Here is a 57,671-nt window from a genome sequence, read left to right on the forward strand (position 1 = left end):
TAACTCGAATACTTTTTACTTCATTCAAATCTAAAACCGCATCAAGCTCAAGTATCCCATTTGAAACTTCAACCTGGTAGATTTTCATGTGTGGAACAGCTCTTTGTTTAAGGTATTCAATCTCACTATTACTGAGATCTTGGCCCATATTTAAGTTCATCCATTCTTGTTGGATGCTACCATATTTCTCATTTACAGAACGGACTTTAATTTTATACACACCATTATTTATATTCCTTATCCTAAATTGTAGTTTTAAAGAGGTTTCTTCTTCAAAAAAATCTGCATAAACCATTGGCTTATCAGATAACATTTGATCCATATAATACTTGTAATTCAATGAACCACAATTATGACAAATGATAAAATAATTATCCGTTCCATCTGTAGTCATCAGGCTATATTTATTCTTTCCTAGAAAATACTTCCCTTTTCCTATATTTAAGAAATAATATGCATAATACGATGGTTTTTTTAGCCCTTGACTACTTAAAAGACCTGAACCACCATAAAGCAAATTTGGCGTATCCGCCAGATCAGACAAGGCATCCAAAGCATACCAATACCCCATGGCTTGAAGATGACCATAACAGTCTATAATGTTATTAATAAGGTAAGCCGCTTTGTAACAACTATCATTTAACATATTTTGATTCGACATATTGAAATCCCAGTTAGAGATCTGAATATCGTTAATCTCATATCCACTATCACTGACAATCCTTTTAACCATCAAAACTTGATTTTGAATATACTGTGCATCCATTATTCTCCGTAGTTCTCTTTCTTCTTTAATCCCCAGTCCTGATTGGAAGTCAGAAACTAGTGTTAGAAAATCAGGTTGATGCGCTTGTAAAAACCATTCTGCCAAAAACGTTTTGAATCTGTCAGCACTTAGATGTATAGGAAGTCCTGGGCCACCAACCTTAAACTCAGGTGAGAAGGAGTAAAGCCCTTCTTTAATTAAACTAAAAGATCGAAAATATAATGTTTCATTAACAGTGTTGTCCTCAAAATTAAAAACCACTTCAAAATACCATTCCTGTACTTGCTTTATTCCGTATCGATTTATGACATGAGAAATAAAAGATTGTAGAATCCAAGTATATTTCTTTACGTTTTCTTCTTGAGTACTCTCTTTAATGTCCAAGTGTTGAATATCCTCTAAGGGGTTTAGCATAATGTATGGCTTTATTTGATGCTCCATTAGAAAGTCAAAGATACGTTCTAGGTTGAAAAAGTTAAATTTATCACTTTTAGAGCCGTCGAAAATTTTTAGTTCCTTAGAGAAAATATTCCATATCCGACCATACTCGAAGCCTAGTTGTTGTTTGATCAAAATAAATTGTTCTTTTGAAGAGAAATTCTTAAGCATGATTGTCTCATTTAGATTAATTACTTTAGTCCAGTATTTGTTAAAGGGAGTATGGTCCTTTCCAGAGACCTCCAAAAGAGATGCATTATCAAGCACGTTTCTAGTGTTCTCCTCTCTCTCTTTCGCTTCAAGTATCTCCCTCACATTTTCGCGCCAATTGGAGGGCAGTTCAGAGGGTTCATTATGAAGTTGTCGCATATGTTTTAAACGGTAATCATGAGGTGTGTTTTTGTATATTTCTTTAAATAATTTACTGAAAGAACTTACATTTGGGAATCCATTATTCATTGCAATTGAAGTGATGGAATGGTTCGTACTTAACAACTCATTAATCGCATGCGAAAATCGGACTTTATTCAAGTATTTATAAAAATTCATACCAAACTGTTCCTTAAAATACTTAGAAACATAAGGAGCTGAGAGATAAAGAAAATCAGCAATTTCTTTCAAGCCAATATTTTTAAAATAATTAGCTTCAATATAGTTTTCTATTTCACTTTTACGCCCTTCTTCTCTATGTTGTACAACGCCTGGCTCTGTAGTGTACGTTACTGAAAAGTGATGAATAAGGAGGTCAAGAAGTTGGTAATACAAACTGTTTAAGCTTATTCCGTTCGGAATCTGATTTTCATAATGGAATTTCAAGATGTTGGCTACATATTTACGGATTATTGCATATTGATCTTTTTCTTCAATTGATGAATTACATAAGAAAAACACTTTACTTGCATGTAACAATTCTAGAATCTTACGATAATTGAAATGGAAAACCACGTACATTACTTCTTGTTCTGATTTTATACCATGTTTAAATGAAGAATTAATAATAACGACATCTTGTTTTTTTAATAAAAAACATTCCTCCTCAATAGTCAGTTGAATAGTCCCTTTTAAGACATATAGCAACTCCACGTCATGATGCTGATGTACTTCAATATTTTTTTGTTCGTAGAACAAAAAATTAAACAATTGAGCGTTTTTTGAATTGTTATTATCCATAATCATTTCCTTATTAAATTTTGATTTTTAACACTCCATAAATTATTCACTATTGTGGTTTTGTTTAAAACCACAATAGTGAATAATAAAATTTACTGGATCTACTTTGGGCCTATCCCACTTTTAAGCAAACAACATTCCATTACACCTTCATAATTAATGAAGTTTTTTTCAACGATATACTTCATTATACAACCACAGCCTTTAATAAAACTAGAATGGAACATTTCCCTTGCTCTTAGATTAACGTTTCTTCTTCATGCAACAAACCTCCCTCTAGACCACTTTCGAGGGAGCTTAACTCTCTTTTAACCACAGTGGTAATAAAGGAGTAATGATGTAATGTGAGGACCCTACGGTAGAACTTAACTGAGGAACAAATAACGTACTTCAATTCAAAAAGCCCAACTTCTCAGCAAAACATAATAGAGAAAGTGAGCTTTTCAATTACATCATTATATTTATTCGGACCAATATGCTAAGTTGATTTTTCCCGCTCAACTATTTATTGAACTCATTAACTGGAAGAAGTATTCAGGTTTATGAGTCTTATTAAGGTTATACCAGGAATGCAATGTATCTGGTGTAACTACATCTAATGTTTTCAGTACTTCCATCGCAAATTCCAGAGGAGCTATTCCTGATGCAGTAACTACATTCGTATCCGATACCGCTGATTCCATCTCATAGAACTTTTCTCCTTTATAATTAGGACATACCATTTTAGTGTATTCCAAATTATTACTTGTATGCTTTCTGGTATCTAAGTATCCTCTATTCGCAAGGGCCTCCGTTGCACCACAAATTGCAGCAACAATAGCGCCGAGCTCTAAAGCTTGACCGACTCTTTCCAAGATCGGCTGATGAATTTCTTCATTCCAAGTAGTCCCTCCTGGCAAAATTAAAAGAGCTTCACTATCAAGCGTACATTCATTAAGGGAAATCTCTGGTTTTATACTCAATCCTCCCATCGTAGTAATCAGTTCTTTATTCGCTCCTACTGTAATTACTTTTAAAGGTGCTACATCTTTTTTGAAATACCTTCCCGAGTTTAGTTCAGCCACTAAATATCCATATTCCCAGTCCGACATCGTATTAAATACATATAGATAAACTTTTTTGGCTTGCATCCAATAACACTCCAATCCCAATTGATATAGCCAACTGTAACATGACTTCACTGACAACTAGCGTCAGGGAAGTCATCCATTTTGATGAAAATGTATTAATTCCGTCAAAACTTCAATCATTCTTTTCTTAAGGCTTATGGGCTCAACAATTCGAATAGATTTACCGTACGATAAAAGAAAATAAGGTACATATGTATCTATCATATCTCTCTCAAAATGAAATACGGCTTGATGAGAAGTCCGCTCTTGTAAATAATGTCCTAAAAACCAATGCTGGCAAATATCAGCTAATACACTTGTATCCCCTTGAATAACCAAAGAAATAATCTCTTCCTTATCTTCTATGGTTGGAAGAAAATTTTTCATAAAAAAGGCACGTGCTGAAAAATGTTCTGGCTGGTCAAACTTATTTTTGGTTAGCATTAGATCTTCAATTCGATCTACTCTAAAACTACGGATATCACTCCTAAGATGACAAAATCCAATTACATACCACTTATTATTCCAATAGATAAGTCTGTACGGATCAACCAATCTATCCTGTATTTGCTTTCCGCCACTTTTATGGTGGAGAATTTTCACTGAATATCCGTCAGCTACGGCCTGCTCCAACTCCTTCAAAAAAGGCTGCATAGAGGGTGAACTTAATCGACTTATGACTTCAAGACTAGTTAAATGTTGGTTTATCTTCGTTTCCTGCTCTTGATTGGAGTATTTACTTAGTTTTGAAATGGCCCTGTTTAATGCTTTACCTCCATAATATCCGGCTTCTTCTGCAAAAACTGCAGCATGAAATAGTGAAGTTTGTTCCTCAAAATCAAAAAAAAGAGGAGCCTCAATAAAATTGTTCATTAAAGTGTATCCACCGCTATGTCCTGGTTCTGAAATGATAGGTACACCACTTGTTGAAATGGTATCGATATAACGATACACAGTCCTTATATTCATCTCTAACTTTTCTGAAATTTGTTTTGCTGTAATCTTTTCACCTGATCGAAGCATCCATAGAATGGCTAGCATGTTGTCTATTTTAGGCATGTCATTCCACCCCCATATAAATTCTCTTGTTAGTTTAAACCATGTTCTCCAGAGAGCTGTTGAATAAGGTCAGAACCCCGCAATAGAAGCCACGAGTTCCAATTAATTTCGCATCGGTTTTGCTGAAAATCCCCCAGCGACAACCCGTATCCTCCAGATGAAATCTTATGATGTCTTCAGCTTCATCTAGGGTAAGAACAACCAGCTTCAACCGATCTGTAACGATGTCAGGAAATATTATGGACAATTCTGATGGCCTCCGTTAAATCAATTTTACCAATATTTAGACTAACACATCATGCAGTTATTCTGCTTAATAGCCTAAGGAAGATTAATAATGGTTGAACTGTCCCTGTGTTTCATCCACACCGCTTGTTTACTGTCTGAATATTACTGTATTTAGCTTAATGAGAACTACCGCTAGAGTATGAGGTCATAGAAGGTGGGATGGGAAAAATGGCTACTTTATCAACTGGGCCGATTGAAAACAATCCCGTTTCCGGGGTTAGACCGACACAACAGGTTACGATTAGATTGGTTAGTCGTGCTGCGGACTCTCTAACTGTATCTGTCCAGGGGTATGTGCTCAGCACAACAAGAACACTGTATGTGAGCGAAGTAATCAGTATCGCCCCTAACGAAGCATTGACCAGAAACTATTTTGCGGATTTAGATGCTTATGAGTTTGTTTTTGAAACAAGCACGGAAGGTGCAGAGCAAGTAGGGATTTCAGTGTGGGGCAAACAAGCCTCTGGACAATTAGTTGATGCCCATCGTGTAGTAGAACACGAAAAAAACAGTTAAGAACAGTCTGGCAGATAAATCTGCTCAAAAGAAGGAGATGTGGCGATGAGCTTTTTATCGACAGGGCCAATAGAAAATAACGCTGTGAACGGTGTAAGACCGACTCAGACAGTTACCATCAGAATCGATAACCGCAGCGATGTGACAGCATCATCCGTACAAATACAGGGATATTACATGAATGCTGGATTGAGAGTTCTGTATGTCAGTGAGTCTTTTGACATCGCACCCAATCAAGTCGTAACCAACAATTATTTTGCCAACTTTGATTCGTTCGAGTTTACCTTTACAACAACCACGACGGTTAATGATCCTATACAGGTATCCGTCTGGGGTAAGAGCAGCACAGGCTCTTTAGTAACAGCCCATCGCTTGGTCTCTTCCGAATTGCTGGGTGATATTCCAGGCCTCACCGGTGCCACAGGTGCAACAGGAGCTCCGGGGGCTACCGGAGTAACGGGTGCAACGGGGGCTCCTGGCTCTACTGGTGTCACAGGTGCAACGGGAACTCCGGGCTCTACCGGTGTCACTGGTGCAACGGGGGCTCCTGGCTCTACCGGTGTCACAGGTGCGACGGGGACTCCGGGCTCTACCGGTGTCACTGGTGCGACGGGGACTCCGGGCTCTACCGGTGTCACAGGTGCGACGGGGGCTCCGGGTTCCACGGGTGTCACTGGTGCGACGGGGGCTCCAGGTTCCACGGGTGTCACAGGTGCGACGGGGGCTCCAGGTTCCACGGGTGTCACAGGTGCAACAGGCTCTCCAGGGGCTACCGGTATCACAGGTGCAACGGGCTTTCCAGGGGCTACCGGTGTCACAGGCGCAACGGGGACTCCGGGGTCTACCGGGGTCACAGGTGCAACAGGCTCTCCAGGGGCTACCGGTGTCACTGGTGCGACGGGGACTCCGGGGTCTACTGGTGTCACAGGTGCGACGGGGGCTCCAGGCTCTACTGGTGTCACAGGTGCAACGGGGGCTCCGGGGGCTACTGGTGTCACAGGCGCAACAGGGGCTCCAGGTTCTACCGGGGCTACTGGTGCGGCAGGTGCTGGAGCTATCATTCCTTATGCGTCCGGACTTCCAGTTTCGCTGACTACTGTATTAGGGGGACTTTTGAATACCTCCAGTTTAGTTGGATTTGGCAACAGTGCTTCAGGTGTAAGTGTCAACGGAGGAATCATTGATCTCACAGGCGCTGCCGGCACCTTGCTAAACTTTGCTTTCTCCGCATCACGTGCAGGAACGATTACTTCACTGGCTGCTTATTTCAGTACGACAGCTGGACTAAGCTTGGTTGGATCTACCATAACCATAACTGCACAACTATTCAGATCTACTACACCAAATAACTCCTTTACAGCCGTACCGGGTGCTGTAGTAACCTTGACGCCTTCATTGACCGGTGTCTTGGCACTCGGAACAATATCCAGCGGATTGACAACAGGACTAAGCATTCCGGTAGCTGCCAGTGACCGTCTGCTTATGGTGTTCTCGGCATCGGTAACAGCGGGAATTGATGTGGCTACAACGTTGGCTGGATATGCAAGCGGCGGACTTAGCATCACTTAACCTAGAGTTCAGTTTCAAATTTAATCAAGATACAGAGACCCTTCGCAGTTCATGGCGGGGGTCTCTATCTATGTATGAGCACTCAAGTGGTCTATTTGGCCCGCTTGCTGAACAAAAAAGCAGCCGATCATATGGATCAGCTGCTTACTACATATTTATTCAGTTATCGTTTCGCGTTAATTGAACTTTTCGTTTTGATCGTTTGTTCATGAGCTTACCCGATTATACATGCTGAAGTACCAAGCGTACCCTCTACCTCGTTTCCTTCCTTACGCCAGTATTCCATGCCTCCAAGCATTTCTTTCACCTGAAAACCCAGACGGGATAAGCGGGCTGCTCCTTTGCTGGCGCCATTGCAAGCCGGTCCCCAGCAGTAGACGACGATGACCTTATCTCTGGGCAAAGACGCCGTTGTTGCTTCGCTGATCGTGTTGGAAGGAAGACTAAGAGCTCCCGGGATATGGCATTCTCCATAAGCAATAACGCTTCTGACGTCGATGAGTACAAAGTCATTGAGACCATGCGTCATATCGTGCTTTACATCTGAGACGTCCGTTTCTACGGCAAGCTTGTTCATGAAATGCCGATGAATGTTCTCAGGCGAAGGAGCAGGCGTCTCTAAGACGAGGGAATATCGGATTTGATTTGTCATTTGGGTTACCTCCAAGGGGGCTGATTTGATTTCTTGCAATCAATGTAACACAGCCTTTAACCATGGAGTTATCGATAGAAATCTATAAGATACTTCAATCATATTGATGATTGGTTCCACTGATCAAATCCACGAAACCTTGAAAAGCTTTAGATTTCCACTTCTTTTTAGAATAAATGAGTTGCGTATAAAAGTTACACTCCGGATGGACGAAAGGAATAGCGACAATTTGGCCCTTACGGATTTCCTCGGCAACCGCTATATGCGGCAGCAAGGCAATACCAAGATCGTAAATGACGCACTGCTTGATTGCTTCCAGATTGCCGAATTCGTAGGAAAGACTGTAATTCACTTGATTCCCTTTCAGAACATTGAGAAACATGGCCCGGTAAGTGCAGCCATCTTCTGTCATAATCAACGATTCACCCTCAAGATCTTCAATGTGGACTTCACTTCGACAAGCTAGTTTATGATCAGGATTCGTGATAAAAACTAACGGCTCTTCTCTCAAAATGCGGCAGTGAAGATCGGGGTCCTTAAATGGAGGATCCAAAATGATCCCTATGTCTAGTTCGCCACTTTTAACTGACTCAATAATATAAGGTTCGTTACCAGGCTGAATAATCACATTGATACCAGGATATTCTCCACGATACTTTTGAAGATATGGCGGAAGGCAGAAGGCAGCCAATGTCTCGATAGTTCCTATGGACAGTTTTCCCTTGGATTGTTTGGATACGACTTCTTTGGACTCTTCATGCAGTCTGTGTATATCGTTGGCGTATTGCAACAGCGTTTCGCCAGCCAACGTTAGTTTCATTCCTCTGCCAAAACGTTCTAAGAGAACGACCCCGTAAGCTTCCTCCAGCTTCTGAATCTGAGTCGTGATGCTGGACTGTGCATATCCAAGTGTTTCCGCGGCTCGCGTATAGCTTCCCCACTTCGCCACTTCCCGAAAGGTTTTCAAATAAGTTAGTTCCACTAGTATCCCCCACCTTTGCAAGTTCCCGATACTTTATCATGAACTCTCGGTTATGACAATTGAAACATCAAAATTAATGATCTTACCTATTCATAACTATCGATAACTTTGAGGAGAATCAGATGTAAAGCGAACCGCGGATAGGGAGCTTGAAGTGCTGACAACTTTGCGGAAATTAGTCGATTAGTAGAACAACATTCTAAGTAACCCACAAGCTTTAAAAACCATTAATTTTTATTAACTAACCTGTGACCTGGATCATTCTGATTCTCTTTTTGTATCGGCAACCTGTATCACAGGATATGTTTTAACCGATTGGTCTAAAGTCTGCTTCTCCATTAGCTTCCCATCTAAGACAACCGCTGATATGCTTGTCGTGTTTCGAATGTCCTCCAGCGGGTTCTTGTCTAGCAGTACGAGATCAGCTAGCTTTCCTTCCTCTACAGTTCCTAGCTCCTGCTCTCTCTCCAAATATCGGGAGGGGTTCAGCGTTGCCGTCTGCAATGCCTGCAACGGGGTAAGTCCGCTTTTCACTAACATTTCGAGTTCATCGTGCAAGGAAACGCCGTATATAAAGTTAGTCATCTCGTAGCTGGAATCGGTACCTGCAAGCATCGGTACTCCGGCATCGTTTAACTTTTTGACCATGCCTGGCGTTGTGGAATTTATAGCCGTCATTAATTCCGTTTGTTCAGGAGGAGTGGCGCGAATCACTTCAGTCCAGTACTCCTGTACAGCAGTCGGTACGTATTTGGATCGCTTGTCAATTTCAGTTTTCGCCATATTATAATAGGTAACCATCGTCGGGACAGGCCATACTTCCTTTTCTTTGAAAGTACGGAACAGCTTGTCTGCCTTTTCAGAATCATAATGTTGAGATGCCTCTATCTCCGCAAACGAATAACCAAGCAAATCGCTCATATCGGCATTTTCGAAAAGTTCGTCCTCGATGCTCGAAGTTCCGATAAACAAACCATGCAAGTGTTCGATGCTCTTGAATCCCAGTTGAACAGCTTCACTGGCGCGCACCTCCACTGGTAAATGACCGACTACTGGTAAACCAAACTTTTTGGATTCATCCATGACTGCCAAAAACAAAGAACGTGGCAACCAGGAGTATACCTTGATATGACCTGCGCCTATCTCCGCATTGTGACGTACGGCTTCGCGCGCTTCTTCCTCTGTTTTTAAGTAAAGCATGTGAGGGGCTTCATCAGCCGGCCCTCCATTTAAGGTCAAACCTGCATAGACAAGACGTGGAGCTGTCATACCAGCCTGAATACTCTTGTTCCACTGATCGACGTTTGTGAGCGCTGCCCCCATCTCCCTTACTCCAGTCACTCCGTTAGCCAAAAAGAGTGGGAAAGCATTTTTATAATTTTCTTCCAGATGCACGTGCATGTCCCACAATCCAGGAATGACATATTGTCCTTTAGCATTCCTGACCTGTGCCAAATCGGGAATGTCCACGTCCTCACTGTTTCCAATGTGAGTGATCTTATTTTTCGTAATGGTAATCGTCTGATTATTGACTAACTTGCCGGACCTTACGTCCACTATCGTCGCATGCTGAATCACCAGCGTCTGACTAGGATCAGTCTCCTTGTTTGTATCATTGGGATCTGTACATCCTGTTAATAGAATTAATAATGCCATAAATCCTAATAGCGGCTTCCCTAAATAACGATTTTTGTTCAACAAACTCATCTTTATCCTCCTCGTAGTTATGAATCTTATTGGGTATAATTTGATAGTAAAGTACAGATCCTGCTTTTTTATTAATGAATCCTTACAAAAAACTTACATTAGAATGGGTGCAAGAAATTTATATTCAACTGTAGACGCTTTAAATGATGCATTAGAATTTGGGTTTTGAGTTTTGGAAAATGTTAAGTCCGATGGTATACAACGTTTCTCTCAACCTTGCATCTTTCATCTGAAAGAACATCAATAGAAAAAACAACCTCCCGACCATAATCAATTACTATTAGCCGTTCATCATTAAACTAATCTGCCCGTTAGTTGAATAAAAGCAGCGGATCATATTGATCAGCTGCTTTCTTAGTTTTAACGCTATCGTTTCCCGTTAATGTAATGACGGTCTAATTCTACTCTTGTTTTGAAGCATGGTCATTGCGTCCTTATCTTCAAATATTATTTTGTAATTTCATTATGCTGATTAATTTTTGAAAATCACGACCATGTGCTTGCTTCCCATATATTCAACGGAAGTATTTAACTGCTCCGCCACAAAACGAACAGGAACGAACGCACTGCCGTTCTTCAGAAGTAAAGGAGCATCTTGCATTACCGTTTGCTGGTTTACTTTTACCTGCCTGTTCCCTACAACCCAGCGAATCGTTTTACCATCCTTCTTAATCGTTACCTCTTTGGTACTCTGGTTCCAATTCACGGCTGCCCCAAGCTTCTCGGAGATGAAACGGATCGGCACATAGGTACGTCCGGTCTGAATAAATGGCGCTGCGGTAATACGATAAGCACTGTCTCCCACATAAGCTGTTGTGCTGCCAATCACCAAGCGCTGTGTCTTACGCTGACCGCCAGGCAACTCATTTCCCGCCATTTTCACAAATAATTTATATGTTTTCGATCCCTTGGTTACATCTAAATAGTTATTTTGCAGTGCAAGTGGTTCAATGAATGCACCCGTATCATAATACGGTAAAAAACCACGTTGTTGGAGCGGCTCTAAATCCCAGATTCGATTGTTTTTCAAATAGAGGTAAGACAATCTTTGAAGATTTCTCAACGGCTCCAAATCATAGATCTCGTTAGATGATACATCCAGAGAAAGTAAGTTAGTTAATTTAGATAACGGAGCAAGATCTTTGATGTTATTATTCGCAGCATCGAGTCTCCAAAGATTAACCAATCCTGCTAGCGGCTTTAGATCTGTGATCTGGTTAGAACTTATGGACAACGTATTCAGATTCACTAGTCCCGCTAGCGCTGAAAGATCATTTAATTGGTTCCTTGATAACGATAAATCTGTCAACTTCGTTAACTTCCCAAGGGGCTTAATATCCTCAATTTGATTGTCACTCAAATCCAAAGTCGTCACATTGGCCGCATACTCCAACCCCTGCAAACTCTTAATTCCTTTACCTGCTAAAGGAACGTCGGTCAGTGACTCTAGATCCTCTTTGGTTAGGGATTCATCGTCGTTTTTATTCAATAATGACTTAAGCGCTTGTTCTAGATTGAGATCCTCAAAAGCCAAAGGCTGTTGGTTAGACGCCTCCATGTAAGCCTGTCCTGGTAAGCCCAAACATAGGACAAAAATAATTAATAATCCAGCAAGATATTTCTTCATTCTGACCCTTCCTCTCCAATCCCTGTATAAACTAGCCATTAGTTGCTTGAATTAAGACGCAGTTTCCAAAGAAAAGTTGTATTGAAGAGTCATGTAAATAGTTGAATAATAGCAGCCAATCACAATGATCAGCTGCTTTCTTGTTGTTATGGGCTAACGTTTCCCGTTAGTTTAATGAACCTCTATTAAGCATTTAGTCGAGACCACGCCTGGTTAACTACGGAACAAAGGAGCACACCAAGTACCCGTAGAAGAACTTCGGCTCGTGCTCCTAGTTTGTATCCTCCCATAGTTGAACGGAAAAGAAGTATCTCTATATACTAAAAGGGAGTAATCTTCATCTTCTTTAACAAAAAGTTCATAACGTCTCTTTAACCATTTAAGTGACCTACTCATGAAGTTTGTAATTACATATGTATAAGTGATTCAGTAGGACGTCCAATTTTATAAAAAAAATAATCCCAACCTTTATTTCGCCTGGCACACTATATAATTGTCAGGAATTACAGATGCAAATATGGAGGAAAAAATGGATTCAATTCGTAATAACGGAAAAGAAGCCGCTGAAGCGATTCGGAGCTATGTCAAACCGATTTTCGGTTTTGCGTTAAACCGGGTCAAGCACCGGGCCGAGGCAGAGGATCTGGCTCAGGAGATTATGCTGCAGTTGTTGAAATCCTTCTCTGGGATTCGGGACATTAGAAGCCTTGACGCTTACGTCTGGACGGTTGCTCGATACACTTGGGTGAATTGGTTGAAAAAACGTGCGCATGCTCCCCAAGCGATCGAAATCAACGGCATGTCTGAACTGTCTGCCGCCCCTTCCCGGGAACCGCTTGAACGTCTGCTGGCAACCGAAGCTTCACGCGAGCTGCGCCGAGAAGTGGCGTTTCTGTCCGACATCCATCGCCGGATCGTGGTCATGCATTACTACGATGAGCTTAAAATTGGCGATATCGCGATTGCTCTGAACATTCCTGTCGGCACGGTGAAGTGGCATTTGAGCGAGGCTAAAAAGAAGTTACGGAAAGGGATGAAACGTATGCGTACAACAGGAACTTTAAGTGTCAATCCGGTCAGCATGGGGGAAATGGGCCATTCCGGTTCGGCCGGCAGTTTGGGCGAAACCAACGATTTTCTTGGACGCGCCTTGGCGCAAAATATCGTTTACGCGGCTTATCACAAGGCGCGGACCGTACATCAAATCGCGGAGGAACTGGGTATGCCGCCGTCTTTGTTGGAAGACGAAGTCCGGCACCTGGCCGATTACAATTTTCTCATCCAAACCTCTCCCGGCAAATATCAAAGCAACACCATCATCTGGGACCTCTTCGAATTGGCCGTAGCCGGTCATCAATTCTGGCAAGATTGCGCTGCCGAAGTGGCCGATGTTCATTTTGACGCGTTAATGGAAGTTCGCCGGCAAGTTGAGGATAGCGGAGTGTACGTTCCGGACGGCGACTATAACTTCCTGCTCTGGACCTTGCTGCCCAAGAACGTCGAGGAGCAATCTTGGCGGAGCATGCCTGCGGGCGAAAACTTCGACGCGGTCGCACCAATACGAAAGGACGGAGGTCAGTATATTGCCTATGCAGCGTTGAATCGGAGCCACTATACCGATCCGGGTTTTGATATGAGTAGTTACGTCACCTTCGGTCCGTCGCTCCGCTACGTCGAAGACACTCCCCTATACTTGTGGCAATTCAATACGCACTGGAGCGACCGCGAGATGGATTGGCGTTTCCTGGAATACCGGAATGTCGAGATTTGTCATGCGTTCCAACAAGGGGAACTGCCCGACAACGAAGAGAACGCCGAGCAATATTCGTTTCTGCTGGAGAAGGGGTACATCCGCAAGACCGAAGAGGGGTACAAGTTCAATGCGGTTTGGATCGACTCTCCGCAAACGTTGGATCGGTTGAACAAGGCAATGCCGGATTTGTCCGCTCTGTATGCGCCTGCTGTCGGCAAGCTCTACGACAAAATGCTCAACCTGTTCCTGCAAAATCAGCCGAAGCATTTGGAGCCGCAGCTTGCTTACATGGTGAGAGGCAACACCGGCGGAGGCCGGCTGGTCGCCTATATTTTGAAGCATTTGATCGATAACGGGAAGTTGAAACCGCCGTTGCCGCACCAGCAGAAGACGATTTCAACCTGGATGGGACCGGTCAAGTAAGTTGGTTCAGAAATACGAAGAATGGCCGTTCCCGGGTGGTGGTCATTTTTACACAAAACTTCCAACGAAGTGATTAGGACATCGCTATTTCACCACGCCCCCATCCTGAACGTATGAAAATGATTAAAAAACTACCTATGACGCATGTGCGTCATGGGTAGTTTTTTAATCGCAATCGTATCTGCCGGATTTCTCCTTTACTTTATGATTTTTAATCTTTCTTGTCCGCAACCAACCTTGAGAGGCTACATGCTCCACTACTAAGCAGATCTATTCAGCAAAACTGCCCGTTAGTTGAACAAAAGCAGCCGATCAGATTGATCAGCTGCTTTCTTTATATTGTTACATTAACGTATCCCGTTAGGTCAATAAGATAGATGAGCAAATTCCGGTTCTGAACCAGCTGATCCCCATACTTCTCCATCAACACTATAACCACCACCACTCCATTGGAGTACATAACCTCCATTAAGCATGCCTTGTTCGAAACCTTCATTAAAATTAATCCAATCAAGGGATTCCCCGACAGCAATTTTTCTAGCGAAATACAGATTACTGGTATCTAAGTGCGTTAAACTAACATTGACTTCATGGCTACTATTGTTCTTCATTCGAAGTCTTATACGTACAAATCCCGGATCTACTGAAAAAGGTTGTTGTACAGTTGCTCCTCCAGAAGCAATGTAGTGGGAGGGTTTATTCTCTTCTTCGCTTAAAGAATTAGTAAGGTTTGTACTTGCCGACTTGCTTGATAGTTCACCAGACTTTGGATTAGACGTATTCTCTTGAGCTGGACTTGATGAATCACAGGCAGTTACAGTCGCTATTATTAAAGTTAAAGATAAAACAGTAAAAATAAGAACCTTTTTATTCACAGTTTAAACCCTCTCGTATCCCTTAATTAGTTATTGTAAAACCTATAAAATGTTTCTCGTTATTAACAACGCCTCACAGTCAACAAAAGTTACATCTGTATTTACAATATGGCATTGAGCTAACCTGCTCGTTAGTTGAACAAAAGCAGCTGATCACTTTGACCAGCTGCTTTCTTGGTTTTCTTAGCTCTCGTTTTTACGTTAGTTGAATGCTAGATTAAGACGGGTCCCTGCTTTCATTATTACGGCTTGACCGTTTCGTTAATCTTCTCGAAATACGGGGACAGCTTGGAGGCTAGTTGTTCAAATTGCTGCTGCTCTTTTAGGGTCAATTTTTCCTCATGACTGACCCCATTTTCATCAGTGATCTTCAACTTCAATACCATCAACTGCTTGGTCAGTTCCATATATTCTTTAAACTCATCTTCCGTGAGCTTGCCTTTTGCTGCCTGAAGCATTCCTTCAATCTCTTGATAGTCTTCTTGTGTCCCCCCTTTCTGTTCAATGGTCGAAGAAGAACCAAAAATATCATCGGCCAAATAGGAAGCTGCAAATGCAGCTGACGGAATGAGGATTGCTACTGCAGCAATACCTGTGAGTATACGTTTTTTCATTGGAGATCTACCCTTCTTCTCATTTACATAGTTTTGATAGGACTGTCGTACACGTCCATACAACTCGGGTGGGCAGTGCATCGAATCCGCCACCTGGCGAAGTTCATCACTCAACTCTTTGTCAATGGACATACACGTCTCCTCCTGTCATTTCATATCGTTTCCGAAGTTCTTTCCGTGCTAGATGATGCCTGGATTTAACTGTGCCAACGGGGATCTGCAACATGTCCGCAATTTCTTCCAAGGTATAATCGTGAAAATAGCGCAGGATGACGACCACACGTAGTTTGTACGATAACTGGCGGACAAGGCTAAAGAGCTCATGCTGCGTTTCGGACTGCAAGACGACTTTGTCCGTCCAATCGAACTGTTGTTCACAAGTCATCTGGCGATTTCGTTCAAAAAGGCTAATTCGTCTCCAGGTCTTTCTTTTCCAATCCTGTACAAGATGGACAGTGATCCCGTGCAACCAAAACCGGAATGGTCGGTTAGGGTCTTATTTCTGATATGACCGCCACATGTGCATATAAACTTCATTCACAATTTCCTCAATGTCCTGTTTGTTGTAGACGAGAAAAGCAACGGTCCGATAGACATCTTGGTGAGTAGCCTGATAGACCAGCTGGAAAGCTGACTCATCACCAAGTATTGCTTTTTCAAGCCATTGAATTAACTCTTTATCATTCATGGGGGCCCCTCCTGAACGTGATACAAATCTTATTTCGCTCCCGTGCGGGAAAAGGTTCAGTAGAAGAAAAAACTTTTTCAATAGCCTTAACATTAGCTTTTCTTTGTCAAAGCTGTTCCTCTGCGGAAACAAGGTGTATATGGAAGAAACATAGCTAGGCTGTGTAAACTGTCCTTCAACAAAAAAACAGTTGATCGTTATTGACCAACTGCCTCGCTATCTTTATTGATCTAAAGTCTCCCGATAACTTAATGTGTAGCTTCACTTTTTTAATTGAGTCATTTTTTTAAGGAGTACCGCGGTGCAGACCGATATAACACTGGCTAAGTATAAAAGTGCATATGCTATGGCAGCATAATATGTAAGTTCAGCTTCAAGATCGGAGTCTGTAAGAAAAATAATAATGAAAAATCCAACAACAAAAACTACTAAACCTAATAGAACATTTTTAATTAATTCCATCACATACTCACCTCCCAGGGATTTTTGACAGTTCCCGCATACTACTTTAGCGTTTATAATTTTCCTCTCTTAACTTATTCTCGATCGTGATTTAGCCCTTTCCCAAAACAAGTCTTTTGAGGTAAATCCATATTGTTATATAATTCGAGTAATTCGGAACGAATATCCAATGTTTTAATAGTAAGTATATATCCATTTATCATGTTAGCAATCATTTCAATTTCAGTTAAATTGTATGAAGTGATATCCATTTTCGAAATGTTCACTTGTTTACCAAGCACTTTTGATAAAGAAGAGGTAATTTGTTTCTTTACATCGTCATTTAAACTTTCAAACTGGAGTACAAGATCTTCAAGGTCATCCTTGCTACCTTTCATCAAACTGTGGGATTGGATAGCACAATGCTTTGAAGATGAAGATTTGATAACATAAATCTCAATGATGTCATCCATTTTAAATTTAGTGTTTTTACCTTCTTCTGTTTCAACAAATAGATAGCCCTCATTTAATTCTTTAGAAACACCACGGAAAAATTCATTTTGATTATTAACTTTAAATATTACAGAATGCTGATCTTTAACTGTCATCTCAATAAATTGTCTTTTATTTATCATATTATGCAATGTGTTCCCCTCCGTTTTAGAACTAATTAGCCAGTTTGTTGAACAAAGGTAGCTAATCACGTTGATTTGCTACCTTCTTTTGTTAGTCGAATTGAAACAGGGCTTCTACCGTATCACTTGCGACCGGCAACTCGGCGCCCTTTTTCCAAATGAGGATAGGTTCCTTAGGCGACCCATAATATACGGCTCGAATTTCAACACCTTGATTGGCTCTTATTTGTTCAAGGTTAACAAAGTCATACTTATTGGCTAGTCCAATTTGATAATATTGTTTAGATCTAATAAGAGGACGAACGGGTACCATATATACATCCCCATCACTATTCACCTTATAATTAATTTGGTTTACATTGTACCCATCCGTCATTTTTACATGATATACAATTTTTCCGTCACTCAACTGGCTTATATCCGTTATTCGTATTACCTCGGTAGGTACAGTCACAATATTCCATTGGGTAAGGCCTATATACCCCAAGATTAGTAGAGAAAAAATAGAAATAGCAACTAATACTCCCTTAGCAAATGCCCTTGCCTTTGATCGGTCCCAAAACGCTGCAATACTTTTAAGTCCATTTCCCTCAATCATATTTCTCTCAATATTTTCAAGGGAAAGATACTCTTGCTCTTTCAATTTTTCCAGCGTCAGCTTGCAATCTGAACATGTATTAATATGTGCTTCAATATCTTCTTTTGTGGCTGTGCTGCATACATCATCATAATAAAGAGGCAATAAATCTCTTACAATATCACATGGTAGTTTACTCAATTCTTTTCCTCCTTCAGCAAATCTTGCAACTTGTTCCTCGCTCGGTGAAAAGTGACTCTAGCCCAGCTTTCCGTTTTACCAAAAACTTGGCTTATATGGTTGAAGGATAACTCTCCGAAGACTCTTAACATAAATACTTCCTTGTATGGATCATCCAAGTTATGCAACAATTTGTGGATGTGTAGGGATTCTGCTTTGTCAATTAGTTTATTTTCAATATCAAAATCATTAGTTATTGCTAGCGGTTCCTCTGTCTGCAACTTTTTTTGCTTTTGCAAATACGTAAAGTAGTTGTTTTTAGCAATTTGACACAACCAAACTTTAATGCTGCATTCGCCTCTAAATTGATTTATATTCTTCAACGCTTTAAAAAAAGTTTCTTGCGTAATTTCCTCCGCGATCAGCTTATTCCGGCTTAAGGATAAAGCAAAACAATACACTTCTTGAAAGTACTGATCATAAATTCTTCTCAAGTCCGCCAATTGTTCACCACCTTCAGTAATAAGACAGCAAAACAAACGATTTGTTACAATTTTATATATATATTTTTTCTGAGTTGTGACTGCCAATAGGTTGCAAAAAAGATACACTAAAAAAGGACCATAATCTGGCCCTTTTCACTTAATTTCTATTCATTGCGATTATATTCTTATTTAAATTTTTTTCAGAGTAAGTCACTCTTTTTTATCTAGTATTTGTTAGAGTTTGCTTCTTATGATCTCCTTACAAACAGATTTATTACACTGTTATTCTACCCCTTTTATTCAACTATCCTGCCTGTCAGCAGAATACTTAATTATTAATCCAATCATTGTAATGATCTGCTACAAATCGAATTTCGCTCTCATAGTGGGCCAAGTGTCCTTCATAACCTTCTATTCTGCTTATAAAGCTTCAATGAACCACCCTAATTGCTAGATGGCGTCTATCAATTGGGATACATTCCACTTTTAACGAGTAACTCAACTATTGGATATGTGCTTAAAGTACCCATGTCTGAACACAAAAATCTCAATCCCATTCCGACGCTAAAACCCCCATAATATATGTATTATGAAATTCCCCCTCAAAAAAAGCATGCTTCCTTAACTCCCCTTCCACAACAAATCCCAATTTCTTATACAAACGAATAGCTTGTTCATTAACTCCTCTAGTTGTTAAGTAGATTTTATTTAAACGTAGCTGCTTAAAGCCAATGTCAATCATTTGCTTCATAGCAGGTGCTCCATAACCTTGTCCACGTGCTTCTGGAGCTAACAAGATACCAATACTTGCTCTACCATGTTCAAGTTCTATATTTTGAAGAAAAACCCATCCAATGAGGCGCTTTTCTTCATTTTTTATCGCTAATAAAAGATCTCCGTCTTGACGTTTTTTCTCCACATGATTCACAGTTTGTTCATAGGTCAATGGGGTTCTTCCAACCATGGAAATAGAAACAGAGTCATTCAACCAGTGATGGAGTTCTTTAATGTAATCTGTTTCAAAAGCATGTAGAGTTACTTGTTTATCGCTCATTTTTTTTCCTCTTTTCATAAAATTATTTTTTTAGTAAATATAAATTGACTTAATCCAAGTTTTTATTTTTTTTCATTATATATCTCAAAGAAATGACTGAAAGGGTCATATTTGTTATCCATTTCCGACTTTTTTTCATGTAGTGATATAGCTAATGATGCTAAAATTAATATACAAGCACACATAGAGATTAAACTCAATAAGCCCAACATGATAACCATACAAGTACCTCCTAAACTTTTTATACATATTGATAAAAGTTTAGATTATGGAAAGCGTTTCAGAGCAAGCGCAAAAAATTTGAAAGGAGAACAAATGGCAAACATAAGAGATATCGCAAAAATGGCCGGCGTCTCAATTACAACCGTATCCCGTGTAATTAATAATCAGCCGTATGTAAGCTTAGAAAAAATAGAAGCGGTTAGACGAGCTATTGAGATAAGCAAATATGAAAAAAACATAAATGCCGTCCATTTAAGTAAAGGAAAAACCTTTCTTATCGGTGTTGCCATCCCATTTTTTAATCATCCATTTTTTGCTTTGATCGTCGAGGGTATCGCAAACGAGGCATTGAATTCTAACTATAAGATGGTTTTGTTCCAGACTAATTATGAAGAAAATAGGGAAATTGAAGCCTTAGATATGTTAAAACAAAAGCAAATCGACGCTTTGATCATATGTTCCAGAATTTGCAAATGGGATGTGATAGATACCTATTTAGATTATGGTCCAATCATCTTCTGTGAAAATACGGGAGACAGAAAAGTTTCTTCAGTATATATGGATCATTATAAAAGTTTCTCCAAGGGTTTAGAGTATTTGTATTCTAAAGGTCATAGAAAGATTGGCATTTGCGTGGGGAGAAAAGCGGGAACAAACGGTGTGCAAAGGATAACAGCCTATAGGGATTTTTTAAAAAAGCTCAACGAACCATTTGAATCTAAAACTATTTTCTCAGACAATTATGATTTCGAGGATGGGCAGGAGATTGTTGAAAAATTATTATATATGAATAATCCTCCCTCAGCTTTATTAGTTTCAAACGACCAAGTCGCTGCAGGAATAGTTACATGTAGTAAGGAAAAGGGAATTTTAATACCAGGTGACCTGGCAGTTATAGGGTTTGACAATCAACCAATAGCTAAAATTATGAATATTACTACAATTGAAATACCTCTAGTGGAAATGGGAAGAAAGTTATTACTTCGGGCAATTAGTAATGAAGTTCTTTCATGCGAAGAAATAGCAGTTAAATTAGTTGAACGACTCACCGTATAACAAAACTAACGTTTGTTAACGCAAAAAAATAAGCAGCCTGCTGATCCGCAGACTACTCATGGCTTTTCAACTAAAATTTCTCGTTGGCTTAATGATTAAAGGCCTTGTTTAAGTATATTTCTTATATTTCGGCTTGATCCATGTCACTTACCTTCTTTCAAGAACTGCTCGATTCGAGCTTTAATTGAATCGCGGACCTCAGCGAATGTAGCTGTGATTTCTTCCTCTGTACCTGTCGCCTTGGCTGGATCATCGAAGCCCCAGTGCCATCTTTCGGCTTTGTCATTACGTACAACTGGACAATTATCGTTGGCATGACCACAAAGCGTGATGATATAGTCTGCTTGTTTTAAAATCTCAGGATCAATCACATCGGATGTATGATTCGAAATATCGATTCCGGCTTCTTTCATCGTTTGAACAGCACGAGGATTTAAGCCATGCGCCTCTAATCCAGCACTTCTCACCTCATATTTGTCACTACCAAGTGCTTTTAAAAATCCATCAGCGATTTGGCTTCTGCAAGAATTTCCTGTACACAAAAAGTAAACAAGTGGTTTGTTGTTCATGATTATTGATCTCCTTTATCTTTGGTTTGACTTATTTGTATTTTCGCTTCGTCCATTTTCGAGTTAATTAACGTTTTTATGATCATAGAGATAACTACCAATGCTACGGTGATTACGGCAATCATCAACCATACGTTTATGTTAGTTGAATGAATCAAGTGCAGCCACAAATACAGTCCTGTTAACGTGATAATGAGCGTCGGAATGGTAAGCACAATCCCGATTTTGAAATAACTTCCCCACGTTATTTTTACATCCTTCCGGGACAGTACATGCAGCCACAAAAGTGTGGCGAGCGATCCGATCGGTGTGATTTTTGGACCCAAGTCACTGCCGATAATATTGGCATAAATCAGCGATTCCCGGATGACACCTTGCGTGCTGGTTCCATCAATAGCAAGTGCATCAATCATTACTGTCGGCATATTGTTCATTACCGAAGACAATATCGCAGCCAGGAAGCCCATACCAAGTGTGGAGAGGTATAGCCCCTTGTCGGCAATAACCTGGATGACCTTCCCAAGTTCATCCGTCAATCCCACATTTCGCAGTCCATAAACGACGACGTACATACCGATTGAAAAAATCACGACTGCCCATGGAGCCTCTTTGATGAGCTTCCAGGTTTGAATAGCGTGACTCCGCCTTGCAGCTAAAATAAACAAGATGGCAATCACTCCGGCGATAACAGACACCGGAACTTGAATGAACTCACTCATCAAGTACGCCACCAGGAGCACGGCCAAAATCACCCATGATATGTTGAACAGTTTCTTATCCTTGATCGCTTCTGCTGGCTTTTTGAGCTGACTGACTTCGTAGTTCTCTGGAATACTCTTTCTAAAGAACAAGAACAGGACCAGAAGACTTGCCAATATTGAAAAGAAATTCGGAACAATCATACGACTTGCGTACTCCACAAAGCCAATACCAAAGTAATCGGCAGAAACGATATTGACGAGATTGCTCACAACGAGCGGAAGTGAAGTTGTATCTGCAATAAAACCACTTGCGATGATAAAAGGTAAAATCATCTTTTGATCAAATTTGAGCGCTCGGACCATAGCAAGCACGATAGGCGTTAAGATTAGTGCGGCACCGTCATTCGCAAAGAACGCTGCCACCCCTGCCCCAAGCAGCACAACATAAACGAACATCAGCTTGCCATTACCTCTTGCGAGCCTTGCCATGTGTAGTGCAGCCCATTCAAAAAATCCAATTTCATCTAAAATCAGCGAAATTAAGATAATGGCTACGAATGCAAGTGTGGCGTTCCATACGATTCCTGTGACCGCACCTACATCGGATAGACTGACGACTCCAAAAAGAAGTGCAAGGATAGCTCCAGCAGACGCTGACCATCCAATATTAAGCCCCTTAGGTTGCCAAATCACAAACGTCAGTGTAAGCAAAAAGATTACTATCGCGATGATGGTCATGCTTCCTCCTGCGGACCGCAGCAGTTTTTCAATCCTGCTATTTTATCTTTCATCGATGGCAGATACGGATACACACACTGAACATAGGCTTCTGCATCTGGATGAAGAGAGTAGTACACCCACTGCCCTTTTTTCTTTTCATTAAGGAGACCGGCTGCCTTTAGTTTTCGAAGATGCTGACTGGCGTTTGGTTGTGACATGCCAATAATGTCTGTGATATCACATACACAAAGTTCCTGTTCCTGAAGTAGCGCAATGATGGTCAAACGTGTTTTATCAGCCAATAACTTATACGCCTCAGCCATCTCCTGAATTCTTTGTTCCATATGTACACCCCCTGTTATTCGTCTTGTCGGCTTCATTTAATAATATAAGCATATAATAAACCACTTATATAAGCAATGACGAATATAAGGTGTTTTGGTGCATCAAAAAGCTACTGCATCACGATTCGGATGCAGTAGCTCTAAATTCTTGATTATCCGCAGCAGGAATTTGATCCTGCTTTTTCCGTTTTCGAAGGTGAGCAGCAATCCGAAGATGCTCCCTTCACCTGAACCGGTTCACAGCAGCTGTCCGTGCTACTGGCACCTAGACTGCAAACTCCCGTCTCCGGCAGTTCCAGTTCTACTTTTTGTGCTGACTCCATATCTCCCACTAATGCAGCTACAATGGATCTGACTTGCTCATATCCCGTTGCCATTAAGAAAGTTGGCGCTCTTCCATAACTCTTGGCACCTACGATATAAAAGTCCTTTTCTGGTTGACGGAGTTCTTTTTCACCATGTGGTCGAACTGTACCGCAGCTGTGTACATTGGGGTCAATTAATGGCGCAAGTTCATAAACACATTCTAAGCTTGGGTCCGTTAATACCCGTACTTCTTGCACCATCGATAAGTCAGGACGAGAGCCTGTGTTACCTACAATTTCATCGATGTGATCAATAACCATTTGTTCATCTTTAATGGTTCCGGAAACCTGGATCTGTTCACCTTGTTTTTGAAGTTTTTCAATATGGAATGCCGTTAGGACCTTTACGGCACCGGATTCAACCACTTTTTGAATGCGAGTACCCAGTTCCCCCCTTGCCTGAAGCCCATCTAGTTCTCGTCCGCCATAAACATCCTCGATATTTGCTTTGCGAACAGCCCACACAATCTCAGTTCCTGATTCTTCTTTTTGAAGCTCTACAAGTTCAAGCAACGTGTTAATAGCAGAATGTCCGCTTCCTACAACAAGCACCTTCTTGCCGCTATATCGATTTCTCTCTTTTCCTAATACAGCAGGGATACCGTATGAAATGTTACTTTTAAGTGCTTTTTCCTCTTCTGAAAATATACCGTCTGAACGAAGAGGGTTGGGATTGGACCATGTACCCATGGCATCGATAACAGCCCGCGCTTCATAAATAAGTGAAGATCCGTTTTGTTCAACATGGATCACAAACGGCAGTTTCTCACGCCCATTTGTTTTCACTTTACTTAACCCTTTACGACTGATCGCAGTAACTTTCGTATTCAAATGCACATTTGGACTTAATTCAGGCAGCGCCGCCAAAGGTTTTAGATAATGCTCAACAATCTCCTTACCCGTTGGGATCTTTTCGTTTTGTGGAGCAACCCAATTCGTCTTTAGCAGCAACTCTTTAGCAGCTTTATCGATGTTATATTGCCATGGCGAGAACAGTCGTACATGTTCCCATTTTCGAATGTTTGCCCCCACTTCATCTCCAGCTTCAAACAACATAAACGACTCACCTTTTGAAATGAGTTGTGCGGCTGCAGCAAGACCAACCGGTCCAGCTCCAATGATCGCAACAGGTAATTTGCCCTTCTCTTGTACTGGTGCTTCGCAGCAGTTCACTTGGTTCACAGGAATATTTTTAATCATTTTAGTTTCCTCCTCATAATTGTTTGCATTTTGCAAGTATTTTATAAAATAAAGGGGATAAATATTATCCCAGTGGTGTACAGCATACGCTGGATTTCGCCATACTTTCGTTTAGCAGTTTGACGGCATTAATCACCATATCCCGTTCAAACTCAGACATATGTGAAAAGACTTCTTTTAAATAATCATTCATCTGTTCATCAATGACCGTAGCAACAAACTTCCCTTGTGCGGTTAAGGATAATATGTATATCCGTCGATCTTCAGGTAAGGGCGTTTTTTGAACCAAACCCAACTTTACGAGACTTTGAACCTGGCGGCTAAACGTCGTGATGTCAATGGAGAGTGCATCTGCCACCTGCTGAATGGATGGATTATGCTTACGATCAATTTCGTAAATAATATGACTTTGAACAAGTGAAATATCCAAGCCTCCTGCAGTGCAACAGTTTTTATCCAATAATCCAAAACGCCGTGTCATGATCTGAAACATCTCTCTTACGTTGTTTTCCAATGACCTCACCTCTTGTTATAGTTATACTCTTATTATTTGCAAAATGCAAATGTTTTTTTTATTTTCCTCTCCCCTTCCCATTTCAAATTACATTGTGATATATAAACATATACAAAAACAAAACACAGGAGTGATCAACATGGTGATTCTTCGGCAAGCTATTGAAAGCGATCTTAGAAGTATTCTAACTATCTATAACCAAGGTATTGAAGACCGAATTGCCACACTAGAAACCGAGTTAAAAGACGAATCATATATGTACGAATGGTTTAAAAAACACCAGGGACGCTACACCGTACTCGTCGCTGAAGCAAATAAAGTCGTTATTGGATGGGCGTCCATTAATGCATACAATCCCAGAAGTGCTTATGATGGGGTGGGTGACCTTTCAATCTATATTCATCGTGACCATCGCGGCAAGGGGATCGGCCAACAGTTGCTTCAGAAATTAGAGGACATCGGTAAGCAGAATAATTTTTATAAGTTTGTTCTTTTTACCTTCCCATTTAATACGCTAGGTCAGAGCTTATATCATAGAGCCGGATACCGAGAGGTAGGTGTATTCCAGAATCAAGGTTTATTAGAAGGGAATTTTGTAGATGTGATGGCAATGGAGAAATTATTATAAGCAATGGTCTGTATTATTGTTTAATGTTCAGTCGCAAATAGGACATTTTAATGGTGAAACTGTGGTGTTAGCAAAATTGTAAATTGGTTACGAATTACTCGGAAATTCAATTCATTCAACTAACTGCCCGTTAGTTGAACACAAAAGCAGCCAATGACTGATCAGCTGCTTAGTTGGTTTTATGAGCTATCGTGTGTTAGATTAACAGTCTAACCCAATTCGGTATATAATGTGCAAAGTATTGCCCCACCTTAGTTTGTTCTTTCATAACCAGAGTACTGACTTATCAGATTGATTTTAACGATACAGCTTATTCCACCCCTCATTATTTACTTTAGTTATATTACTATATATTGGAGCTGCAGTACGGCTCATATTCTAAAATACTAACTGTATGGGTTAAGAATCGCGAGTGTCTGATGATCTTCCCATTTCCCATTAATATGAACATTCTGTCGAGCAATGCCTTCTTTTTGAAAGCCAGCCTTCTCCAGCACTCGAATGGAAGCGATATTATGCGTCATTGCCCCTGCTTCTATTCGATGTAATTTCAATGTATTGAAGCCATAGTCAACGACTAACCGAACAGCCTCTGTTGTATAGCCTCTACCGTTACTTTTTTGATCTAAGTCGTATCCGATATATGCACTTTGAAGAGGGCCCCGCATCACGTGGAAAAGGCTTACTGTCCCCACTAACATATTATCGGTGTTTGTAAAGATTCCAAAATTATATGCTTGGTCATTTTTTCGATCTTCGGCCTGCTTTTCGATACGCTTGAGCTGTCCTTCCAGCGTATAAAAGTCGTCCGTGCGTGTCGGTGCGTAGCTTTCAAAAAAATCACGGTTTTCTATCTGTAACTGGAGCAGTCCAGCAGCATCATCGACGGAAATTTCCCTAATATGTATGTTGACGCTTCTCAAAGTAAGCCACTCCTCTTATATAAATTTATGTAAATGATCGAGCGTCGAGCTTCGCTGTTAATCTAGCAATAAAAGTAATGTAAATGATAGCATAGGTACTATTAAAACTCAAAAAAGTAACCTCGTCGAATCAAAAACGATCGTGCCCGTTAGTTGAACAAAAGCAGCCGATCACTTTGATCAGCTGCTTTCTTGTTTTATAGCGCTATCGTTTCCCGTTAGTTTAATGACCGTTTGCTGAACTTCTTTGGATAATACTAATCACAAAACAGCAAGACTCAATTTAATCAGAAAAGCGAAACCAGCATATTTATTTCATTATCGATCGATAAGATATTACCCCAGATCTTATCATTAAATACTCCATCTTCACTGATTAATTGGCTCTGCTGCAATGATAGATCTTTATATAGAGTAGATAGCTTTTTCAAAAGATCCATCTGCTCTGTTGAGAGTTTACTTTCTTTGAATGTTTCGTAAATATAGTCACTCGTATTCGGGCCGTTTAGCAGATGTTGATACTTGTTATCAAGCGCAACATATAAGGCATCGGATTCATAACCGTAAAGTGTAAGCAGGGAACGTATAAATTCGATATCAAGCTTATTATTTTCCACCGCGTAGGTCAACGTATCGCTTATTCGCAATTGAGTTTGCCATATTACTCCGTTCAATAAATATAAAGTTTGTGGATTATCGTTTTGTTTTTCCTTAATATTTTCTTGAACTACGTATACTACACCACAAATAATGATCAAAAGGCCTAGGATATATATGAGCTTTCTTTTCAAGTGAACACCCCGTTAAAATTTTGGTTAAATATAATGAAATTGCCTCCAATAACTGATAGTAACTAAAATTCATGACTATAATATGTCTCAATTTTTGGCGTTACAAAGAAGGCTAGTGATTTTCCAATATTACATAGGTATACTGCCTTAGCTTTAATAAACATTTTATTCGTACCATCTGTTTGCTCCTCAAAGAAGAAGTATGCCGCAGTACCTCCATCTAAGTCTGCGGAAGAGGTCACTCCTGCAGTTTTACTTGGAAGATCTGCTTTCTTGGCAATAGCACCGTTCCCTGTTGTACTCCTTATTTTGCGCTCAGCATACGCTTTCCAACTACTCAAGACATTCGAATCTATTGTCGTTGTAGTTACCCCTAATGTAGCGTTTTGATAAGCAGCCCAAGTGGTAGCCAGAAGGTTATAGGCTTTTTTCAAATAGCCTTTTAAAATTGGAATTTGTATAGCTTTAACTGGTGTGCTATCAAGGGGATAACTTAGATCTTTTCGATAATTGATTAGTAATGATGAGTTACCTGCACCGACAACGAACATGTCTAAGTAAGCCGTCATTACTTCTGTTCCATACATATTATCCTCTGTGGCTTTAAGATACTCTTCTACAGCAGGTGTGTTACTCCAAAGTCTTGTTTCGATCATGGAAGAACCATTTCCCGCTTGGGGTCTCTCTCTAGTGTATATATTGACGCCCAGAGTAGCATATTTTGCTGCCGGGAAACTACTTGGTGTGCCTGTAGCTGTTCCAGTTTTACCTATCGCCTGAGTCATAAATGATGTTTTATAGTTGAACGTACTCGCCGAGTCTATTTTAAGAGTTTCGGCGTGAGCCACTCCTGTCCAAAAATTGCTGTTGAATTTTGATGGTGTAGATGAAGCTACCTTTTGTTCATCAGAATTTTCCATATCCGAAATAATTTGATCTTTCAATTCCAAATAACTTGAGGGTACCTCTCCAAAAGCCAAGATGCCAACCCCATTGTCACTTTGTAATGTTCCATAGGTCTCTGTAACATAAACTTTCTCGGTCTGAGGATCAATGAACAGAGTAATCACCGTATCAATATCTATGTTTTTTTCATTTTTAGCCTCAGCAATAACAGGACCAAAATAGACAGTTTGATTATTTACGGTATATTTCGTTAGCTCTCCATCCATCAAAAACTTAAATTTTTCAATCGATTTAACTTTAAACTTACCTTCCCCAATAATATGTACTGAAGTTTCATCTATTTCATCAATAGAGAATTTTAACTTTGCAGATCCGTCTGTTTTATCGGAATTCTTGAAATCATCATTAAGATAATGTTCATTTCCTTCTTTTAGGGCATCACTCCATAAAAATGAGTCTGTTTCTTTTGGGTTTAATGCAAGCTCAATATTATACTTGTCATTCCCTTTTGCCATCGTGTAGAATGGTAGGCTCCCAAATATCATAGTAAAACAGCAAATCAAAATAAGTATTCTTTTAGGCATATCTTTTGCACTCTCCAATATGTAAATTTAGCCTATTAAACTTATCACATATAAGTATATGTTTTAATGTCCAATTAATGGTAAGACAATCAGGTGCCCCACTTGGAAATTAGGCTCCGGGTCATTAGACCTGAGTATTGGATAAAACAAAAAGATTCCTTTATTTAATGAGGGAAATCAAAGTTATACCCTTGAGCTTACAAAAGAAAATATCTCGCCCTACTTGTTAGACAGTTCACCCCATTGAACCTCATGATGCGCGATAAATCTGCTCCACCAGCACAAGTTGTATAAGCCTTTATAGGAGGTAAAATTGAAGAGACACTATATTCTAAATTCATCGTTTTTATTTGATGTTTATAAAAAATTGTGGCATTAAATATCTACAAATGCCAGGCAAACCTACCCGTTAGTTGAACAAAAGCAGCCGATCACTTTGACCGGCTGCTTTCTTTGTTTTATAACGCTATCGTTTCCCGTTAGTTTAATAAGATAGATGAACAAATTCCGGTTCTGAACCAGCTGATCCCCATACTTCTCCATCAACACTAAAACCACCACCACTCCATTGGAGTACATAACCTCCATTAAGCATGCCTTGTTCGAAACCTTCATAAAAATTGATCCAATCAAGGAATTCCCCGGCAGCAATTGTTCTAGCGAAATACAGATTACTGGTATCTAAGTGCGTTAAACTAACATTGACTTCATGGCTGCTATTGTTCTTCATTAGAAGTCTTATATGTACAAATTCCGGATCTACTGAAAAAGGTTGCTGTACAGTTGCTCCTCCAGAAGCAATGTAGTGGGAGGGTTTATTCTCTTCTTCGCTTAAAGAATTAGTAAGGGTTTTACTTGCCGACTTTCTTGATAGTTCACCAGACTTTGGATTAGATATATTCTCTTGAGCTGGACTTGATGAATCACAGGCAGTTACGGTCGCTATTACTAAAGTTAAAGATGAAACAGCAAAAATAAGACCCTTTTTATTCACAGTTTAATCCCTCGTATCCCTTAATTAGTTATTGTAAAACCTATAAAATAAATGTTTCTCGTTATTAACAACGCCTAACAATCAACAAAGTTACATCTGTATTTACAATATGACATTGAACCTGCCCGTTAGCTTAACGAAAAAAAGCCGACTAATTAGCCGGCTACATATTTGATAGAGTAGAAACGTTTGAACGAGAACTCACAGCAACTTGTATGCCTCTAATTTCGACTCGTGGCACACGGATGCTGTCAATTGCGTTCCAAAATAACAAATAACAACGGACATTAAGCTATTTCCGGGGACATACTGCTCGGAAAAGATTCATCATATAGATTCATCTCATTCATGATGGTGTTCGCCGTGATGGTGATCATGGCTGTGGCGGCTTGCGAGTTCGTTCAGCTCATCCACATATGTAACAGAGAGCTCGGCATAGAGCACCCCTTTTTGCACCTGAATCTGTTGATGCAGATGGCGCAAGCGTCCGAGGTTCCCCCTTACGGCGATAACCTCCAGGCATTGGTCATGGTTCAGATGTACGTGCATGTTGGAGATAATGTCATGATGTGCCTGATGCTGCAGTTCCATTAACCGGACCGGCAGATCACTGATATGGTGGTCATAGACCATGACAATCGTTCCTGCCACATCCTGCTCGGACCGCAGACGGGAAGGCTCCAGCAATGTTTTGCGAACCAGATCACGAAACGCCTCAGACCGACTCTTATACCCCCGCTCTTCGATATATTCATCAAACTGTTCAATCAGCGGAGTAGGGAATGCCACGCCGAATCGGGTCAAATCTTCTTTATCAGCCATTCATAGCCTCCTGCACATCGTTTACACCTGAGTGTACCATAGTCCGGCCGCTTCATCGACGATGCTTCTGCAAAAATCGGACAGCCTCCTCCAGCGCCCTTTTCCCGCCACCCGTTCGAAGTTGAAATTGATAGTCATGTCCCAGCTTTTCTGTAGAAGCGGTAAAAAACAGCGTTTCCGTTTCAACATCCAGTCGTTTCAGCGTCTGTGCCAGTTCAACTGATTGCCCGGTTAACGGGTCATGATTGCCTGAAGTAATAAATGAAGGCGGATAGTTCGGCGTAACCTGCAGCACGGTCGACATCTCATCCAGACGGGGAAATTCCTCAAAAGCCTTGACCCCCGTATAAGACCAGAGGAATGTCCGGATAAAAGGAAACCCGCTCTCACCAACGGTACTCATGTTATAAGGGCCACAGTATAGAAGGACACCTCGCAGCGCTTCCGGTTGAATCGAGGGTTGTATGTTCATTATCTGAGCAAGGGCCTGATTGGTTACCACTGCTGCGGTCTGACTGGCAATCTGAGCACCCGCGGAATTGCCTGCGAGAAAAATATTATGGGGATCTCCCTTAAATTCGGCGGCATGATTCTGGATATAAGTCAGAGCCTGATTGGTTTGGAACACAGGCGTCGGATATGTAGCATCTGGTGCAAGTGCATAGTTCATACTGACGACCACGAACCCCCGCTCAGCCAACTGCATCGCATAGTCGGCTATGTCTTTTTTGTCACCCAGGACCCAACCGCCCCCATGCACCCACAAGACAACAGGCAGCAATTCAGTTGCTGCTGACGGATAGTAGATATCCATCGTACTGTTGCTGCGTCCCCCTTCGATGTAGGCAACGTCCTTTAGATGACTTACTCCTTCAGCCATAACAACATCTGAATCAGATGGAGCAAGCTTGATTAGTGTTTTTAAAAAGAAAATAGGAATTTTGGGTGTAATCTGTGCGCCGATATAAAGAGTTAATATAGTTACCATTACGATCACGCCCGGAATCCAATACAACCTGCGTCTGTACCACGGCCTCGCCGTACCTTCGGTGTTTAACTTTAACTGCAACAGGGTCACCTCTGATCATTCGTCTGTCTGCATCTAAAGTGGTGTACGCCTGGGGTACTGGCAGGGTTTCCATTTATTATGACTTCTTGGCCAGTTCTTTTTTCACTTTCAGGTAGGTATCCGCAACTTTTTGCTCCAATGTGTAGATATTTTGTTTGGAGCCCGCCCACTTCTCCGCAGCAGAAGAGAGCTGATTCAATGAACTCATTACACGTGAAGGCTGGCCGTCTTTGATATTCTGTTTGAACAATTTCAATGCGTTCGTATATCGCTCTTTGGACAGGCTTGCCTGTTTTTTGGCGGTTTGGATCTGTTTCTTGAACGGGTCAGCAGCCGCAAGCATGGTACGCAGACGCTTATCCTCTGTACTTTTGCGTTTACGGGCATCGGCCAGCTGCTGTTTCTTGATGCGAATGTCTGCCTTCGCCAGCTGTACAGCCGGTTTCAGCGTGTCTGCCTGAGCACGGAGCGCGGCAGTCCAATCCTTGTTCTTGGCAGCTCTGGCTGCAGCAAGCTGCTTGTTGACCGCCGTATACAATGTAAACATCGGCTCATACCGGGTTTGGGTACGCTTCAGCGTATCAGCCAGTGCAGCCAGCTTCGCTTCATCGGTTTTTCGTATTTCCTGACGAAGCCTGGCTACCTCAGCTGTATTCGCTGCATGAAGGGTTTTGGTTTTCTGCTCCCAGCTCTGCTCCTGCGCTGTCCATGTGCCCACTTTTTGATACGTTTGCTGAAGAGAAGCTTTCGTTTGGGCGTCTGCCTTCTTAAGCAAGGCATCCCACGACTTCTGGGCGGTTACACCAAGATCCGGGCCAGCCGCCTCGGCAGCTGACGTAAAAAAATGCATGGAACCTAAGCTGGCTACCAGAAGCAGCGCGATGCATAATCGAGCGATTAAGCCTCTCCCCATTCTGCCACTTACGCTGCCGGAACTCGCAGCGCCATCCTTAGTGTGGTGATCTTCCACCATGTTCATTGAACCTTCCTCCTCGTTTACTCAAAATGTAGTGCAACCTTCCTCATTCTCAGTTGATCCAAGGTGAATCGGCCGAAAGAAAACACAAAAAAAGCACCCGCAAAATCAGACTATTGCCTGATTCTACGGGTGCTTCCCTTATTAACCGTTCCCTGTATGATTCGCGGTTATATCTTAATCTGGAGCGAATCTCAACCTTTTCAAATATATTCCAATACAATCGTTTCGTCAAGCAAGCCTCATGGGCTACATATTCGGCAGCGGGAGAACCCTTCCCGCTCACCATTCGATCTACTTTTCGGACAAAATGGCTTTCATCTCTTCGGTCAAATCTTCTTCCTTCAACATCATATAGATGTTTTCCCCACGTATGGCATTCAGCTTGATCTGATAAACGGTGGCTTTTTCCGTCCGCTCTCCTGATCGCTGACGTTCTAACAGGTCGCTAATCATTTTTTTGTTTTTAGTTGCGACCTGCTTGCTGCTGCCCAGACTTCCATCAATATATTCCGGCTGAGCAAATACCCACTGAGGATTACCCGGACTGTTGATCTCCTGCTTCACGAACTGCGCCGAAGCAATTTCGTCTGCCGTGACAAGCAGTTGATCATATAATTTGTTTTCTTTCAGCCACCCGATTACCCGGTCATAGCTCGGTTTAATTTCGTAGTTCCACATTTCCCTCGGTTGATATGGATCCTTGGAATCAGATTCCTGATTTAATTCCGCATATGCAAACGACTGCCATGGAGAACGTTGCTCCTCATAGGTTTGATCCAGAATATCCTGCTTCAACAGTTCCTTGAACTCCCGAACCTGATCAGGACTGCCAATATAAATTTTACGATACGAACTGATGGTGGAACGGATACCAATACTGAGGATATCCTCGTCCAGTTTGTACGTATCATAGGCTACCTTTTTATAATCCTCCAACTGTTTCAAGGCCATTAATTCCTGCCGGAATTCAGTTTCGGGAATTTGGTATTTCCGCTTCTTGACCTTGCCGTTATTAAGCTTATAGCTGATATACACGTACTCGTCATAATCCTCATTCGGATTTACCGGGTCTTGCAAAGGCAGATCGGAATTGATAATTTTCTGATGAAGGGCAAGTACTGCCTCCACAAATTCAGGATTATCCGAGTAAAATGGATGATCATCCATTTTCTGATTCACTCCGTTAACGTAAGTGTAACGATCTCCTCCAAGCTTAATGCTTTGGACATCATTCACTTCCGGCACTCTGCTAGCATAACCGTTCCATTCTGCGACAGGCACGTACAGAATTAACCCGGACAAAAGGCCATATAGGGCCAGCTTGGGCAGTAGTCTGACGTTCCAGATCAGCCACGTTTTGCGAATAATCATCTCGGCCACAATGTAACCGACAATGCCGCCTAGAACATATCCGAAGATGGTCCACCCGGTGGATCCTGGCGGTGCAATTATAGTGAAGTAGGCTCCACCAATTAAAACCAGCGTAAACATCAAACCAAAGCGAAATATTGGTTTTACAAGAGTAAACGTAATCGCCTGGGTAGCGGATTCCACTTTACGCTTAGCGTAAAGTACGTAAGACAGTGGGATGAACAGGATGGCCAAAGCTGCGTAGATAACGAGTTCCGTGCCGATCACCGGATAGTTCCTAATAGAAGCCATCCGAAGGACCAGAGATATTTTCTCTGCGTAGCTGTTCATGTCACCATATGGATATCCAAACAGATAATGCTGCAGGTGCAGTGTAAAGATAAACCAGAACACCACAGGCAATAACAGGATGGCATAAACCGTTAGTCCCTGCAGTACAGATTGGCCGATGCACATGCCCACAGCTACAGTCAGCATAAACATAAAGAGTGAATAAATGCTCATGCTGAGGCCCCACATCCAGATCTCACTGCCGTCAAAGATAAAGGCCATACGATCATGCACAGCCCACACCCAACCTGTAATCGCCGTGGTAAGCCAGATCGGGATCAGGATCATTCCGAAGCCGGAGAGCAGATTGACCGTTAACAGATGTTTGCGCTTCAGTGGCAAACCGTGGAACAAGTCCGACGGCGCCCCGGATTGCATATAACGGAATAAGAAAATGCCCATCGCCACCGGGAACGTGATCGCAAACAAAATATGGGTTTCCCCATTTGCCTGAAACAAGCTGGTAATTTGCTGCGTTACACCACCTCTATGCTCTGTTGCAATGTAGAGCGGAAGCGAAAATAGCAATGTGAGCAGAAATAGTATTCCGAGCCAACCGTGCTGCCTGAAATTTTGGAACAGGATGCCCCGGTTACAGAATAATCGGTTGAATATCATACCCTGCATCCTCCATTTCATAAATAAATATTTCTTCCAGCGTCAGCGGCAGCACGTCCAGGAGATAAGGATTCAAGGCCCGGAACCGTTCCGTCACTTCCTCGCGACTGCCTTTGACAATGTACAGCGAGACACTCCCCCGCATCTCTTCATGTAGAATATTCAGCTCATCCATCGCCTTGGCATCGTCAGGATGACGGAAAGCCACCTGAATCTTATGGGTATCAGCCTTCAGATCATCGAGATCCTTCTCTACAATAATGCGGCCCTTGTGCATAATGGCGACGTGGTCACACAGATCTTCGATTTCGCGCAAGTTATGGGACGAAATAATAATGGTCACCTGACGCTCAGCGGCTTCCTGGAACAGCAAATTTTTGATCTGCTGCCGCATCACCGGATCAAGGCCGTCAATCGGCTCATCCATGAGCAGCACTTCCGGCATGCAGCTCAGCCCAAGCCATACAGCTGCCTGCCTGCGCATGCCTTTGGACATGCGATGCAGCTTGCGTTTTACATCGAGCTTGAACACCGTGGCCAGTTGTGCGAATCGCTCCTCATTCCAGCGCGGATACACGGAGCGATAGAAGGCCGCCATCTGGGCAATGGAGGACTGCGGGAAAAAGTACGGCGCATCTGCCATGAAAATCGTGCGGCCTTTGAGATCCATATTTTCATAAATCTCGGCTCCATCAATGCGAACGGTCCCGCTGTCCTGACGATAAATGCCCGCCATGATTTTGAGCAGCGATGTCTTACCTGCCCCGTTGGAGCCAAGCAAACCGTAGATGGATCCTTTATGTATGTGCATCGTAACGCCATCCACCGCTTTTTCATGTTCAAACGCTTTAATCACCTGATTCAGCTCAATCATTCGGCTCCCCCTTTTCGATACGGGCCATCGCTTCCTGGAACAAAAGCGTCATATCCGACTTGGTTAAACCGGAGTACGTCGCTTCTGCAATCAGCTTCACCAGTGCCGCTCTAATCTCATCTCTCATGGCTGCATTCGGATGTTCCACAGACGATGATACGAAGCTCCCTTTTCCCTGCAAAGAGTAGATATACCCTTCGCGTTCAAGCTCCCGATATGCCTTCTGAATTGTATTCGGATTGACGGTCAGCTGCGCTGACAGTGTGCGAACCGAAGGAAGCTGCTCATCAGGTTGGAGAACACCGTATACGATCATTTCCTTGATCTTGTCCACTAGCTGTTCGTAGATCGCCTTACGGCTGCGTACATCTAATTCGAACATCCCGCACCTCCTCTCCCCAAAAATAATGTAATACCCCATAAGCGAATTGAATGACTGTATATGAAGTGTATGCTTTCTAACACCAGGTGTATTAACTGTACTATTATTATTAATACAGTTAAACTGGATTGTCAACGGTAACTTTGACTTCACTCTTAATACGCGATACCTTTATATATATGAAGTGACATATATAGCATCCAAGCCTGGTTAATGAGCCAGCACATGTAAGTGGATCATGTTCAGACAAATACATGGAAAGGTTGTTCCTCTCTTTCCCATTCCGTTATGATGGAGATGACCAAATATAGCGTTGAATCTAACACCTTATAAGGGAGAACTCCGATGAACAAGCAAAATCAGGCTTTACATCATACAGAGTCAGACGGCTCGGCACCGAACCATGCGGTTCCGCGCGTATTAATCGTTACCGCTGTGGATGCGGAAAAAGAGGCCGTACTTCGCGGTCTGGGTGACCAAGCCGCGGAAATGTTTGACGTGATCGCTGGCGGGGTAGGCCCAGCAGCAGTTGCAGCAAGTACGGCAGCCAAGCTGGCATTCGCCGCAGCGGCTGGCGGGAAGGCACTGGCGCAGGGCTCACCCGCGCCAGCCGGATCGGATGCGGCGCAGGCATCTGCCGCATCCGCGGGGCCCCTTGCCGGAGCAGGCCTGACCCCAGCGTACACGCTGGTGATCAGTGCCGGCATCGGCGGCGGGTTCCCCGGCCGGGCGGACGTCGGCTCACTCGTGGTGGCCGACGCCATGGTGGCAGCCGATCTGGGCTCGCAGACGCCAGACGGCTTCCTCTCTGTGGACGAGCTCGGATTCGGCTCGTCCCGGGTGGCGGCGGACGCAGAGCTTGCCGCTCGCCTGCGCCATGAGCTGCAGCGGGCCGGGCACGCTGTCAGCGGAGGCACAGCGGTCACCGTGTCCACAGCGACCGGAACGGCCGAGACGGCCGCGGAGCTGCTGCGCCGCGTGCCGGATGCCACCGCCGAAGGCATGGAAGGCTTCGGCGTGGCAACGGCGGCCAAGCAGTTCGGCGTACCTGCGCTCGAACTGCGGGCCATATCCAACGCGGTCGGTCCACGCGACCGCGATGCCTGGCGCATCAAGGATGCCCTGGATGCGCTCCAGGCAGCAAGTTCCATTTTACGGGAGGTACTTACATCATGAAAATTGCATTTTCCCCTTGTCCTAACGATACATTTATCTTTCACGCCTGGGTGCACGGACGGATTCCGGGTGCTCCGGAACTGGACGTCCGCTATGCGGATATTGATATTACGAATGGTCTGGCTGCTAACCCCGGCGGCCCGGATGTGTTGAAAATCTCCTATGCAGCCCTGCCATACGTGCTGAACGAGTATGCCCTGCTGCCTTCCGGAGGAGCGCTGGGAAGAGGATGCGGACCACTCGTTCTTACAGCTAACGGCACTACCGATCCGGCATATCTGTCCGGACGCCGGGTTGCCGTACCAAGTGAACGCTCAACCGCTTATCTGCTGTTCCGTCTGTGGGCAGCGCAGAATGTTCCAGGAGGTGTGGGAGAGATTGTTGTAATGCCGTTTGATCAGATCATGCCGGCGGTGCGGGATGGCAAAATCGATGCAGGTCTGGTCATCCATGAAGCACGTTTCACGTACCAAAACTACGATCTGGAGCTGATGACCGACCTCGGCAGCTGGTGGGAAAGCGATACCGGCCTGCCGATCCCGCTTGGAGCAATCATTGCACGCCGCAATCTGGACGCTCATGCACTCGCTGGATGGGCACGTGCATCCGTGGAATACGCTTGGGCACACCCGGATGAATCCAAAGAATACGTCATGGCGCATGCACAGGAAATGGACCCGGATGTTGCAGCACAGCATATTGATCTATACGTGAACGAGTTCAGCGCCCATCTGGGCGATGACGGCTATGGGGCAATCACAGCCCTGCTTGGACGAGCGATGAAAGAGGGCCTTGTTCCCGAATTCGACCTGAATCTGCTGCGAATCTGATCTGAGCCAGCAAACAGCAAGCTGTTCGTTAGGATGGCAACGGAGCCTGCTTACGTGGGGGGGGTTAGTTATTTAGTCGCTAACGAACCTGTCGCAATCTATTCGGAAAATTTATTCGGAATGGACAGGCTGATGAACATTAGACACGTTATTCGGACATTAACGTAGGACAGACCAAGTGAAACGATGAATTAAGCCATCTACGATGCGTTACAACCAAGCGTTCCTATGGTATCTCTTCCAATAAGAGATACTGAGTTCGTTAACTTTACTCATTGCTTCTACTCATCAGCTCTACTCAACTAAGCAGCGACACTGATTGCCTGTACGGCGCCACTAATTATGTATCAAAAAAGGGGCTGTCCCATAGTCATCAATATGACTTCATGGGACAGCCCCTTCTATCTAATTTTCGTTACTACCAATTGAACCCATCACATTACAAGTTAGAACAAGACAACTTCCGGAAAACGTTTTAGTTACTTTATTCTTACTCCATTCAATCCCTATTGCAACGAACGTTACACACTGGGTAAAGTCAAAGTCACCCTTAACTTAGCTACTTCCTTACATACAAGAAAACCATGATTTACGCTTCTGCCACCACGGTGCGGATCATGACCCGCAAGGCATCAAGCATTGCACTTATCGGCAGCGAAGGCACCGACGGCTGCAGCAATGACATCTCCGTTGAAGCCGGGAAATGGACAAACCCCGCCCGGATCGGCAGCTGCTGCAATCGAATGTAATCCAGCACACGATACATCGTATTGTTGCAAATATACGTTCCGGCGGTATTGGATACCGCTGCCGGAATGCCTGCCGCAGTCATATTATTCACCATCTCGCGGATGGGCAATGTCGAGAACAGGCCGTCCGGGCTGCCTTCGGTTATGGGCTCGTCCACAGGACGCTGTCCCTGGTTATCCGCATAGGAGCCAGGCGGAATGTCTTTTACATTCACGGCGATGCGCTCTGGCGTTACGGCTGTCCGGCCTTTGGCTAACCCGCAGGCAATCACGACATCCGGTCCGTATGCTTCCATCTCGGCAATCAGCAGATCCGCACATTCATCGAAATGTACCGGCAGCAGCACGGTTTTCAGTTCGGCGCCTTCCACCACTTCCTGTGCGAGAGCTTCCATCAGTTCTCCCGTGGGATTCACGGCATCCCCGCCAAAAGGCTCAAACCCTGAAATCAGAATTTTCATCCTAGTCCCACTCCCATCCATTCATTTCATATCCCGTACGATTTCTCTGCACACTTACCTACATAGAACCATCCGGTTATGATGGTTTACCATTACTCAAATTTATATCGCAAGCCCCACTGTCCACGAATGGTATCCATCAGTTTCATAATCTCAAGGGACTCGTCCAGCGGTATAATTGAACTTTCCGTTTTGCCTTCCAAGATGCAGCGTCCAGCCTCTTCTGCTTCAAATGCATAGCCGATGCTTGTCCGATCATCCGTAAACTTCTCGGGCTCGTCCTGACCATTCACATGCAGATATGCTTCTTTACCAGCGAGGAAAAGTGGCAAACGGATATACCCGTCCGTACCGTACACGACAGCTTCGTTGCTCAGGTTCAGACGAACTGCCCCGTTCAATGATGCCGAGCGTCCCTCCGAGTATGAGAGCAGTACGGAGAATTGTTCATCCACACCGGTCTCTCCGATGTTCGCTGTGCTCCAGACATGCTGCGGCTGCTCGCCAAAGATCATGGACGCGAATGAAACAGGATACACGCCAGCATCCAGCAGAGCTCCCCCGCCCAGATCCGGGTTCAGCAGCCTTCCTTCAGGCTCCCAGCCGATACGAAAACCAAAATCCGCTTTGACAAGCCGCACTTCACCGATTCGTCCTTCGGCAATCCACTTCCGCGCCTGAACAATCGGAGGCAAGAAACGCGTCCACATGCCTTCCATCAGGAAGAGTTTGCGGCTGCGAGCCGTCTCCACCAGCTGCTCCAGCTGACGTCCGTTCATCGTAAACGGCTTCTCACACAGCACTGCTTTTCCCGCTTCCAGACAAGCCATTACATTTTCTTTATGAAAAGGATGCGGCGTAGCAACGTAGATAATGTCCACCTCTGGATCCTGCAGCAGCTCTTCATACGATCCGTATCCGCTTGCAAAACCATATTCAGCTGCAAATTTCTCCGCACTTTCTCGAGTACGCGAACCAACCGCTGCCTTCACGGCATTGCCCGCATGCTCCAGATCTCTGGCAAACTGGGATGCGATCCATCCTGTGCCCATAATGCCCCACTTTACCTTGTCCTCTTGTCCCGTAACTCCTGTCATATGAAAGCCTCCCTTGTAACCCTAATGGTAGAACCAATTCTGACTCTCCTCTATATTACCAAAAAGAACCTCTGGCGTCAGACGTTGGTTTCACCTCCTGCCCCGCATGCTTGCACAGAGCTGCTTTCATTTCAATTCTCGAGCATTTTTGCTAAGATTATCAGCAGATCACGGATGAAAGGAAGATGCCGCTGTGTCTACTCTCGTAACCATTCAACAACTCACCAAACATATTGGAGCGACCGAGCAGCGTCTCTTGTTCGAGAAAGTGAATGCCTCTGTCGATGTAGGAGAGCGAATTGCCGTACTGGGTGCATCCGGCCAGGGCAAAAGCACGCTGCTCCGCATCCTGTCCTTATTGGATGTACCTGATGGCGGAGATATCCTCTGGCAGGGCACCTCTTACCTCAATTCCGATCCCAGGATCTGGCGCATGCGCATGTCCTATGTTGCACAACAGCCTATTATGCTCGCAGGCAGCGTTGAAGATAACTTGAAAACCGTTCACTACCTCCATCGGACACCCTATGATTCGAATCTGGCTGGCCGTCTGCTGGCCGGAATGGGGCTGGAAGAACTGGATATACATAAGCGGGCCAGTGATCTTTCTGGCGGAGAAAAACAGCGCATAGCACTGATCCGTTCCATCATGCTTCGTCCCAAAGTGCTGCTTCTGGATGAAGTTACCGCTTCTCTGGACCGGACCAATGCCAAGCTTGTCGAACAGCAATTGACCGAATGGAGCAAGCAAGAGGGCATTTCACTCGTATGGGTCACCCATGATCAGGAACAGGCACGCTCGTTCAGCACAACAACATGGTTCATGGGCGAACAGACCCTGCTGGAACGCCAGCCCACCTCCCTTTTCTTTGCCCATCCGCATTCGGAACTGGCCCGTCAATACATTCTGCGTCCTGCCCCTGAGGCAGATAAGGAGAACACATGTCCATCCTCGCACTGAGTTTCACCATCATATTTATTATGCTGACCATGCTTATTTCTGTTTGGCAGAAGCTTGGTCTGGAGAGAGATATTGCTGTAGGTACCGTTCGTTCGGCGGTTCAGCTGCTGCTGGTCGGATATGTACTTCAATTTATCTTCAACTCGGACCACCCTGCACTCATCATTGCGATTGTAGGTTTTATGATAACCGTGGCATCCTTCAACGCGGGCAAACGAGGCAAGGGACTACGCCGAATTACCCTATATATCGCAGCAGCCATTACGGTGACCGAATTATTGATGATGGGACTCCTGCTGGGTCTTCACATTGTCGAGCCGACCCCGCAATACATTATTCCACTCAGCGGAATGACGATTGGCAATGCGATGGTTGTCTCGGGGCTGTTCCTGAATCAGATGAAACGTGAGGTTGAGGCTTCCAAAGGGGAGATTGAGACACTGCTCTCTCTGGGTGCTTCGCCCAGACGTGCATTTCAGGATGTATTGAAACGCTCTGTCAAATCCAGCATGATTCCGACCATTGACGGCATGAAAACGGTAGGCCTCGTACAGCTTCCCGGCATGATGACCGGCATGATTATCGCGGGCGCCGACCCCGTCGAAGCTGTCCGTTACCAGATTCTGATTGTGTTTGCCTTCACCAGCTCAGCTGCCATCACCAGCATCATACTGAGTCTGCTGACGTACAGACAATGGTTTACCTCAGATATGCGTCTACGCTCGTTATAGAGAGAATCGATTCATTGAATCTATAGAACGAAGGGAGGTCCCTCCATGATAAGCAAATCAGATATAGTTCATCATCCAAACGCTCATCCCCCTGTGTCCAACAACATGAACCGCAGCATTAAGGCGACGGGCAAGGAAGCTGTATCACCGCGTGATCTGGGGCTTTTCCTGGAAGATACCCTGCTCGAACTTCACCAAACAGACCTGATCAGGTTCACGAGCAAGGAATGGACTTGGAGTAAACCCGATATTGACCACCATACCTTTATATACATGCATAAGTTTACGGGGAAACTGATCATGAATGGTACCGAGCACCTCGTTACCCGCAAATCAGCCTTCCTCTGCAATCCAGGCACTGCCCTGGAATTATTCAGTGACGCGGGGCATGAGACCGAGCTGTATATCATCAATTATGATCTGTTCCGGGCAGCGGAGAAAAGCGAAACACGAATTATTTATGAGCGTGAATTAAGCTTCCCGGTAGAGGGCTGGATTCAGGGCCCTTATTACGGCATACAGCGCATTGCAGCACAGTTGACTGGGGATGACGGACCAACCACTCATAAAAAGAAAATGCTCATGACCGAGCTGCTGCACATGCTCTGGCCTCAGGAAGAGCAGATAAATAATGATAGCGCAGAGGACGCCCCGGACCATTGGCTCCAGGTAACGATGCAATATATGCGCGACAACTATATGCATGAGATCAAACTGGAGAAACTGGCCGAACTTGCAGGTATGCATCCATCATATTATTCGCAGCTTTTCAAGAGCCGGATGTACAAAAATCCAATTGAATACGTAACCCATCTGCGCATGAACCGTGCCAAGGAACTGCTGATGACCTCGGACATGCGTATTCGCGATGTGGCCCGAAGTGTAGGTTACCGGGACGAGTTTTATTTCAGCCGGCGTTTTCGGAACCATGCCGGCTATGCGCCAACGTCCTATGCGAAGCAGGTGCACCGCAATATTGTTTCGCTTTCATACCCTTACACCGATCATCTGATGACTCTCGGCATAACGCCTTGTGCGGCGCAGATTCAGGGACATCTACCCCATATCCCGAATTCACTCAGTCTGCCATTTCATGCCTATGAGCCCTGGGAGCAAGGACGTCAGGCATTCCTGGATGTGAAGCCCGACCTGATTCTGACCAAGGATAATGCAGCCGCAAAAGCGATGGAACATATCGGTGATATCGCTCCGATCATCACCATCCCCTGGAATCAGACCGACATGTTCGGTCATCTTCATACGATTGCATCCATCGTGGATCGCACCCAGGCAGCAAATGACTGGCTGGAACGGCACGAACGCAAGGTTGAGCGTGCACGCAAAAAGATCAGGGAGTCGATTGGACAGGCAACGGTTGCGGTATGCACATTAACTGCGAAGGGGCCGCGTATGTACAGCACCCGTAACTTCGGTCATGTGTTTTACCGCAGTCTGCAGCTGACTCCACCTGAACGTATTCAATCCGAGCTCGCTGGTAAAGCTCCGGGAGTCGGATTCAACTGGATGTCCATCACTCCAGGAGAATGGGATGGACTGGAGGCTGATATTCTGCTGCTGGCCGTTACTTCAATGAAAGAACGCGCCTCCCTGCTGCATCAAATCCATGCTGATCCGCGTTGGAATCAGTATCCGGCCGTCCGGAACGGGCATATTCATGTCATTGATTGGAATTCGTGGGTTGTATATGCACCCTATTCCATCAACATCCAGCTGGATGAGGCCGTCATGTTATTGACGAACAAAGGATCATTTTTGTAATCTAAAAAATGTCCATCACCCAAATCTTAATTTATGCCATGTACGGGCCTGAATTAAGATTTTATAATGAATTCTAATTGATAATGATAATCAATAACAGCAGAGCTATTCTTGCTGGCAACAAAAGGAGTGACCCCCATTCAACATCCGGGATTGCCACATCGTCCATCCAATTCAAGAAAATCCCCGGTGACCATTAGCCTGATGTTTTTGTCAGCCATCGCCTTTCTGCTGATTAGTCTGTTTGTCGCCATATCGCTTGGTGCCAAATCGCTGACACTCGAAACGGTATGGGCTGCCATATTTCAGTACAATCCGGCTCTGACACCGCATCAGATTATTCATGAGCTCCGTCTCCCCCGGGTAGTTGCTGCCGCTGTCGTTGGCGCAGCCTTTGCGGTTGCAGGAGCGCTGATGCAGGGAATTACGCGCAATCCGCTGGCGGATACAGGAGTACTCGGCATTAACGCAGGTGCCACCTTCATGGTGGCGTTGAGCTTTGCCATGTGGCCGGGATTGTCTTATGCCTGGCTTATGGGTCTTTCATTCATTGGTGCCGTGCTGAGCACCCTGTTTATTTTCCTGCTGGGGTCGGCCGCGCCGGGAGGACTGACATCCATGCTGCTGACGGTTGCAGGTGCTGTCGTTGCCGCCATGCTGAGCTCACTCAGTACAGGTGTCGCGATTTATTTTGACCTAAGTCAGGATCTCGCCTTCTGGTATGCCGGTGGCTTTGGCGGTATTGAATGGCGGCATCTGAGACTGCTTGTTCCTGTGCTTCTGATCACGTTGCTGCTGACCATGCCTCTTGCCCGGAGAGTCTCCCTCATGTCGCTCGGAGAGGAAGTTGCGCTAGGCCTGGGAATTAATATTCGCATGACCCGATTCCTTGCACTCACAGCTGTGGTCATACTGGCAGGCGTGTCCGTATCCGCCGTTGGCTCGATCGGATTCGTCGGGTTAGTCATTCCGCATATTTCCCGTAAGCTCGTCGGTGTCAATTATCGTCTGATCATTCCCATGTCCTCCCTGCTCGGAGCCATCCTTCTGGTATTGGCCGATTTGGGGTCACGCATCGTAAATCCGCCGGAGGAGCTGGCGGTAGGTATCATGGTTGCTTTTGTCGGTGTACCGTTCTTCCTCTATCTGGCCCGCAAGGAAAGGAGGGCATTGTAACATGAGATCCACTGTGCCTTCACGGGGAAAACGATCCATCACAGTCAGCGTTACGCTGCTCTGTATTGCATGCGCAGTTATCGTGATTAGCCTGAATACGGGTACGATCCGTCTATCTCCGCTGGCTGTACTGCAAACGCTGCTTGGCCAAGGCAGTCCAGACGATCAGATTGTGTTGTTCGATTACCGTTTGCCTCGCATTCTCATTACGGTCCTGGCAGGAGCAGGACTTGGCATCTCGGGAGCGGCCCTTCAAGGCATTACGCGCAATCCGCTTGCCGATCCCGGCATTCTTGGCCTTCATGCAGGAGCAGCATTAGGGCTGATGGTTTTCGTAAGTCTGTCCTATTCCATGGATGGCTCGATTGCCCTATTGATTCCCTTGTTCACTTTTGCAGGCGGAGTCATCTCGGCACTGATCATTATGCTGCTCGCCTATGACCGGCATAACGGGGTATCTCCCATCAAGCTGATCCTGGTCGGTATCGCTGTCGCCGCAGGGTTTCATGCGCTAACGTTATATCTGTCTCTTCGGCTGGATGAAGATACGTATTCCTTCGCTGCCCGCTGGCTCGCCGGCAGTGTGTGGGGTAGAGACTGGATTCACGTGCAGGCTCTGCTTCCATGGATTGCAGTCTGTGTTCCCTACATCTGGAGCCGTTCCAAAACGCTGGACGCTTTCGGTCTTGGAGATGCAGCCGCCACGGGCATCGGTACATCCGTCCTATCCCAGCGCATATGGCTTCTCTTATGTACTGTGGCGCTGTCAGCCATAAGTGTATCCATGGCCGGAGGGATCGGATTCATCGGACTGGCCGCGCCGCACCTCGCTCGCAGACTTGTCGGTCCGATGCATCGCCACCTGATTCCGGCGGCCGGCCTCATTGGCATGGTCATTCTGGTTACCGCCGATACGATTGGACGAACCATTTTCCAACCGAACGCCATCCCCGCAGGTATTGTGGTGGCTGCCATAGGTGCACCTTACTTTTTATATCTGCTGGTGCGAACCAAATGACCGAAGCCGTTGATCTACTTTATTCATCTAATTATTAACATCCAAGTGATGTCCAAGGAGAATGTGAATATTCATGTTGAAGAAAAACCTATTGCTTGCTCTGAGCATTTGTCTGATATTTGTGCTTGCCGCTTGCGGAACTGCCAGCAATTCTGGCTCTTCATCCGCTGCGGGCGACACTTCCACGGGTAGCACTTCCGAGCAGCAGGATAACAGTGCGGCTTCTGGAGAACAACGCATCGCGTCGATGTCCATCCACCTGACGAATGACTTACTGGCGCTTGGCATCACACCCGTGGGTTCCGTCATTGGCGGCGAAGCCAAAGCATTCCTGTCTCATGTTGCAGATCGCCTGCAAAACACGACACCGCTTGGTCCGGTGAAAGATCCCGACATGGAAGCCCTGCTTGCCCTAAAGCCCGATGTGATCTATCTTGATGAAGAATTTTCCGGAGAGGACATTGCCAAGTTCGAGAAAATTGCTCCTGTGCATGTATTCAATCTGGATGACGGTACATGGCGTGATCACCTGAAAGACATTGGCAAGCTGGTCCATCGCGAGAAGGAAGCAGAGCAATATATTCAGGATTATGCAGCAGAGACCGAAGAGGTAAAATCATTAATTCACGACGAGATCGGTGATGGTAGCGTGATGGCCATCCGTGTAACTGCCAAAGAATTGCGTGTATTCAGCACGCGCCGCCCTATGGGGCCGATCTTGTATGATGATCTTGGACTGACCCCTGCCAAAGGCATATCGGATATTGATTCCACCAAGCCTTATCAGGTGATCTCCCGCGAGGTGCTGCCTGATTTCGATGCAGATGCCATCTTCGTAGTGGTGAACTCGGATGATGAAGCGGAGAACATGTTCAGAGAACTGCAAAACAACCCGATCTGGCAAGGGCTAAAAGCCGTTAAAGCCGGTCACGTGTACACGATCGGCGCGCAGCCTTGGCTGGACTACTCCGCCATTGGCAATAAAATGGCACTGGATGAGGCCAAAGAGATGTTTACCCAAAAATAAACCAACACCTCACTGAAAAAAAACAAAAAAACCTCGCTAACGAACTGGAGAGGGAACGGCAGACTTGCTGTCCTGTTCTCTTCCGTCCGAAGCAGAGGTTTTTTCTCTATATATTATTGAAAGCCTGGCATTCCTCATCCTCATAAGGTACAAACGACAATCTCAACATCCGTGTCAGCAAACGTATCCTGAATAATGCCGCTTACTTTGTCCCACTTCAGTCTGTCGAGTCCGCAACCAATCTGCGGCATGGCCAGCTTACTGATTTCTTGTTCTACACAGACGTCTCGCATCGATTGCACCGCTTGGGTAAACGATGAATAGGTCGGTTTATTCGAAAACTTCGCCTTGGTTACCAGATTTAACGTACGCCCCACCGGGTAACACCGTCCAATCTCAAGCGCTTCCTGCTTCGCCTGCTCCTGTAGAACCTGAAGCCCGAACCTTTCCCGAAACTGTACTGCAATACCCGCCCCCATGCGAGCATCAGCGGAAATACAATGAGCGAGCGTATAAGCTTCATCCATTGCAAACAAATCCTGTTGGATCTCACGAAATTGCATCTCAATCCTCCTTCTTCACATCTTAAAATGACTTACTTGCTGTTCAGAGCAATTGTTCTTGAAACGCCTTGATTATTCTCTGTCCAGCTGATCTATCCAACACAGCAAATACAATCCGCTCAAAGGACTGCCTGAAATTCTCCTGTACCAGGACATCATGGAAATACCTCGCCACATCCATCGGGTCATTCCGGAACACCCCGCAACCATAAGCACCCAGAACAAGGGTACGATGACCATTCATCGCTGCCACGTCCAAAATATACCGAATTCGCTCCTTCATGACCGATTCGATCTGCTGGTCATCTGCCTGCTCCCGTTCCTTCACAACGCCAGCATTTACGGCAGGTGCCGTAATAAAAGAAGTCGTGTAATATTGGGCTAGCAGCCGATCCTCATCATCACGTATGACCGGTACACCCGGCGAATAGATCATATAGTCTGAATATAGACAGGTGCGCAGCTTACGATTATGATCATACATTTCATTCATTTGAGAAATACAAGGATATAACCCGGAAGCCCGGGCGAGACTCTCTTCCTGTGCCTGACTTCCACCCAGGAAACCTCCACCCGGATTTTTCGCTGAGGCAAAGTTCAGGCAAACGACATCCGTTCTCCCCTCTTCTACCACGAGACGTGAAGCTGCGGCAAGCGTCGTCTCACCGGTGACTTCAATCTTGGCAGCTGCAGACTTAGGCGCTCCCTGTAATTGGCGCACCTGCTCCCGAAGTGCCGGAAGCTCATCCGGACGGTATAAAACGGAACCCTGAATCGCTCGTTTCAAATCTTCATCAATCGAAACCCTGCGGTCATATCCGTTAATGTACTGCCCCTCTTCCAGGATGGCCAGTGTTTCCTGGGCAATTCGAGCACGGCCCGAGCGCTGATTCGTGCTTTTTAGCTGATTATTTTTCTTATGCTGGTTAGCATTCATTCTAATCACTTCCTATCTCATCTCTTAGCCGGGTCAGAATCTCACCCAGCCAGTTGGTTCCCCGCCATGTTCTGCGATGGCGGATACGTGGATCTTCTTCTGTCAGTCCAACGCCCCAGATCCGGTCATCCGGGCTTGCTTCCACAAGGGTCGTTCCACGGGTGGCGAGCAATGCGGCAAGCAGTTCTTCATTTTGTGTGAATTTGGCGTGATTGCCTTCATAAACAATGCGTTTGCAGTTTGCTTCCCATATCGTCTGGTCGAATCCGGTTACCTGTCTGCCTAGCTTTTTTTGTACTGAAGCTGAGCTCGCCTTCAAAATCTTGTCCGCCATGGCCTGATCGCCAAATAGCAGTGCTTTTTGATGCATCATGTATTGTTCGGCACTCGTATAACCGATTCCGTTCACCGTAAAATCAGCCGGATGCCACTGGGAAAAGGGGGATGCGGTACGCCAAAAAAAAGTAAACTTCTCCATGATTCCTTATGTCCTCCTTTCAATACAAAAAAATTATGTCGTCATACGCTCCGGGTTCAATCTGTATAGACGGGAAGGACGATGTCCTGCATTGCCCATAAACTCTCCGGTTTCGATCACCCAATCCGCGATTTTGCGCCGGAAGGCTGCAGCCAGCAGCTTTTTGCCACCAATAATCTCATAGACCTTCTGCAGGGCAGTCAGCGTAAATGTCTCCGGCATCAGATTAAAAGCAATATCCGTGTATTCCACTTTCGATCGTAATCGTTCCAGCGCATAATACATGATCTTGGCATGGTCAAACGCTATGCCCTCCACTTCCAAGAAGGTCATGCTGCTGCTTCGCACGCTTCCTTCCACAGCTTCCTTCACCTCAATGACAGCCGATAGCTCCTCTGTTCCGTTCGACAACGTCAGCTGAACTCTTCGTTCCGTCGTACGACCTCGTTCATGAATATGACGTTTCTCCTCAAGAAGCCGCTGTTCTACCCTGAACCAGTCCGCATCGCTCGCATCATCGCCTGCTTCCAGCTCAAGCTCGCTGCTATCAACTAGCGCCATGTACGAGCAGCTGATCACTCTTGTACGAGGATCACGATGCACATCGCCCCACGTGTACAACTGCTCCAGATAGATGTCATCCAGCCCGGTCTCCGTAACCAGCTCGCGGCGTGCTGCATCTTCCAGGGATTCCTGCATGGACACGAATCCACCCGGTAATGCCCACTTGCCCATATAGGGATGACCACCGCGGCGAATCATCAGCAGCTGCAGTGCCGGCTCAGCAAGTTTGCGATAATTGGACTGAGCTTCGCTCCTTATCGTGAAGACAAGCATATCTACCGTCACGGAAGGACGCTCATAATCACCTGCATCATATGTATCCAGAAACTGCTGCTCGCTTATATTGGCATGATTCAGATGGTCCAATGGTCGGCCCTCCGAATAACCTTCATTTGTCATATTTAAAACCCCATTCTGTTATTAACAAAATGTTATTAACAATTCGATAATAAGAAGTTAACACATCTATTATCCTTCGTCAATATTTCCCATATCTAAAAAAAGAACTGCTTTACTGGTTGGGATTGGGTGGGTGTTAAACTGCATCAATTCTATGTCCAAGGAAATAAATTCCTGCTAAATTCCTGATTCAGGAAAAAAAGGGTTGACGGTGCGAAGTGGAGGTCTATATACTGTGTATATTGATATATACAGTATACACAGCGAACACAGCTTGCATAGTAAAAGTGTGAGACGGAAAGGCAGGCTTGGTGGCTAACCCGCAGCGATTATTTTAGTACAACTGTGTTATATCTTTTTCGATACAACTGTGTTATATTAATTTCAATTCATTCGTATTAATAAGGGGGATGTTTCGCGGGAATGAAAAGAATCGTATTATTGGATGTTCTTAGAGGATTTGCGATTATCGGTACATTGGGTACGAATATTTGGCTTTTTGCATACTTAGGCTCTCTGAACAAAATGTTTGGCGATCCGCTTCAACCCTGGTGGACCTCGGGTGATCGTTTACTGCAAACACTGATGCTTATGCTGGTGAACGGAAAATTCCTCGGACTGCTTACTCTTCTCTTCGGGGCAGGCATGGAATTAAAGCGGCAAAAAGCACTTCGTGAAGGATATGTCTGGCCAGGGGTTTACATATGGACATGTGTGCTGCTGCTTATTGATGGATTGCTGCACTACACGTTAGTCTTGGAATACGATGTGCTGATGAGTTATGCAATTACTGGCATCATCGTGTCCTTCATCATCAACCGTTCCCGCCGCTTTATTTTGATCGTGATGGGGCTCATGGGTGGTATACATCTCATCGGAGTGGGCGGAATTACCGCACTGTTGGCCCTTACAGAGAGTGGTGCCACTCTCAATAACATGGACGTGATTGCCAAGCTATACGCCACGGGAACATGGTGGGAGCAGGTTCTATTCCGGCTGGACAACTTTGCTTTCTTTCGAACAGAGTCCATCATCATCATTCCGCTGAATATATTTCTATTCCTGCTGGGTTCCATGCTCATGCGTGCAGGCCTATTCTCAGACGAGGCATCCGGACGTCTAAGACGTCGCAAATGGATGAATTTCGGGCTTGCCGCCGGCATTCCTCTGAACCTGCTCCTGCTGGTGCCGGGAGGTAGCATGGACTTGTTTGTTCGGTACATCAGTGCACCGATCCTTACGTTCGGCTATCTTGGGCTAATTGCTTACATGCTGGAGAAAAATAGGTTCGCCGGTCTGTTCAGGCGGTTCGAAGAGATTGGCAAGATGGCATTGAGCTGTTACATTCTGCAAAACATTTTGGCTTCCGCCATCTTTTACGGATGGGGTCTGGGACTCGGTGGTTATCCCCCTTCGCTTGTGATTATGTTACTGTGGGCCGGCATCTGTATTGTATTGATGTTATTCTCACATGCATGGCTGCTCAAATTTAAATCAGGACCGGTCGAATGGTTATGGCGCAAGCTCTCCATCTCTCCTGCCGTCAAGTCACAGTCACGGACGGAACAGATGTAATATCTAAATGGTTCCCTGAATTGAGCAACACAGTATTTCTCCCTCTTTAGTTCGAGCTGCGGATCTGTTCCGGAGCTCTTTTTGTTATGTAGCAAAACCTTTGCATCGCTCCGTGCTGGGGATACGATGCCCTCGCATTTTTAATTTGACCTTACAAATGCCTTGACGGTATGTAAGATCAAACTTATGATTTAGTTAGTCGACTAATTAATAGGAGGGTAGTATATGCATTCAGCCCGCACCGAACGGCTGCTCGGACAATTATCCGAACTTGTGAAGCTGCATCGCTATAAAGTTCATGAGAAGCTGGTTAACCACCCCGAGCTGTACCCCGGACAACCTCCACTGCTGTTCCAGCTTGACCGTGAAGATGGCCAAACCCAGAAAAGTCTGGCCGAGAAGCTTAGCCGTGCTCCTGCAACCGTTACAGTCATGCTGAAACGCATGGAAACATCGGGATATGTAAGGCGTGAAGCCGATCCGAATGACCAGCGCAGTCTGCGTGTCTATCTGACCGACCAAGGCCGCAGCGCGCTCAAGGATTTGAGTGAGGTATTTCAGGAACTGGAACTCCAGGCTCAGGAAGGATTTACGCCAGAAGAAACGCAACTCATGTCAGCGCTTGCACAGCGAATGATTCACAACCTTCGTGAATCCTGAATGACGCATGGAATCGTAGCAGCATGATTTTAGACTTCATTGAATGAGGTGATTTCCCTATTGTGGACGTTAAAACGATTTTTGACGCCTTATAAGTCAGCCGCCATACTCGCCCCACTCCTCATGGTGCTGGAGGTAGCCATGGACCTGCTTCAACCGAAGCTGATGTCCAGTATCGTTGATGATGGTGTGCTTGCAGGTGACCTGCCCCATATTGTACGTACAGGGCTGTTCATGCTTCTGTTTGCCCTCATTGGCTGGGTTGGCGGAGCAGGCTGTACACTCTTTTCCAGCAAAGCGTCTGTTGGATATGGCACTGATCTGCGCCAGGAGCTGTTCGACCATATTCAAACCTTTTCCTTCCGTAATTTGGACACATTCCAGGAAGGATCGCTCATCACGCGTCTAACGAGCGATATTACGCAGATGCAGACCTTTGTACAGATGCTCCTGCGAATGTTCATCCGGTCGCCGATGCTGATCATCGGCAGTATTATTATGGCATTTACGATCAGTATCAAGCTGGCGCTGATCCTCATGATGACCGTACCCGTTCTCTTTGTCATTCTGTATATTCTCATATCCGCTTCCTATCCGCTGTTTGCCAGCGTGCAGAACAAGCTGGATCAAGTCAACGCCGTTCTGCAGGAAAATCTCGCTGGGATTCGTGTCGTCAAGGCTTTTGCACGGGCAGGCACGGAGAAAAAGCGTTTCAATCAATCCAATGAGGATTATACGGGAACAGCGGTGAAAGCCTGGCGCATTGTTACGCTAAATGCACCTGTACTCAGCCTGATGCTGAACGCGACGATCGTAGCCGTATTGTGGTTTGGCGGGTTTCAGGTTGTAGGAGGCGATATTGCAGCCGGGGATCTGATTGCTTTTATCAACTATGTAACGGTGGTGCTCTCCTCCCTCACTTCCATCGGCATGATGATGATGAGTTACTCCAGGGCGAAGGTGTCGGCTACGCGGATCAACGAGGTTCTATATACAGAGCCGGAGATTCAGTCAGGCCATGAAGCTCATAGAGAGAATGCATTGCAAAATCAGGCCATTCAGGTTGGCTCCAATCCGGCATCCAGGGTTACTCGCCGAACAGGTGAGGTGGAATTCCGGGACGTTTCGTTCCGTTATGACGGCGAAGATGCCCTCACGGGAGTTAATCTTACTGCGAGAGCAGGGGAAAAGGTGGCTTTACTGGGTTCCACCGGTTCAGGGAAGACATCACTCGTGCAGCTCATCCCTCGCCTATATGATGCCTCACTCGGTGAAGTACTTGTTGGCGGCGTTAATGTACGGAACTGGGATCTTCAGCTGCTGCGCAGCAGAGTGTCCATTGTATTGCAGGAATCCATTCTGTTCAGCGGCAGCATTCGGGATAATATCGGCTTTGGCAGACCGGATGCCACGGATGCCGAGATCCGTGCGGCGGCGCGGGCAGCGGCAGCGGATGAATTTATCATGAACCTGAAAGATGGATACGACACGGAGCTTGGACAGCGGGGAGTCAATCTCTCCGGCGGGCAGAAACAGCGTATTTCCATTGCGCGTGCCCTGCTCATGCGGCCGGATGTTCTTATTTTGGATGACAGTACGAGTGCAGTCGATCTGCGGACCGAAGCAAGCATTCAGAGAGCACTGCATTCCCTGATGAAAGACAGTACAACCTTTTTAATTGCACAGCGCATATCTTCGGTGAAGGATGCTGACTGCATTTACGTGCTGGATGAGGGGCGAATCGTGGCAAGTGGTACACATGACGAACTCATGGCCAATTCCACACACTATCAATCCATTTATGATTCCCAACAACGGAAGGAGGATGTTCAATTTGGCTAAACCTGCATCTTCCTCCGCACAGCCACCTGTCGTTCCTCCCATCGGAAGACCTGGACCGGGCCGGGGGCCTGTTCCGAAAGTAAGAGCCAAGAATGCCAAGCACGCCATCCTCCGAGTATGGTCTTACATGGGACGCCATCGCAAAGGGGTTATTATGGCTCTGGTCCTTACCGCTCTAGGAACACTGCTTAATCTGGCGGGCCCCTACCTTCTGGGCCGCGCGGTGAATGAGCATATTGTTCCGAAAGTGACGGACGGCCTTTTGAAGGACTGCCTCCTGTTATTAACGGTATACGTCTTGAGTTCACTCATGATGTGGGGACAGTCTTATGTCATGATCGGCGTATCCCAATTGACGGTGAAGGATCTTCGTCAGGCTTTGTTCTCCAGGCTGCAGCAGCTGCCCATAAGCTTTTTTGACAAAAATCAAAGCGGAGACCTGATGAGCCGGGCTACCAATGATATCGATAACGTGTCCACTACCCTGAATCAGAGTGTGACTCAGCTGATGTCCAGTGCAATCCTTCTTGTCGGTTCGCTATCGATCATGCTTGCTCTGGATATCCGGCTGACGCTTCTCAGCCTGGTGACCGTGCCGTTAATCACCATTGCGACCAAGCTGATCGCTTCCAGAACACGCAAACATTTTTCAGCCCAGCAGAAGCTGCTCGGTGAGCTGAATGGTTATGCGCAGGAAACGATCGCCGGACAAAAGGTGGTTGCCGCCTATAACCGTCAAGAACAGGCGCACCAGCATTTTGAGAACCTGAATGAAAAGCTGCGTACAGCCAGTACGCAGGCCCAGACCGTATCCGGGCTGGTTGGACCTACGATGAACGTCATGAACAACATTGGATTTGCCATTCTCGCAGCAGTAGGTGGATGGATGGCTTACCACGATTTAACGTCCATCGGACTGATTGTAAGCTTTCTTGCCTATTCCCGGCAGATTGAGCGACCACTTAACGATCTTGCAAACCAGTACAACCTGATTCAGGCAGCCATTGCCGGTGCTGAGCGTGTGTTTCAGATTATGGATACACCAAGTGAGTACGAGGAGAAACAGGAGAAGCAGCTGGATCACATTCAAGGTAAAGTTGTGTTTGAAAATGTATCCTTTGGATACCATTCCGATAGAGAGATTCTGAAAAATGTCAGCTTTACCGCCCAGCCTGGCGAGATGATTGCTCTGGTCGGGCCAACAGGTGCCGGTAAAACAACCATCATTAACCTGCTCCCCCGCTTCTATGAAATTACAGGCGGAAGCATTACCATAGATGGCACGGACATCTCGGAGCTGGAGAAGGATCACCTCCGGCGCGGACTCGGTATTGTGCTGCAGGATGCCTACCTGTTCTCGGGAACCATTCGTGATAATATTGCCTACGGTAAGCCGGATGCGACCGATGAGCAGATCAGGCAGGCAGCTCAGCTGGCCAATGCCCACTCCTTCATTCGCAAGCTGTCCCAAGGTTACGACACCCCCATTATTGCGGGCGGAAGCAATCTGAGCCAAGGACAGCGGCAATTGCTGACGATCGCTCGGGCCATCCTCGCCGATCCGGCCATTCTTATTTTGGATGAGGCAACGAGCAGTATTGATACCCGGACGGAAATGCAGATTCAGGAGGCGATGCGCACGTTGATGAAAGACCGGACCAGTTTCGTCATCGCCCATAGACTGAGCACGATCCGGGAGGCAGATCAGATACTGGTGATCGATTCCGGCCAGATTGCCGAGCGGGGTAACCACGAGGATCTCATGCAGCAAAAAGGATTTTATTATCAGCTTCATCAAGGTCAGCTAAACTGATCCATTAACTGAGCGACAACATAAATACGCCGCACGAAAGTTCCGTTATATTCGGACCTGTGCGGCGTTTTATTTGTTCTTGGAGGGTACCTCTTAAGCAATTATTCCACGGCTGCTACTGGGAGCTCCAGTGTAAACGTAGAACCGACTCCCACTTCACTGCGCACCGTAATTTCTCCATGGTGGTCATGAGCAATCTTCTGGCAGAGCGCCAGCCCAAGCCCTGTCCCTTCTTCCTTCGTTGTATAAAATGGATTAAATATATCGGCAAGGGCATTATCCGGTATGCCGCTTCCCGTATCCGTAATGGATGTATATGCTTTGTCTCCTTCATGAACAAGAACAATATGTACTTCACCCGGATCATTCATTGCTTCGAATGCGTTGCGTATCAGGTTGATTAACACCTGTACAATTTTATCCCGATCCATATGAACCAGAACCGCTTGTCCCTTCAGCTCAAGCGAAATCCGGTGTCCACGGGATGCTGCATCTGACTCGGTTAATGACAAAACACGTTCAAGGCATTGGCCCAGCCTCTCCGGTTTCATTAGATGAGCCTGAGGCTTGGAAAATTGCAGGAATTCTGCAGTCAGGTCCGTAACCCGGATCACTTCACCCATAATCACTTCATACCACGGGGCAATATTGTACGCTTGTCCGCGTGACAGCTGTAAGAATCCACGAATGGCCGTGAGCGGATTACGGATTTCATGTGCCATGCCAGCGGCAAGTTCTCCAACAGCCCTGAGCCTTTCCGAACGGTAGATCTCTTCTTCATTCTTGATCCATTTGCTGCGCTGTGCCTGAAATAGCCGCTCCTCTGCAATCGTTATGAACTGCTGGAGGGTATCTGCCGTCTCAGGAAAGATCGAAATGCTATACGTAACCTGTAAACCTTTCAAATCTGTGGTTTGCATCGTACTCATTCGTTCCTCGATCCCCGAAACCTCCGGCAAAATAATCGAAAAACGATCTCCTGCATAACGGGATACCCCATATGCATCCGCAAAATGCTTGGAGATGCTCTCCCCTGTTCCCGCTATGATGGTGCTCCAATTGTCTTCCGCTTCCTTGTTGAATCCGTTGAAATTTTGGATGTTCAGAAGAATGAGCAAAAAGGAGCCCTGCTTCTCTGCCGTCTCTTGCAGAGCATTCATATATCCTTCATAGTTGAGCAGCCCTGTAAGCGGATCGTGCAGGGTGAGAAATTGATTTTTTTCGCGCAATCTGCGCTTTTCAGCTTCGCTGTTAACCAGCGTATG

The 57,671-nt window shown here is 45.0% G+C and carries 54 protein-coding genes and 1 pseudogene (2 of these 55 cut by a window edge); 17 read left to right on the plus strand and 38 right to left on the minus strand.

Annotated elements, in window-relative coordinates:
- From GUA98_RS12150 to GUA98_RS12165, 4 genes are all read right to left on the minus strand, one after another.
- Positions 1 to 2,374, minus strand: the 5' portion of a protein-coding gene (locus GUA98_RS12150) for a GH39 family glycosyl hydrolase (protein WP_193723161.1). Its footprint begins 14 nt before the window's first position; 2,374 of the gene's 2,388 nt are visible here — the first part of the coding sequence; the start codon lies at positions 2,372 to 2,374; the stop codon falls past the left edge of the window.
- Positions 2,375 to 2,871: 497 nt separating this feature from the next.
- Positions 2,872 to 3,504 (minus strand): type 1 glutamine amidotransferase family protein, encoded by a 633-nt coding sequence (locus GUA98_RS12155; RefSeq protein WP_193723162.1) that lies wholly within the window; start codon positions 3,502 to 3,504, stop codon positions 2,872 to 2,874.
- 72 nt (positions 3,505 to 3,576) lie between these two features.
- On the minus strand, positions 3,577 to 4,542 hold the full coding sequence (locus tag GUA98_RS12160) for a helix-turn-helix transcriptional regulator (RefSeq protein ID WP_193723163.1): 966 nt from the start codon (positions 4,540 to 4,542) through the stop codon (positions 3,577 to 3,579).
- A 34-nt stretch (positions 4,543 to 4,576) separates the two neighbouring features.
- Positions 4,577 to 4,789 (minus strand): hypothetical protein, encoded by a 213-nt coding sequence (locus GUA98_RS12165; RefSeq protein ID WP_193723164.1) that lies wholly within the window; start codon positions 4,787 to 4,789, stop codon positions 4,577 to 4,579.
- A 209-nt stretch (positions 4,790 to 4,998) separates the two neighbouring features.
- On the opposite strand from GUA98_RS12165, the gene GUA98_RS12170 reads away from it, so the two are divergent.
- Both GUA98_RS12170 and GUA98_RS12175 read left to right on the plus strand, forming a co-directional pair.
- On the plus strand, positions 4,999 to 5,346 hold the full coding sequence (locus GUA98_RS12170) for a hypothetical protein (RefSeq protein ID WP_193723165.1): 348 nt from the start codon (positions 4,999 to 5,001) through the stop codon (positions 5,344 to 5,346).
- A 45-nt stretch (positions 5,347 to 5,391) separates the two neighbouring features.
- Positions 5,392 to 6,915, plus strand: a complete 1,524-nt coding sequence (locus tag GUA98_RS12175) for an exosporium glycoprotein BclB-related protein (RefSeq protein ID WP_193723166.1) — start codon at positions 5,392 to 5,394, stop codon at positions 6,913 to 6,915.
- 214 nt (positions 6,916 to 7,129) lie between these two features.
- Here GUA98_RS12175 and GUA98_RS12180 read toward each other — a convergent pair whose 3' ends face one another.
- From GUA98_RS12180 to GUA98_RS12195, 4 genes are all read right to left on the minus strand, one after another.
- Positions 7,130 to 7,567 carry a rhodanese-like domain-containing protein gene (locus GUA98_RS12180; RefSeq protein ID WP_193723167.1) on the minus strand — a complete coding sequence of 146 codons (438 nt, stop codon included), beginning with the start codon at positions 7,565 to 7,567 and terminating at the stop codon, positions 7,130 to 7,132.
- Between the two features lie 94 nt (positions 7,568 to 7,661).
- Positions 7,662 to 8,549, minus strand: coding sequence for a LysR family transcriptional regulator (locus GUA98_RS12185; RefSeq protein WP_193723168.1), 888 nt, complete (start codon positions 8,547 to 8,549; stop codon positions 7,662 to 7,664).
- A 258-nt stretch (positions 8,550 to 8,807) separates the two neighbouring features.
- Positions 8,808 to 10,256: an amidohydrolase family protein gene (locus tag GUA98_RS12190; RefSeq protein WP_153977162.1), complete on the minus strand. Its 1,449-nt coding sequence runs from the start codon at positions 10,254 to 10,256 to the stop codon at positions 8,808 to 8,810.
- A gap of 472 nt (positions 10,257 to 10,728) precedes the next feature.
- A complete protein-coding gene (locus GUA98_RS12195; protein ID WP_153977161.1) occupies positions 10,729 to 11,883 on the minus strand; it encodes a stalk domain-containing protein in 1,155 nt (384 codons plus the stop codon).
- A gap of 529 nt (positions 11,884 to 12,412) precedes the next feature.
- Between GUA98_RS12195 and GUA98_RS12200 the strand changes: the two genes are divergently transcribed.
- Entirely contained in the window at positions 12,413 to 14,059 is a 1,647-nt protein-coding gene (locus GUA98_RS12200; RefSeq protein WP_162009898.1) for an RNA polymerase sigma factor, read from the plus strand.
- 365 nt (positions 14,060 to 14,424) lie between these two features.
- On the opposite strand, the gene GUA98_RS29545 is transcribed toward GUA98_RS12200, so the two are convergent.
- The 8 genes and pseudogenes from GUA98_RS29545 to GUA98_RS12240 form a co-directional block, all read right to left on the minus strand.
- A complete protein-coding gene (locus GUA98_RS29545) occupies positions 14,425 to 14,934 on the minus strand; it encodes a hypothetical protein (RefSeq protein ID WP_227779591.1) in 510 nt (169 codons plus the stop codon).
- A 242-nt stretch (positions 14,935 to 15,176) separates the two neighbouring features.
- Positions 15,177 to 15,680, minus strand: a complete 504-nt coding sequence (locus GUA98_RS12210; protein WP_193723169.1) for a DUF3600 domain-containing protein — start codon at positions 15,678 to 15,680, stop codon at positions 15,177 to 15,179.
- A pseudogene (locus GUA98_RS12215) lies at positions 15,670 to 16,236 on the minus strand (sigma-70 family RNA polymerase sigma factor). Before GUA98_RS12215 ends, GUA98_RS12210 begins: the two are co-directional and overlap by 11 nt.
- A gap of 261 nt (positions 16,237 to 16,497) precedes the next feature.
- Positions 16,498 to 16,698: a hypothetical protein gene (locus GUA98_RS12220; RefSeq protein ID WP_153977158.1), complete on the minus strand. Its 201-nt coding sequence runs from the start codon at positions 16,696 to 16,698 to the stop codon at positions 16,498 to 16,500.
- A 74-nt stretch (positions 16,699 to 16,772) separates the two neighbouring features.
- A complete protein-coding gene (locus GUA98_RS12225; RefSeq protein WP_193723170.1) occupies positions 16,773 to 17,321 on the minus strand; it encodes a hypothetical protein in 549 nt (182 codons plus the stop codon).
- An 82-nt stretch (positions 17,322 to 17,403) separates the two neighbouring features.
- Positions 17,404 to 18,090 carry a zf-HC2 domain-containing protein gene (locus tag GUA98_RS12230; RefSeq protein ID WP_153977156.1) on the minus strand — a complete coding sequence of 229 codons (687 nt, stop codon included), beginning with the start codon at positions 18,088 to 18,090 and terminating at the stop codon, positions 17,404 to 17,406.
- Positions 18,087 to 18,572, minus strand: a complete 486-nt coding sequence (locus GUA98_RS12235) for an RNA polymerase sigma factor (RefSeq protein ID WP_153977155.1) — start codon at positions 18,570 to 18,572, stop codon at positions 18,087 to 18,089. Before GUA98_RS12235 ends, GUA98_RS12230 begins: the two co-directional genes overlap by 4 nt.
- A 529-nt stretch (positions 18,573 to 19,101) precedes the next feature.
- Positions 19,102 to 19,608, minus strand: a complete 507-nt coding sequence (locus GUA98_RS12240) for a GNAT family N-acetyltransferase (RefSeq protein WP_193723171.1) — start codon at positions 19,606 to 19,608, stop codon at positions 19,102 to 19,104.
- A 315-nt stretch (positions 19,609 to 19,923) separates the two neighbouring features.
- On the opposite strand from GUA98_RS12240, the gene GUA98_RS12245 reads away from it, so the two are divergent.
- On the plus strand, positions 19,924 to 20,886 hold the full coding sequence (locus tag GUA98_RS12245; RefSeq protein ID WP_153980573.1) for a substrate-binding domain-containing protein: 963 nt from the start codon (positions 19,924 to 19,926) through the stop codon (positions 20,884 to 20,886).
- A gap of 143 nt (positions 20,887 to 21,029) precedes the next feature.
- On the opposite strand, the gene arsC is transcribed toward GUA98_RS12245, so the two are convergent.
- The 5 genes from arsC to GUA98_RS12270 form a co-directional block, all read right to left on the minus strand.
- Positions 21,030 to 21,455: an arsenate reductase (thioredoxin) gene (gene arsC / locus GUA98_RS12250; protein ID WP_024634603.1), complete on the minus strand. Its 426-nt coding sequence runs from the start codon at positions 21,453 to 21,455 to the stop codon at positions 21,030 to 21,032.
- Positions 21,456 to 21,457: 2 nt separating this feature from the next.
- On the minus strand, positions 21,458 to 22,894 hold the full coding sequence (locus GUA98_RS12255) for an arsenic transporter (RefSeq protein WP_153977153.1): 1,437 nt from the start codon (positions 22,892 to 22,894) through the stop codon (positions 21,458 to 21,460).
- Positions 22,891 to 23,220, minus strand: a complete 330-nt coding sequence (locus GUA98_RS12260; protein ID WP_153977152.1) for an ArsR/SmtB family transcription factor — start codon at positions 23,218 to 23,220, stop codon at positions 22,891 to 22,893. The genes GUA98_RS12255 and GUA98_RS12260 overlap by 4 nt, the downstream gene beginning before the upstream one ends.
- Positions 23,221 to 23,372: 152 nt before the next feature.
- Positions 23,373 to 24,785: an NAD(P)-binding domain-containing protein gene (locus tag GUA98_RS12265; protein ID WP_193723172.1), complete on the minus strand. Its 1,413-nt coding sequence runs from the start codon at positions 24,783 to 24,785 to the stop codon at positions 23,373 to 23,375.
- Between the two features lie 64 nt (positions 24,786 to 24,849).
- On the minus strand, positions 24,850 to 25,278 hold the full coding sequence (locus tag GUA98_RS12270) for a MarR family winged helix-turn-helix transcriptional regulator (protein WP_153980572.1): 429 nt from the start codon (positions 25,276 to 25,278) through the stop codon (positions 24,850 to 24,852).
- A gap of 154 nt (positions 25,279 to 25,432) precedes the next feature.
- Between GUA98_RS12270 and GUA98_RS12275 the strand changes: the two genes are divergently transcribed.
- Positions 25,433 to 25,927, plus strand: a complete 495-nt coding sequence (locus GUA98_RS12275; RefSeq protein ID WP_153980571.1) for an arsinothricin resistance N-acetyltransferase ArsN1 family A — start codon at positions 25,433 to 25,435, stop codon at positions 25,925 to 25,927.
- A 386-nt stretch (positions 25,928 to 26,313) separates the two neighbouring features.
- Here GUA98_RS12275 and GUA98_RS12280 read toward each other — a convergent pair whose 3' ends face one another.
- The 10 genes from GUA98_RS12280 to GUA98_RS12325 form a co-directional block, all read right to left on the minus strand.
- A complete protein-coding gene (locus tag GUA98_RS12280) occupies positions 26,314 to 26,850 on the minus strand; it encodes a GNAT family N-acetyltransferase (protein WP_193723173.1) in 537 nt (178 codons plus the stop codon).
- A gap of 287 nt (positions 26,851 to 27,137) precedes the next feature.
- Positions 27,138 to 27,641, minus strand: a complete 504-nt coding sequence (locus GUA98_RS12285) for a hypothetical protein (RefSeq protein WP_153977149.1) — start codon at positions 27,639 to 27,641, stop codon at positions 27,138 to 27,140.
- A 62-nt stretch (positions 27,642 to 27,703) separates the two neighbouring features.
- Positions 27,704 to 29,131 (minus strand): hypothetical protein, encoded by a 1,428-nt coding sequence (locus GUA98_RS12290; RefSeq protein WP_193723174.1) that lies wholly within the window; start codon positions 29,129 to 29,131, stop codon positions 27,704 to 27,706.
- A gap of 484 nt (positions 29,132 to 29,615) precedes the next feature.
- Positions 29,616 to 30,125 (minus strand): pilus assembly protein, encoded by a 510-nt coding sequence (locus GUA98_RS29550; protein ID WP_227779593.1) that lies wholly within the window; start codon positions 30,123 to 30,125, stop codon positions 29,616 to 29,618.
- A 342-nt stretch (positions 30,126 to 30,467) separates the two neighbouring features.
- Positions 30,468 to 30,947, minus strand: a complete 480-nt coding sequence (nikR, locus tag GUA98_RS12300) for a nickel-responsive transcriptional regulator NikR (RefSeq protein WP_193723175.1) — start codon at positions 30,945 to 30,947, stop codon at positions 30,468 to 30,470.
- Positions 30,948 to 30,999: 52 nt separating this feature from the next.
- Complete coding sequence (locus tag GUA98_RS12305) at positions 31,000 to 32,016, minus strand: alpha/beta hydrolase (protein WP_193723176.1); 1,017 nt, start codon at positions 32,014 to 32,016, stop codon at positions 31,000 to 31,002.
- A 76-nt stretch (positions 32,017 to 32,092) separates the two neighbouring features.
- Positions 32,093 to 32,995 (minus strand): hypothetical protein, encoded by a 903-nt coding sequence (locus GUA98_RS12310; RefSeq protein ID WP_153977144.1) that lies wholly within the window; start codon positions 32,993 to 32,995, stop codon positions 32,093 to 32,095.
- Between the two features lie 291 nt (positions 32,996 to 33,286).
- Entirely contained in the window at positions 33,287 to 35,314 is a 2,028-nt protein-coding gene (locus tag GUA98_RS12315) for a hypothetical protein (RefSeq protein WP_193723177.1), read from the minus strand.
- The gene (locus GUA98_RS12320; protein ID WP_153977142.1) at positions 35,289 to 36,188 is read right to left on the minus strand and encodes an ABC transporter ATP-binding protein; all 900 of its coding nucleotides are present in this window, start codon (positions 36,186 to 36,188) and stop codon (positions 35,289 to 35,291) included. Before GUA98_RS12320 ends, GUA98_RS12315 begins: the two co-directional genes overlap by 26 nt.
- The gene (locus GUA98_RS12325; RefSeq protein WP_153977141.1) at positions 36,181 to 36,570 is read right to left on the minus strand and encodes a GntR family transcriptional regulator; all 390 of its coding nucleotides are present in this window, start codon (positions 36,568 to 36,570) and stop codon (positions 36,181 to 36,183) included. The genes GUA98_RS12320 and GUA98_RS12325 overlap by 8 nt, the downstream gene beginning before the upstream one ends.
- 345 nt (positions 36,571 to 36,915) lie before the next feature.
- Between GUA98_RS12325 and GUA98_RS12330 the strand changes: the two genes are divergently transcribed.
- Entirely contained in the window at positions 36,916 to 37,746 is an 831-nt protein-coding gene (locus tag GUA98_RS12330; RefSeq protein ID WP_193723178.1) for a futalosine hydrolase, read from the plus strand.
- Positions 37,743 to 38,576, plus strand: a complete 834-nt coding sequence (locus GUA98_RS12335) for a 1,4-dihydroxy-6-naphthoate synthase (RefSeq protein ID WP_193723179.1) — start codon at positions 37,743 to 37,745, stop codon at positions 38,574 to 38,576. The genes GUA98_RS12330 and GUA98_RS12335 overlap by 4 nt, the downstream gene beginning before the upstream one ends.
- A 589-nt stretch (positions 38,577 to 39,165) precedes the next feature.
- Here GUA98_RS12335 and GUA98_RS12340 read toward each other — a convergent pair.
- Together GUA98_RS12340 and GUA98_RS12345 are read right to left on the minus strand one after the other, a co-directional pair.
- A complete protein-coding gene (locus GUA98_RS12340) occupies positions 39,166 to 39,786 on the minus strand; it encodes a pyroglutamyl-peptidase I (RefSeq protein ID WP_193723180.1) in 621 nt (206 codons plus the stop codon).
- Positions 39,787 to 39,878: 92 nt separating this feature from the next.
- Positions 39,879 to 40,883 (minus strand): Gfo/Idh/MocA family protein, encoded by a 1,005-nt coding sequence (locus tag GUA98_RS12345; protein ID WP_193723181.1) that lies wholly within the window; start codon positions 40,881 to 40,883, stop codon positions 39,879 to 39,881.
- A gap of 193 nt (positions 40,884 to 41,076) precedes the next feature.
- On the opposite strand from GUA98_RS12345, the gene GUA98_RS12350 reads away from it, so the two are divergent.
- The 6 genes from GUA98_RS12350 to GUA98_RS12375 all read left to right on the plus strand — a co-directional run bounded on the left by GUA98_RS12350 (position 41,077) and on the right by GUA98_RS12375 (position 47,575).
- Positions 41,077 to 41,844 carry an ATP-binding cassette domain-containing protein gene (locus tag GUA98_RS12350; protein ID WP_193723182.1) on the plus strand — a complete coding sequence of 256 codons (768 nt, stop codon included), beginning with the start codon at positions 41,077 to 41,079 and terminating at the stop codon, positions 41,842 to 41,844.
- On the plus strand, positions 41,826 to 42,575 hold the full coding sequence (locus GUA98_RS12355; protein WP_154892779.1) for an ABC transporter permease: 750 nt from the start codon (positions 41,826 to 41,828) through the stop codon (positions 42,573 to 42,575). Before GUA98_RS12350 ends, GUA98_RS12355 begins: the two co-directional genes overlap by 19 nt.
- 45 nt (positions 42,576 to 42,620) lie before the next feature.
- Positions 42,621 to 44,354: a helix-turn-helix domain-containing protein gene (locus tag GUA98_RS12360; RefSeq protein WP_193723183.1), complete on the plus strand. Its 1,734-nt coding sequence runs from the start codon at positions 42,621 to 42,623 to the stop codon at positions 44,352 to 44,354.
- 153 nt (positions 44,355 to 44,507) lie between these two features.
- Entirely contained in the window at positions 44,508 to 45,530 is a 1,023-nt protein-coding gene (locus GUA98_RS12365; protein WP_415753024.1) for a FecCD family ABC transporter permease, read from the plus strand.
- A 1-nt stretch (position 45,531) separates the two neighbouring features.
- A complete protein-coding gene (locus GUA98_RS12370) occupies positions 45,532 to 46,548 on the plus strand; it encodes a FecCD family ABC transporter permease (protein WP_193723184.1) in 1,017 nt (338 codons plus the stop codon).
- Between the two features lie 76 nt (positions 46,549 to 46,624).
- Positions 46,625 to 47,575 (plus strand): iron-hydroxamate ABC transporter substrate-binding protein, encoded by a 951-nt coding sequence (locus tag GUA98_RS12375; RefSeq protein WP_193723427.1) that lies wholly within the window; start codon positions 46,625 to 46,627, stop codon positions 47,573 to 47,575.
- A gap of 140 nt (positions 47,576 to 47,715) precedes the next feature.
- On the opposite strand, the gene GUA98_RS12380 is transcribed toward GUA98_RS12375, so the two are convergent.
- Genes GUA98_RS12380 through GUA98_RS12395 form a run of 4 tightly spaced genes read right to left on the minus strand, consistent with a single transcriptional unit; the run spans position 47,716 to position 50,516 of the window.
- Positions 47,716 to 48,138, minus strand: coding sequence for a macro domain-containing protein (locus GUA98_RS12380; RefSeq protein ID WP_193723185.1), 423 nt, complete (start codon positions 48,136 to 48,138; stop codon positions 47,716 to 47,718).
- Positions 48,139 to 48,181: 43 nt separating this feature from the next.
- Positions 48,182 to 49,075, minus strand: coding sequence for a TIGR02452 family protein (locus GUA98_RS12385; protein WP_193723186.1), 894 nt, complete (start codon positions 49,073 to 49,075; stop codon positions 48,182 to 48,184).
- Between the two features lies 1 nt (position 49,076).
- Positions 49,077 to 49,553 (minus strand): NADAR family protein, encoded by a 477-nt coding sequence (locus GUA98_RS12390; RefSeq protein ID WP_193723187.1) that lies wholly within the window; start codon positions 49,551 to 49,553, stop codon positions 49,077 to 49,079.
- 33 nt (positions 49,554 to 49,586) lie between these two features.
- A complete protein-coding gene (locus GUA98_RS12395; RefSeq protein ID WP_193723188.1) occupies positions 49,587 to 50,516 on the minus strand; it encodes an NUDIX hydrolase in 930 nt (309 codons plus the stop codon).
- A gap of 423 nt (positions 50,517 to 50,939) precedes the next feature.
- On the opposite strand from GUA98_RS12395, the gene GUA98_RS12400 reads away from it, so the two are divergent.
- From GUA98_RS12400 to GUA98_RS12415, 4 genes are all read left to right on the plus strand, one after another.
- On the plus strand, positions 50,940 to 52,091 hold the full coding sequence (locus GUA98_RS12400; RefSeq protein WP_193723189.1) for a DUF418 domain-containing protein: 1,152 nt from the start codon (positions 50,940 to 50,942) through the stop codon (positions 52,089 to 52,091).
- Positions 52,092 to 52,316: 225 nt separating this feature from the next.
- On the plus strand, positions 52,317 to 52,751 hold the full coding sequence (locus GUA98_RS12405) for a MarR family winged helix-turn-helix transcriptional regulator (protein ID WP_193723190.1): 435 nt from the start codon (positions 52,317 to 52,319) through the stop codon (positions 52,749 to 52,751).
- A 60-nt stretch (positions 52,752 to 52,811) separates the two neighbouring features.
- Positions 52,812 to 54,593, plus strand: a complete 1,782-nt coding sequence (locus tag GUA98_RS12410; protein WP_193723191.1) for an ABC transporter ATP-binding protein — start codon at positions 52,812 to 52,814, stop codon at positions 54,591 to 54,593.
- The gene (locus GUA98_RS12415; RefSeq protein WP_193723192.1) at positions 54,586 to 56,406 is read left to right on the plus strand and encodes an ABC transporter ATP-binding protein; all 1,821 of its coding nucleotides are present in this window, start codon (positions 54,586 to 54,588) and stop codon (positions 56,404 to 56,406) included. The genes GUA98_RS12410 and GUA98_RS12415 overlap by 8 nt, the downstream gene beginning before the upstream one ends.
- Before the next feature lie 101 nt (positions 56,407 to 56,507).
- Here GUA98_RS12415 and GUA98_RS12420 read toward each other — a convergent pair whose 3' ends face one another.
- On the minus strand, positions 56,508 to 57,671 hold the 3' portion of the coding sequence (locus GUA98_RS12420) for an ATP-binding protein (protein ID WP_227779594.1). It continues 399 nt past the right edge of the window; the window shows 1,164 of its 1,563 coding nt (coding positions 400-1,563); the start codon falls outside the window, past its right edge; the stop codon is at positions 56,508 to 56,510.

This window comes from Paenibacillus sp. P13VS, from assembly GCF_015143645.1.
GTDB classification, from domain to species: Bacteria; Bacillota; Bacilli; order Paenibacillales; family Paenibacillaceae; genus Paenibacillus; species Paenibacillus xylanilyticus_A.

Excerpts from the sequence above, each read along its gene's own strand:
- GUA98_RS12245 (WP_153980573.1), top strand. The coding sequence starts at position 19,924 with ATGGCAAACATAAGAGATATCGCAAAAATGGCCGGCGTCTCAATTACA.
- GUA98_RS12385 (WP_193723186.1), bottom strand. The coding sequence starts at position 49,075 with ATGAATGCTAACCAGCATAAGAAAAATAATCAGCTAAAAAGCACGAAT.
- GUA98_RS12290 (WP_193723174.1), bottom strand. The coding sequence starts at position 29,131 with ATGCCTAAAAGAATACTTATTTTGATTTGCTGTTTTACTATGATATTT.
- GUA98_RS12380 (WP_193723185.1), bottom strand. The coding sequence starts at position 48,138 with ATGCAATTTCGTGAGATCCAACAGGATTTGTTTGCAATGGATGAAGCT.
- GUA98_RS12370 (WP_193723184.1), top strand. The coding sequence starts at position 45,532 with ATGAGATCCACTGTGCCTTCACGGGGAAAACGATCCATCACAGTCAGC.
- nikR (WP_193723175.1), bottom strand. The coding sequence starts at position 30,947 with ATGGCTGATAAAGAAGATTTGACCCGATTCGGCGTGGCATTCCCTACT.
- GUA98_RS12270 (WP_153980572.1), bottom strand. The coding sequence starts at position 25,278 with ATGTTTCAGATCATGACACGGCGTTTTGGATTATTGGATAAAAACTGT.
- GUA98_RS12390 (WP_193723187.1), bottom strand. The coding sequence starts at position 49,553 with ATGGAGAAGTTTACTTTTTTTTGGCGTACCGCATCCCCCTTTTCCCAG.
- GUA98_RS12345 (WP_193723181.1), bottom strand. The coding sequence starts at position 40,883 with ATGACAGGAGTTACGGGACAAGAGGACAAGGTAAAGTGGGGCATTATG.
- GUA98_RS12190 (WP_153977162.1), bottom strand. The coding sequence starts at position 10,256 with ATGAGTTTGTTGAACAAAAATCGTTATTTAGGGAAGCCGCTATTAGGA.
- GUA98_RS12325 (WP_153977141.1), bottom strand. The coding sequence starts at position 36,570 with ATGTTCGAATTAGATGTACGCAGCCGTAAGGCGATCTACGAACAGCTA.
- GUA98_RS12310 (WP_153977144.1), bottom strand. The coding sequence starts at position 32,995 with ATGAACATGGTGGAAGATCACCACACTAAGGATGGCGCTGCGAGTTCC.
- GUA98_RS12355 (WP_154892779.1), top strand. The coding sequence starts at position 41,826 with ATGTCCATCCTCGCACTGAGTTTCACCATCATATTTATTATGCTGACC.
- GUA98_RS12200 (WP_162009898.1), top strand. The coding sequence starts at position 12,413 with ATGGATTCAATTCGTAATAACGGAAAAGAAGCCGCTGAAGCGATTCGG.
- GUA98_RS12260 (WP_153977152.1), bottom strand. The coding sequence starts at position 23,220 with ATGGAACAAAGAATTCAGGAGATGGCTGAGGCGTATAAGTTATTGGCT.
- GUA98_RS12395 (WP_193723188.1), bottom strand. The coding sequence starts at position 50,516 with ATGACAAATGAAGGTTATTCGGAGGGCCGACCATTGGACCATCTGAAT.
- GUA98_RS12180 (WP_193723167.1), bottom strand. The coding sequence starts at position 7,567 with ATGACAAATCAAATCCGATATTCCCTCGTCTTAGAGACGCCTGCTCCT.
- GUA98_RS12360 (WP_193723183.1), top strand. The coding sequence starts at position 42,621 with ATGATAAGCAAATCAGATATAGTTCATCATCCAAACGCTCATCCCCCT.
- GUA98_RS12240 (WP_193723171.1), bottom strand. The coding sequence starts at position 19,608 with ATGAGCGATAAACAAGTAACTCTACATGCTTTTGAAACAGATTACATT.
- GUA98_RS12265 (WP_193723172.1), bottom strand. The coding sequence starts at position 24,785 with ATGATTAAAAATATTCCTGTGAACCAAGTGAACTGCTGCGAAGCACCA.
- GUA98_RS12210 (WP_193723169.1), bottom strand. The coding sequence starts at position 15,680 with ATGTCCATTGACAAAGAGTTGAGTGATGAACTTCGCCAGGTGGCGGAT.
- arsC (WP_024634603.1), bottom strand. The coding sequence starts at position 21,455 with ATGAACAACAAACCACTTGTTTACTTTTTGTGTACAGGAAATTCTTGC.
- GUA98_RS12340 (WP_193723180.1), bottom strand. The coding sequence starts at position 39,786 with ATGAAAATTCTGATTTCAGGGTTTGAGCCTTTTGGCGGGGATGCCGTG.
- GUA98_RS12405 (WP_193723190.1), top strand. The coding sequence starts at position 52,317 with ATGCATTCAGCCCGCACCGAACGGCTGCTCGGACAATTATCCGAACTT.
- GUA98_RS12175 (WP_193723166.1), top strand. The coding sequence starts at position 5,392 with ATGAGCTTTTTATCGACAGGGCCAATAGAAAATAACGCTGTGAACGGT.
- GUA98_RS12195 (WP_153977161.1), bottom strand. The coding sequence starts at position 11,883 with ATGAAGAAATATCTTGCTGGATTATTAATTATTTTTGTCCTATGTTTG.
- GUA98_RS12335 (WP_193723179.1), top strand. The coding sequence starts at position 37,743 with ATGAAAATTGCATTTTCCCCTTGTCCTAACGATACATTTATCTTTCAC.
- GUA98_RS12170 (WP_193723165.1), top strand. The coding sequence starts at position 4,999 with ATGGCTACTTTATCAACTGGGCCGATTGAAAACAATCCCGTTTCCGGG.
- GUA98_RS12400 (WP_193723189.1), top strand. The coding sequence starts at position 50,940 with ATGAAAAGAATCGTATTATTGGATGTTCTTAGAGGATTTGCGATTATC.
- GUA98_RS12255 (WP_153977153.1), bottom strand. The coding sequence starts at position 22,894 with ATGACCATCATCGCGATAGTAATCTTTTTGCTTACACTGACGTTTGTG.
- GUA98_RS12155 (WP_193723162.1), bottom strand. The coding sequence starts at position 3,504 with ATGCAAGCCAAAAAAGTTTATCTATATGTATTTAATACGATGTCGGAC.
- GUA98_RS12320 (WP_153977142.1), bottom strand. The coding sequence starts at position 36,188 with ATGATTGAGCTGAATCAGGTGATTAAAGCGTTTGAACATGAAAAAGCG.
- GUA98_RS12330 (WP_193723178.1), top strand. The coding sequence starts at position 36,916 with ATGAACAAGCAAAATCAGGCTTTACATCATACAGAGTCAGACGGCTCG.
- GUA98_RS12160 (WP_193723163.1), bottom strand. The coding sequence starts at position 4,542 with ATGCCTAAAATAGACAACATGCTAGCCATTCTATGGATGCTTCGATCA.
- GUA98_RS12220 (WP_153977158.1), bottom strand. The coding sequence starts at position 16,698 with ATGGAATTAATTAAAAATGTTCTATTAGGTTTAGTAGTTTTTGTTGTT.
- GUA98_RS12315 (WP_193723177.1), bottom strand. The coding sequence starts at position 35,314 with ATGATATTCAACCGATTATTCTGTAACCGGGGCATCCTGTTCCAAAAT.